Here is a 41,021-nt window from a genome sequence, read left to right on the forward strand (position 1 = left end):
GTTGGTCGGAAAAAGTATACCACGAAAAGAGAACTCATCCAACCAGAAATGCTTGACAAACATTAGCTGGTTTTTGTTAGACAGCGTAAGAGGGGATATCCGTAAAATAATTGATCTTTGAAGTTGAATCGTGGCTGGTGATATATACAAATAAAACCGCACTCTCTCCTACATAACTAGGGTAGTGCGGTTTTGTACATTAAACTTGTATATTGTTGAATTGGGAATACAGACAGCTTTATTGGGAAGCTTTTAAATCAATTAATTCGTAAGTTCGTCCAAGTCTTCAGCAAGTACAGCATAGATCTGATGATCCTGATATTTGCCGTTGATCTTGAGGTATTTGCGAGCAGTACCTTCAAACTGGAATCCGTTCTTCTCCAGAACGCGCTGTGAACCTTTGTTGGAGGGCAATACTGCAGCCTGAATCCGATTTAACTTCAGCGCACGGAAGCCATAAGCTACGGCCAGTTTAACCGCTGCTGTCATTCGTCCGCCACCCTGATAATCTGGATGGATAAAGTAACCCATATCCGCATAATTGGCAACGCCCAATACGACATTGTTGATACTTACTTGTCCAATTAGCAGGCTGTCTTTAATGGTATAGATTCCAAATTGATATCCTGTACCATCTTCTGCTGCCTTGACCCGATCCTCAATCCGCCGAGTCTGAGCATCCAGTGTATAGAATTCATCGTCTCGCACGGGTTCTACAGACTGGTAAGGGACGCGTGTGATCTGAATCAGGTCCAGATAGGACTGTGTATCCTGGGGTGTAAGCAACCGAAGGCTTATGCCATTGGCTGTATCATAGAGTGTTAGTGCCATTACAGCACACTTCCTTTCTAATTGGGATGTTCGTAGTCGGTGACTACTTTAACTTTTGGCGCAGACTTCTGAAAAATTGAGTTAGCATCGTGGAGCATTCAGGCTGAAGGATATCCGGAATCACCTCCGTACGATGGTTAAAACGAGGCTCCTGTAGCAGGTTCATCAGTGTACCTGCACAGCCAGCCTTGGGATCAGCCGTACCATAGATAACTCGTGGAACTCTGGATTGTACAATTGCACCTGCACACATTGGACAAGGTTCCAATGTGACGTACAGAGAACAATCCAACAAACGCCAAGCTCCGATGGTCTCGCTGGCCTGACGAATAGCCACCATCTCTGCATGGGCGGTGGAATCCAGTGTAGTTTCACGTAGATTGTATCCCCGACCAACAATTTGGTTATTTTGTACGATTACAGCTCCAATCGGCACTTCCCCAAGAGCCTCAGCTTTGTAGGCCTCGGCAATGGCCTCTCGCATCCAGTGCTCATGCTGAGCTTCCTCAGATAAATGCGCGAGATCGGTCTGAAGAAAATGGTCAGTCATTACTATATAACTCCTTCCAAAATCGTTTATTCAGCGAACAAATATTCGGGTTGTTAACATGTTGTGTATAGAATTGTGGATAACCGTGTAGTTGCTCACATAGTTATAAACAAACTATCCACAAGCCTGTGGGTATGTGGATAAATATAGTGATTAATTTCATTGTAGAGTTCGAAAATGCAAAAAACAACGAATTTCGAGCTTTTCAGTCATTCGGTAACTTTTGGACACGGGTCAATTATCCTTTTCAAAAAGACATACAAGCGTTATGATGGAGATAGGTTTTGCCATATATCGCCAGAGGGTACAAGCCGAGAGGTGAACAAAAAAACTTGTCTATTAAAACGAAATTATCCATGATTATGTCGTGCTCAGTGCTCGTTATTTTAGTGTTGAATATCGCACTGAGTTATTATACTACAGAAGAGAATCTGAGGCAGGACAGTGAAACCAAGATGGTGCTCACTGCAAAGCAGATTGCAATTGCTGTCGAACAGAATCAATACAGTTCGGATTATGTAAAACGGCAGATTGGAAACAATCTGTGGCTTGCTGCTGTCATGGCAGCGGAAGAATTGGACCCGAATATTAATAATATCACAAATGAAGAACTTGTACGCTTGAGCCAAAAGGTCGGCGTCTCACATATTTCGTTAATGGAGCAGACGGATGATGACATCGTTGTTAGCCGCTCCTCAGATCCGAGAGAAATCGGGCTGTCCACCAAATCCATGACATATTGGTATCAGGCCTTTAAGCAATTGTTTGAAAAACAACAGGTGACGATTCCCCAAGGGCAGAAGTTGGAGCATTTCTGGTCAGATGGATTCGAATACTCGACATCCAGTCCTTCGGATATTGATATCTGGGGTTACTACCATGATGGAAAGAGAAACTACATAATCAATCCCTTCTATAATAATACGGAAGTTGATGACTATGTGAAAATCTCTAGTCCGGATGAGATTTTAAATAAAATTCGTGAGGTCAATCCCTCCATTCTGGAGATTACAGGCATCAATCCGTTGACTTTTGGCAGCCCGAACATGGGTGATGACGGAAGAGATTCGAACTTTAGCAAGTTGAATAACAGACCGATTCGTTTTGGTACATACCAGTATGGTTCTACGGATGAGGATCATCGTGCTGTGGTGCGCGCCATTCGAACAGGGCAAAATGTATCTTTTGTCAGTGAAACGCACGAACAGAAGGTACTGAAGAGTTTTATTCCCATTTTCACACCCAATCAGTCTTCCTATGTGATCAGTATTGTCATGGACTATAAGCAAATATCCTCCATGGTATCTGAGCAGTTGGTGAGCCATGCCTCCATATCGTTGGTTTTGCTGGAGATTGTGATTTTTGGCAGCTATTTGCTCGCAGGGTATATTACACGTCCGATCCAATCCATACTGGGCAAAGTGAATGATGTAGCGGATGGGCACTTTGATTTCCGTCTGAAAGTACGGAGGAAGGATGAACTTGGCCAACTGGCCAATCGTATTAATGCCATGATTCGTAATCTGGGCCATTATACGAGCCGTCTGAAACAGATGTATGAAGAGAATCGGGCAGTGAAAGAACATCTGGAGTCCATTATCAATCAGACAGCGGATGCCATTCACATTACGGATCTTGAAGGAAAAGTGCTTCGGGTTAACCGCGCATTTGAACAATTATATGGCTTTCGAAGTCGTGAGGTGGAAGGTCGTAATCTGAAGATCATCCCGCCAGAGGCAGAAGAAGAAATGAAACGTCAGCATGCCCAACTCGTTGAGGGGATGTCCATTACGTCCAACGAAACCACCTGGATGAAGAAAGACGGGACCCGAGTAGAGGTCAGTGTCAGTACGGCTCCGGTACGAGACGAGGCTGGAGAGATTACCGCGCTCATTAGTGTCTCCAGGGACATTACAAGCCGTAATCGGATGGAAGAGCTGCTGAGACGTTCTGAGAAGCTAACAACCGTGGGCCAGCTTGCAGCAGGTGTGGCACATGAGATTCGTAATCCACTGACCACGCTGCGCGGATTCCTGCAGTTACAGCAAGAGAGCAACAAGCTGAATCATCGTCATCTGGATCTGATGTTATCGGAGCTGGATCGAATCAACCTTATTGTTGGTGAATTTCTGATTCTTGCGAAACCACAGGCGGTTCATTTTCAGAATCGGGACATTCGTTTTATTCTTGGCGATGTCATCTCGTTATTGGATAGTCAGGCGCATCTGCATGGTGTAGAATTTGTACTGCGTGCCTCATCCGATTCGGCTATGGTACACTGTGAAGAGAACCAATTGAAGCAGGTATTCATCAATTTGCTGAAAAATGGTATGGAGGCCATGCCAAATGGAGGAAACATCCATATCAAGCTCAAGCATGACGAGCAGTCGAAACGCGTCAGAATTGAGATCAGGGATGAAGGCATTGGTATCCCGGAAGAGATGATGCCCAAGCTTGGGGAGCCTTTCTTTACGAATAAAGAGTCTGGAACAGGGCTTGGCCTGATGGTCAGTCAGCGCATTATTCAATCACATAAGGGCATGATGGATATTAAAAGCGTCATGAACAAGGGAACAACGGTTATTATTGAACTGCCTGCATCCGAGCAACAACTGGAAGTTATTGAGGTAGATCAGGTAACAGATGACACGCTTACAGATGAAGAGAAATAGATGAGGTGAGATTACCTTTTGCGTATTAATAAATTTATTAGTGAAACAGGTTATTGCTCCCGGCGTGAAGCCGACAAGTTGGTGGATAGTGGTCAGGTAACCATTAATGGAGTTAAGGCTGAACTGGGCAGTCAGGCAGAAGAAGGCGACGATGTACGAATCAATGGCAAGCCAATCAAGGAAAAGAGAAAACACGTATATATCGCGCTGAATAAACCGATCGGGATCACAAGTACAACCGAGCAGCATATTCAGGGCAATATCGTTGATTTTGTCGGGCACGATGAACGTATCTTTCCTATTGGACGTCTGGATAAGGACTCGGAAGGTTTGATCCTGATGACCAATGATGGTGATATCGTTAACCGGATTCTTAGATCAGAAGGGCGCCATGAGAAAGAGTATATCGTTACTGTTGATCGATCTGTAACCCCGAGTTTCCTTAGAGGTATGAGCACTGGGGTGAAGATCCTGGGTGAAATGACCCTGCCTTGTACAGTGACCCGGATGACGGATCGAGTATTCCGTATCATCCTGACTGAAGGAAAGAACCGTCAGATTCGGCGGATGTGTAGTGCCTTTGGTTACGAGGTTCGTAAGTTAAAGCGTATTCGGATCATGAACATCCATCTTGGAGAAATGGCGACAGGTTCATGGAGAGAGCTTACCCCTGCTGAAAAAGCGGAGCTGGGCGGTCTGTTAGACTATTCACTGGAATAGTTGATTCGAGTTCCACTAATTAACTGATTGAAGCCCTGCTTTCCGAAAAGGAGCGCAGGGCTTTTTGGTGCAGATTTAATGAAGACTAGTCAATAATACCGAATAGTACGGAAATATGTAGATGAACCAGGCATAAGCCTTATATAAATCAAAAAGACCGTTCTCCTTGTACCTGGAGAACGGTCTTTGGTTAATGAATCGCTGCAGGCCTCTAGTTTCCTCCGCCAACGGCTTTTACATTTGTATTGTTACTTTGATACTTCCGAATGATAGATACCTCTACACGGCGATTCTGTGCCCGTCCCGTATTGGTGTCATTGCTGGCAATTGGGTGATACTCTCCATAACCACTTGGTGTGAATTTGGAAGGGTCCAATTGCGAGTTCAGCAACAGGATTTTCAGGAAGTTGAGCGCACGATCTGCGCTTAGATCCCAGTTATCCTTATATTGGTTGTTCGAAATGGGAATATTATCGGTATGACCGGATACAACCACTTCATATTCAGGGAACTCCTGCAGCATGCTTGAGATTGCTTTGGCCAGGGATCGTGATTCAGGCTTCACATCTGCTCGGCCTGAGGAGAACAGGGCGTTATCACTGATGGTGATCTTCAATTCAGACTGATTCAGCTTGGTGTTCAGCTGGTCTGAAAGTCCGTTCTTCGAGATATATTTGTCGAGTCGCTCTTTGAGTTTCTCCAGGTCTTCTTGTTCTTTCTTAGCCATCTGTGCATCTGTAATCTGAGCTGGTGTTTTCTTGGTGATTTCTGTAGGTTCCTGTTTGTTCTTACCCAAATCAGCACCTGGCGTATCCGGATTCATGGACGAATGGTCCAGAATTCCGGAACCTCCATTTAATGCACTGTTTAGTGCGGAAGCCATCTGCTCGAACTTAGCTGCATCGATTGAACTCATACCGAACAATACAATAAACAGAGCGAGCAACAAGGTCATCAAGTCGGAATAGGGAAGCAACCAGCTCTCGTCTATATGCTCTTCATGTGGTTCGTGCTTCTTAGCCTTTTTCACCTGGTGATCCCTCCTTCTCTTCCAGTTGTTTACGTTCGGAAGGTGTCAGGAATACGGATAACTTTTGGTTGATGGCGATGGTGGAGACACCGGATTGTATGGATAACAGTCCTTCAACCATCATCAGCTTGATCTCCATTTCTTGCTTGGACATCCGTTTCAGCTTGTTAGACATCGGGTGCCATAACACGTAACCACTAAATATACCAAGGAGTGTTGCGATAAATGCTGCCGCAATCGCATGGGAGAGTTTCTCCATGTCACTGAGATCGGCAAGTGCTGCGATGAGACCTACAACGGCCCCGAGAACCCCGAGCGTTGGTGCGTACATCCCCGCCTGAGCGAAGATCAAGGCACTGCCACGGTGGCGCTCCTCTGTAGCATGAATATCTTCCATGAGCACATCACTTACAAATTCCTGATCGTTGCCGTCTATAATCATACGCATACCGCCACGAAGGAACTGATCGTCAATCTCTTCTACTTTTGATTCCAGTGCAAGCAAACCTTCACGACGGGTAGTGGAAGCCCAATCCATAAATGTGCCGATCAGGGATACGCGATCAATAAGTACTTGATTTTTGAAAACAATCCCGAAAAGCTTAGGGATTTTCTTAACTTCAGACATCGGAAATGCGATAAAGATGGTTCCTGCCGTACCAACAAAGATAATAATGTAGGCTGCGGGATTGTTAACCAGGTTGATTAAGGGCGCACCCTTCAAGAACATACCAAATACAAGGGAGACCAGCCCCAAAATTAGTCCAATAATCGTTGAAATGTTCATCATACACCTCATCCATGAGATAAAATTGAATCCTTTCAAGCGGCTGTGTTCGGGCTTCCGGACGAATTTTTGGCCGCAATCCGTTCAATGTTAGGCATTCCTTACGGTTGCTAAAACAGTTAAAACGGTCATATATGTATTTATCGACCAGAAGGCCTTTTTTTTTAAGGGCTATTTTCAGGTATAATAAGATCAAATCCGCTCCTTAGGGGCCGAATAGGAGTGAAAAGCCAATGGGCGTAAAGCATGGACGGGATTATGAAGGAATTTTGACAGATCTGACAACGGCAATCGGACGCATACCGGATCGGTATGTTTTCTTTGAAATGGACGCGGAAGAGTGGGGGAGACTGGCTGCATCTGACCAACTTGAAGTGGATGAGGCATTGGCGGAGGATTTGTTCTATGCGCTGGGCGAGGAGTCCGTTATTCCGGTTGGAAGTGGCGTGGTCATCCATGATAAGGAACAGCACCGCATTCATATTTTGATCGGGGAAGAAGAGTTGACATTTGTACCTTTAATTTAGTGTGTTTACATGCATTTTCAGGGGTGTAAATGGAATTGGAATTTCCCTCAAAGCCTTATGGTTATTGGTTCTATGCCATGTAGTTGATTGGATTTTGAAGCTTGTCCGTGGTAAGATGTTAGTCGTGAAATGGGCCAACCGCATGGCGGTGAGCCTGGCCTTTGAGGTTGCTGTTGATAGCGCCGAAGGTGTCGGTGGTTATACGGACGCATGTCTGTAATGTACCACCCTATGGGGAGGAAGATAACGCATGGTTTTTTCGCAAGAGGAAGTCGAAGCTCATCTGGGAAGGCTGGAAGGCTGGGAACTGGAAGAGGGACGGTGGATTGTACGTAAATTCGTGTTCTCCAACTACATGAAAGGGATTGCATTTGTGGATGAGGTCGCTGCGATCTCGGAAGCATTCAATCATCATCCTTTTATTACGATTGATTATACAACGGTTACGCTGCGTCTCACATCATGGGATGCGGGTGGTATTACATCTGTAGATATCAAGGAAGCAGGGCAATATAACGAAGCTTATGACAAAATGAGGTCGCAATAACGAGGTTGGTTATTATCACGCGGCCAGAAGTGAGTGAACCATACATGTCAGACTATAATCAGAAACAACCTCTTATTGCTGTCGTAGGCAGTCTCAATATGGATCTTGTAGTGAAGACAGACACGATTCCGGAAGAGGGAGAGACGGTGAGCGGTGAGGAGCTGCATTATCTCGCTGGTGGCAAAGGGGCGAACCAGGCTGTTGCTGCTGCGCGTCTGGGTGGACAGACTACGATGATTGGTGCGGTGGGATCGGACGGTTTTGGCGAACGTCTGCTGCACAGTCTGACGGAAAGTGGTGCAGATGCCTCGCGGGTTCGCATATTGGAAGACACGGTTACAGGGACGGCTTCCATTTGGCTCTCTCGGGGAGACAACCGGATTATCGTTATTCCTGGTGCGAATGGGCAAGTGGTGCCTGAGATGCTGGAAGAGGCGGATACGGTAAAAAGCCTGACTGCAGCCGCAGCGGTGCTGCTACAGCTGGAGATCCCGCTGCCAGCGGTTACCCGCGCCGCCCAACTGGCGGCTGAAGGCAGCGCACTGGTGGTGCTCAACCCGGCTCCTGCGGTGCCGGGTCTGCCCCAGGAGCTCCTGCGGTGCGTCGACGTTGTCACGCCAAACCGCAGTGAGCTTGCCGTGCTTACCGGCCGGGATCATCTCCGGCCGGAAGACCTGGATGCGGCGGTCGCAGAGCTCGCCGCATCCCTCGGGGCCGCTGTCGTCACGACGCTCGGCCCCGAGGGGGCTGTCTACGCGGCGGCGCCTGGTGGCCGCGTACAAGCAGGGCGTGCCGGCGCGTGCCGTGCGCCCGGCTACGCCGTAAGCGCCGTGGATACGACCGGCGCTGGCGATTGCTTCAACGGCGCGCTGGCAGTAGCTCTCGCGCGCGGTGAGACTTTGGACGCGGCCGTAGGCTTTGCCATGGGTGCGGCCGCGTTATCCGTGACAAAGCTCGGCGCCCAGTCCGGGATGCCGTCCGCACGTAAAGTTGAGGCCTTTTTGGCTGAGCATGCCGCAGAGGCTTAATAATTGATATAACAAAGAGGCTCTTATTCTCCGAAAAGGGGATTAAGCGCCTCTTTGTTATGCGTGTGCAGAGATTATTTCTTCTCTGACAGCCACATGGCGATATTTGCAATCTCTTCGTCCTGCAGTTTTCCCTTGAAGGAAGGCATGCCACCTTTACCTTTGACAATCGTAGAATAGATCTTCTCCAGATCATCCTGGCTGCCGATGTTAGCCAGAGCAGGTCCTACGCCACCCTGAAGCTGATCCCCGTGACAGGAGATACAATTGGCTTTGACCAGTGCTTCAGCCTGTCCGGCATCCAATGTTACTTCCGGCATGGTTGGTTTGGCTTCTTCAGCCACTTCTTCTTTCCCTGGAAGCGTAAACATTAAAACAATAGCTAAAGCGCATGCTGCAAAAAATACTCCGCTCATGATCCATTTGTGCATCCCTTATGTCCCCTCCAGAATGAAAGATCATCTAACCTGAAACTATCCATATCATTATAACGGAACCTGTACTGACATCATAGCATTTTGTGGGAATTTTTTGAACTAATCACATAACAAGGGGCAAATTTAGTTGTTTTGCAATGGATTCTAAGCGCGAGGCCCTTCATAAACCATACAGTGAAAGGGCTTCAAGCCGCTTGGGGTCTGTCGTTCGTATGTATCCTGGGTGACAAATCCACTCTTCAGATAGACTTGAATGGCACGAGCATTCCAAGTGAGTACTTCCAGATCAATCTCATTCGTGGGATTTCGGCGAATAGCTTCCTGTACAATGGCAGTGACAAAAGCTGTCCCTTGACCCTGACCACACAGCTCTGGATGCATGCCAAGGCCAATCCGGGTTACCCCTTGAAGTGGGAAGTATTGAGCAAACCCACATATACGATCGTTCTGATCCAGGACGATTGCATATTGCTCCTGCCGCAGCTGTGCATCTCCGAATTCCACTTCCAGAGCTTTCATCTGCTCCCAGGGGAGCCAGCTGTAGATATTGTAAGGCGGATCATACTGCCAACTGCAGATAAGCTCCGCATGTTCTTCTCGCATGGGTACAACGTGAAACGTCACAGGGGTTTCCTTCATACACCTGCATGCTCCTTTCCTTGAAACAGAACTCTTTGTCCACTCTACAAAAGAGATGTTCATTTAGCAAGTCTTCCTTCCCAAGAAAAAAAATGAAACAAAAGTTCCGGTAATTTCGTTTATATTATAACGGGATGGGTAAAAACATCATAAGGGCACGGACGAACGAACGCAAAATGAACCTGTTGATGTCGCAGGATATGCCCCGAGTATAACTTGCAACATGAATAAGGATTGAAGCACAAAAAAACCGCCGGATACATTCCTGCGGAGAATGTACCGGGCGGTTCTGTTATGCTTCTTGCTTCGTTCCAGTATGGTTAATGGTTACAGCATCATGTTGCTCAGCTTGTCCCTAGTCAAGGGCCAGTGATTCATATGCGTCCGTGCTCATAATCCGTTTCGCGCCAACATAACGATTGGCCCAATAGTTTTCACTCAATGCACTGATCGTAACGCCTTTGGAAGAAGAGGAGTGTGCGAACTTTCCATCCCCTACAAAGATTCCTACATGGGATACGCCTTTACCTGTTGTATTAAAGAACACCAGATCGCCAGCTCTCATCTCCATGCGGGATACGGAATCGCCCATGTCGAATTGGGAACTGGATTGGCGTGCCAAATCAATACCCAACTTGTCGAATACATACCGGGTAAATCCGGAGCAGTCAAAGCCGTTAAGCGTTGTTCCCCCACTTTTGTATGTAGTTCCCATTGCTGAATCAATTACTGTGTCCATCTTTGAATCTGCGAATGCGCTACCTGCACCAAGCGATAAAGCGAATGTGATGCTAAGTACAGCTGCGGTTAATTTCTTCTTGAACAAGAGATATTCCCCTTCCAATGCCTGCGAGGTTAGCTTAAGGATTCGGTTGAAGGTCCCCTATGATCCCTCTGTAGCAAGATCAATTCACCCATAACTGGTTCCCCCGCTTCCCAGGTGCCAGGAATTTGGCTATGCTAGTTATGCACCTGCGAAATCAAGAAATGACGATTTAATTTTAAGTAGTTACAAATATGAATGTAAAGATTACAAAGTTGTTACTAAAAACTCACTGCGATTATTGTAACAGAGGAGTACGGCTTTGGCAACGTTTAGCAACAAATTTAGCAAAAAAACCCTCGACCTTTGACGGGGAAAGGTTGAGGTTTGCCTATTTATAAGTACATATTAGGCCATGAGTTTAACATGTGATGGTAACAATTTTTAAACTATCTGCTCTCACCTTTGGATATTTTGGACTGCCATAATCGGAAATGGCTGCATATTTTCCACAGACTCAATAGACATCTGGCAAGTGGATACGTCTGTTGTAGTATAAGTCCGGTAAGTCCCGTTAATAACCATGAGGCTGTAGTGAATGCCCCAAAGACGAGCAGGTGTACTCCGCCCAGCAGGAGTGCAATGCCGATTACGGCGATGAGATGACGCAGTGCAATCCAGAGTGCTTTGAGGGTACCGTGAGCACCGCCTTCTCCTTCTGGTGCCGAAACACCGAACTGCATATAGAGTATGACATGGTGGATGATCCAACCATATACAATCCAGGCAGCAACATAAGGTATGCCAGGCAAAAGTAATTGAAGGGAATGAAATCCGTCCATGAGAATCGAGTAGAGCCTCGGTATGAGCCAGTAGGCGGGCAGAAGTATCAATAATGTACGTATAGTGTGGAGCAGCAGCATCGGTTTCCACAGATTTTTGATTCCGCGGACAAACGGAATGCGCTCTTCTGTAGAATTAAAGTGCTGAAGTGAGTAGAGCAGTCCTGCCTGAATGAGGGGGCTGATCAACATGCGAACCAGCAGCATGCCCCCGAGAATCCATAGATAACGATGAACCTCCGGATGGGTAGATAGGTTAAGTTGACTTTCCATTTTGAACAAAAGTGTACTCAGCTCCCCGGCATCAGCATCTGGATAGCGCAGGAGTAGTGGGATGACCGCCGATTGTACCATTCGATAGAAGAAATATCCCCACATGAGTTGATAAAGAAATAAGAGTGCGGCAATGAACATATGCTGACGGACGAGAAACCAGCCTTCACGTATTTTCGCTTTCACCGTTTCCACCTCACCATGACAGACCTCCGAATATGGCTTCTATTAGTTTGGTTACACTCATGCTCCAGCGGGACTTCGTCTGCTCATCCAGTCCGGATTTCAGGAAATTGTTCATATGGCGGTTCTCCAGCACGATCGAGTACAGGGGATCGGTCATGGCCCAGGATACGGGGGATGTGTGAGTTAATTTATACGTGATGCGATCTTCTTTGCCATTCCATTGCTTGGTGAGGATATGCCCGTCTTCAAAAGCAATGCGAATAGGAACGGCGTTGTAATCACTCCCTTTTTTTGCTATCGTCACGGATGACTCGTACAATGTTTGACCGTCTTTCTGTACGGGCGTAACACGAATCTTCTCTACAGCAAAGTCAGCCATTCCGTTACTATAGACGTATTGATCAAAATAATCAGACCAGGAAGTGCGGGTCACTTGTTCCACAACGTTTTGAAAATCAGATGAAGTGGGATGTTTGAAACGGTACTTCTTCACATAGGTAGAGAGAATACGTTCCATCTTTTTGGCACCGACTTGATGTTCGATACCAAGCAATACAAGTTTGCCACGTGTATAGACATTGGCTGCATACTCATTCTGTGAATCGAACTTCCAGGATTCTTGTGTTAAGGATGACGGAGAAGTAATCAGTCCCGATTGTACCGGCAGATTCGGAATCAATCCGTATTCCTGCTCCATCAATTTGTCTTCTGCATAAGAGGTGAACCCCTCATCCAGCCAGGCTTCCTCGAATTCGTTGCTGGCAACCATGCCGTAGAAGTACTGGTGTCCGATCTCGTGGACTACGGTACGTTCCAGGTCATAACCTGGCGTAGTATCATCGGCTCCAAAGGCTGTAACTAGCGTAGGATATTCCATGCCTCCGGCACCGTTCCCCGTTTTGGGTGGAACAACGATGGATAAGGTTGCGTAAGGATATGGGCCAAACCATTTGCTATAATTGGCTAGTGCGGCCTTCGCGGCGTAGAAGTAACGTTCTTTCAGATCCTGATGAGCAGGGTCCAGATATAACTTGATTCGTACACCAGGCACATTGGGTGCAGAGAAGGGTTCCTCGGCGTAGACAAAATCCGGTGAAGCTGCCCATGCGAAGTCATGCACATCATCGGCGTAAAATTGATAGACCTTTTCTCCATTCTTCACCACGGCTTGCTGTGTCGGAAATCCGGTAGCAGCTACTTTGTATGTTTCAGGCACCCGAATACGCACACTATATATACCGAAGTCAGCGTAAAACTCTGAATTGCCATGGTACTGGTGCAGATTCCAGCCTTCCGTTGTTCGTCCACGTCTGCCCACAGGTTCATAGGCACTTAATTTTGGAAACCATTGACCTGCCATGACAAAATGATCAGCAGTTCCCATCCGGGCAAAAATCTTCGGCAGATTCACTTCAAATCGGGTGTGGAGCGTGATGCTTTCCCCGCCTTTGACGGGTTTGGGCAAGCGTACTTTAATGAGGGTGGTGTCCTTGATATTTCCGTCATCTGGTTGCACATACTGCATCCGATGCAGCAGAGAGAGCCCGTCCTCCGTTTTCATTTCGGTAATGTTCATGGAGCCATAACCATTGGTAGGCATGACATCACCCCGAAGCTTTCCACCGGATTCCTTCATAAAGGTGGTGTCAGCAGAAGAGAAGGCGTTGGGATACATATGAAAGTAAAGCTCGCTGACGGTTTTTTTACCTGGATGTGTCCAGGTAATCGTCTGAGTCCCTTCCAGTACATTCCCTTCGACCAGTTTTACATCCATGTGATATTCCACAACACGGTTGCTGTACACTTCGGCAGTAGGGGTCTGTACACTTTCTGGAGGTGCTGGCGTTGGGGCTATTGCCTTAGGCTTGCCCGATTCGGGGGCGAGTACTGGCAATTCGGAATGAGTTGAGCGATTATAACCCAGAGTGATCCATATCCCTCCGGCAAGTACACACAGGGCCAGGGATGCAGTGAGCCAGCTCTTGGCGCGTCGTGGAATCATCGTTAAATACCTCCCGTTGACAAGCATCTACAGCATGTATATGTTTGCAATGGGACAATTATTAGTTAAAATATTTGTATCAACCCTTGGAGGTTATAAACATGGACCAAAACGAGCAAAACGGCAAAAAACAGATTGCCTTGAATATCGTTAGTGCAAAAAGCAAGCATAAAGGCTTCGGTGCAGGCTCCATTGAGCTGAATAACCTTTCCCCGGTCATTATTGATAATGGCGAAGCCAAAATCGATATTGGTGCGATGCATGCGAAGAGCAAAGTGGAACGCAATATCAAGTTCTCTACCAATCGTGAGGATGTGCCCAACGGACGCCAGGTATGGCTGGTATGGGTAGCTGTCGATCGCACGGAGGAAGGCCAACTGTATGGTGGAGCAACGGCATGTGAGATGTGGATTGATACGGAAGCAAGACGTGGATGGAAACTGCTGGCGGAACATGTGAATCGCATGGATTATGCCTTGAAGCGTCGCTTCATGTTGGATGAGCTTGGACCTGAAGCTCGAGCTGCACTTAAGACACTGCTGATCTCACACAACGAAGACTGGTGGAATGCTTCTCCAGATGTATTGAAGGAAGCACTCGCCTAAGGCAGATCTTTCAACACAGTCTAAAAAAAAAAGCAAAAGGCCCCTTGACCGGAAAGTTAGGTTGGGGGTCTTTTGCTTGTGCCTTAATCGTATTCATCGATCTGAATAATTATGAGTTTTCATCCGAAGTGAATTACCAATTGTTCAATATAACCAGGGGTTATAGGTGACGTAACTAAGTCATTGCGCATTTACGTCATTCTACCCACCAACGTTTGAAATCTCCCCACCAAGAATGTTTCTCTTCCTGTATGCCTTGTTGATTCTGTACCTGACGGGTCTTCTCATCTTCTCCAGAATCCGAATCATCCGTTGTGCCATGGCATACCTCTGTCGGTTCAGTACCATCAATAAAAACTTCCAATCGTTTCTCTTCACAACCGTTGCCTGCCAGCTTGCCGGATTCCGGATCAATATATACACTTACGACATGATCAGGCACGGTGAAGATTTTGGGTGGTACGCTCGCAAGGGCCTGCTCTGTGAACTGGGCAAAGATCGGCGCTGCCCGGCGGCCATCCGAAGTCGAGATGGATTTGCCTTGATCGTAACCAACCCATACAGCGGTGGAAAGCTCCGGTGTGAATCCAACGAGCCAGGCATCCGTGTTGGTTGTTCCTGTTTTTCCCGCTACCGGACGTTTGATCGCCTTAGACACGCGGTTACCCGTTCCTCCATTTTCGAAGACACTTTCCATTAAACGAGTCAGTACATAAGCTGCCGCAGGTTCCACAACGGTCTCAGCCTTCGTCTGAGGCGATTCATAGAGCACACGTCCTGCGGCATCTGTTACTTGCAGAATGGCGACAGGTGGCGTCCGTTGTCCACCAGCAGCAATGACGGAAAAGGCGGACGCCATCTCCAACGGGCTGACAGGTGACGTTCCCAGTGCAAGAGAAGGTACGGCGCTCAGGTTGCTTGTAATGCCGAGGTTTTTTGCCATACTCACAACCTGCTCAGGACCGATCTGCATAATGGTGTTCACCGCATAGATATTGTCTGAAGCGGCGATCGCCTGTCTTAGATCAATCTCACCCAGATACTTGTCTCCAAAGTTGCCGGGTTTATAGGTTTTGCGGTCATTGTCATAGTGAAACAGGGTAGGTTCACTGTTAAATATGGATGCACTGGTAAGCTGCTTGGACTCTAGGGCTGCCAGATACATAATCGGTTTAAACGCCGAACCTGGCTGGCGCGTTGTCGCCAGTACATGGTTAATCTGATTGGTGCGGTAATTCTTGCCGCCTACCATGGCTTTGATGTAACCCGTACGAGGGTCGATGGACACAAGGGCCGTCTCCAGCTCACTTTTGGCATCCATACCCTTCGCTATGGCGTCTTCCGCTGCTTTTTGTACACGCAGATCCAGGGTGGTGTAGATGTTCAATCCCCCATGGTCCAGCATCGCTTCACTGATTCCCAACTCTTTGATGGCCAGATTCCGGATATAGTCACGGAAATACGGGGCGCTTTCCACCGTTTTACGCTCACTTTCCGGTTTGAACGAAAGCATTTTCTCATAGGCCTTATCCGCTTCGGCCTGGGTGATCTTGCCGATATCAGCCATGGCATTCAGCACAATCTTCTGTCGGTCTTTGGCATTCTTCATATGGTTATAGGGTGAATAGTAGGTAGGTCCTTTCGGGATTCCTGCCAGCATGGCACTCTCTGCGAGATCCAGCTGTTTGGCTGATTTGCCAAAATACATTCGTGAAGCCGCTTCAATTCCGTACGCACCATGCCCATAATAGATTTCGTTCAGATACATCTGCAAAATTTCATCCTTGCTGTATTTCATCTCCAATTGCGCCGTGTACATGGCTTCCTTGGCTTTGCGAGTCCATGTTTTCTCATGAGATAGATACAGGTTACGCGCCAGCTGTTGAGTCAATGTACTTGCACCTTGCGACATCTGCATATGTTCGAGGTTAACGAGCACAGCCCGTCCCATCCCTTGCACGTCGAACCCGTAGTGATTATAGAATTTGCGGTCCTCTACAGCCAGAGTGGCATTGACCAGATCTGGAGCGATATCCTCCAGTTGAACGGGTACAGAGTCTTTGCCACCTGCGGAGAAGGTAGCGATGACTTCACCCTGACTGTCCAGTAATCTGGAATTCCGGTCAGAGTCTGCTAGGGGCAGGCTGGTTGCGTATAGATAGACCAATCCTGCAGCGGTAGCAAGTATGGCGAGCACAGCGAGCAGAGACAGGTTTTTAATGAATTTTCGTACAGGGAACCCGCGTTTGCGGGTCTTTTGATTTGGCTTGGTCATGGAACGGGCTCCTCCCTTTTCTTCCAGTATGGGACTTGATTGGCAGGGATATTCAATCGGGTGCATAAGCAAACAAAATGTAGCATTTTCACCTTAAAAACCGTTTTGCAGTATAAACGTCAATCGCGTATAATGCAAAAGGGTAATGAAAAGGTAAGATTCGGCACAAGATACTAAAGCGCGTAAGGACGAACAGACGAATGGTCATTGATTCATTGATTAGTCAGACGCTCTGCACGCTCTGGTCAATTTAATCTATATAATGAAGTGAACCGCGGACCTTTCCCGCAGGCCAGCAATGATAACGCGATATGGCGCCGAACGCTGGACGTGCTTGGGCGAACCGATTATAGTGCACAGCACTTGGTCGGGTATGGCTGATCATTAACTTTACGGAAAGAAGGTAGAGATTATGGAATTGTGGTTTACGGAGAAACAGACCCCGGTATTCGGGATCACCGCGAAGATTAAGCAGACCTATGTTACAGAGAAAACGGATTTTCAAGATTTGGCCATGGTAGAGACCGAAGAATTCGGTAACATGTTGCTTCTTGATGGCATGGTGATGACGACTGTAAAAGACGAATTCGTATATCACGAAATGGCGGCACACCCTGCGCTGAACACTCACCCGAATCCGAAAAAAGTTCTGGTTGTCGGTGGCGGCGATGGCGGAGTCATTCGTGAAGTCGTTAAACATGATGCTGTAGAAAAAGCAGTTCTCGTCGAAATCGACGGTAAGGTTATTGAATACTCTAAAAAATATTTGCCTGAAATCGCCGGCAAGTTGGACGAGCCTAATGTTGAAGTGCTCGTGAACGACGGCTACATGCATATTATTGAACATAAAAATGAATACGATGTGATCATCGTAGACTCCACGGAGCCTGTAGGGCCGGCTGCGCCATTGTTTGAGCGTGGGTTCTACCAAGGCATCTACGAAGCATTGAAAGAAGACGGAATCTTCGTTGCCCAAACGGACAATCCTTGGTTCAAGGCGGATCTGATCCAGAAGGTGAACAAAGACGTCAAAGAAATCTTCCCGATCGTACATGTGTACGGCTGTAATATTCCAACCTATCCAAGTGGTTTGTGGACATTCACTATGGGTAGCAAGAAACATGACCCGCTCGAAGTGGATGAGACTCAAATCCCGGAGATGGATACCAAGTATTACTCTCCGCGTCTGCACAAAGCAGCATTTGTACTTCCTAAATTCGTGGAAGATTTAACGAAATAAAAGGGGAAATCATTAATGAAACTGGATCAAGCTTATTCAGGAAACGTATTTATTTGCAGCTCTGAGGATTATGAGAACTCCAAAGCGGTTATCTATGGTATGCCGATGGATTACACCGTCAGCTTCCGTCCGGGTTCCCGTTTCGGCCCATCTCATATCCGTCAAGCATCGGTTGGACTTGAAGAGTACAGCCCATATCTCGACAAAAGCATTGTAGACATGACATACTTTGACGCTGGAGACCTGCTCTTGCCTTTCGGTAACGCGGGACGCAGCCTTGAAGTAATTCATGAATACATCGGCAGTCTGCTCGCTGACGACAAATTCCCAGTTGGTCTCGGTGGCGAGCATCTGGTTACTTGGCCAGTCATCCAACAGATGTACAAGAAATACCCGGATCTTATTCTGATTCATATTGATGCACACGCAGACCTTCGTGAAAACTATGAAGGCGAGCCATTGTCCCACTCCACACCAGTGCGTAAAGCAGCTGAGTTGATGGGTGGCAAAAACATCTATCAGTTCGGTATCCGTTCCGGTTCCCGTGAGGAGTTCCAGTATGGTCGCGAGAACATCAACTTCTATCCATTTGAAGTGGCAGCTCCGATGAAGGAAGCTCTTCCGAAGATGGGCAACCGTCCGGTGTATGTGACCATCGACATCGATGTACTTGATCCGTCAGCAGCACCAGGAACAGGTACAGCAGAAGCGGGCGGCATTACGTCCAAGGAACTGCTGGAAGCCATTCATATGATCGCAGGATCTGATGTAAATGTAGTTGGTTGTGACTTGGTTGAAGTTGCACCAATCTATGATCCAACACAACAGACACAGATTGTAGCTGCGAAGCTGATTCGTGAAATGCTGCTTGGATTTGTGAAATAATTACTGAATAATCGATAAGTATAACGCTCTCTGTCTGCGCGGGTTCAACTTTGCGCAGGGGAGGGCGTTTTGTATTGTTAACTTTTGTACAGAGCTGTGCTATACTGACTACATAAGTATTCAGTAGTATATTAATTGATATATTACATTCGTGAAGTATATGGTGATCGGGTTCGGTCATATACTAAAAAGAGCCTTTACCGCTGCCAACGGTAAAGACTCTTAGGACCCGAAAGGCTGTGGATTGCCACGGCGCGCATGAACTAAATAATGCTATTCAAGCAAAACCCACCGTCAGGCTTCCGACCTTATGAGGTGGGTTTTCGCTTGCTACGAAACTTTTTGCGCAACCAACGGTAAAGCTTTCGCCCACTCAGTACAATACTGAGGATCGCAGCAATCCATCGGATTACATCAAGTAACGCCACAAGTTTGACCAACGACGTCACCCCCTTTCGGGAAGCTGCGCCGTGGTCTGGAAAACATCCACCGATATTCAAAAGTCCATAACATTAATTATAGCACGTATGTTCCCTTGCCTCTACCATTTATTTCATGTGTTAGTATGGACTCTCCTCTTACGCAGATATCGTGCCTTGGTATGACTCTATCTTAATATATGTGTATAATATGGAAATAGAGGAAGGGAAAGGTGGATGTGAATGCGTGTGATTCGGACTCAATTGAGTATGTATCCCAAGTGGCTGACTGCAGTTTTTATAGTGTTTGTCATCAATTTTGTATTAGCAGTGACGATATTTCTCAACTTTACGTTGATGGTGGCTGATCTGGCTATGCTTTTTGCTGCATATAGTATTCGGGAATATAAATACAACAAAATATATTTTAGTTTATGCCTTTTATTAAGTATCAGTTTTGTTATCCTTGCTGTGGTGACGTATCCCATTTAACTTAGAGTACACAATGTTTGGTGATGAACCACCCTTGCCTACATGATCCAATCATGGGTAAAGGTGGTTTTTTTCTTGCAAAATTGTCATCAGGGTTAATCAGATTGTTACGTTAGAACCATCAAATTTGGGTAAAACCATAGAAGGAGGTGTTACGATGACAACCAAGAGTACAATGACATGGAAACGGATTGGTGCACTCGCATTATCGTTAATGCTGGCTTGGGGGATGGGTCCGGTACATACGCTATCAGGTGCTAACGCTGCATCCTCACAGGCATGTGGAAAGGGAGATCATGGACTATCTGCTACATTAAAAAAGGGCAGCAGTGTGGAAGAGCAACACCTGCAATTTACTGACATTGATTTTCTTAATGATACGACTGGACGAGCTGGGGGTGAAGGCTTCCTGATCGGTACTTCGAATGCAGGATGTACGTGGCAGTCCATATATACCGGGCAGTGGCAATTCACTCAGCTTGATTTTCCGAATAATGTGAACGGATATGCGCTGGCGCGAGTGAAGGATTCACCTGCAACCTATCTGATCCGTACCCATGATGGGGGATCGCACTGGACGCGGCTCGATACGCCGGGCATTCAATTCAAGCGAATTGATTTTCGCAATAAAGATGTAGGTTATGGTTACACCTATAATGGTGCATATCAGACGAAGGATGGCGGGGTAACCTGGAGTAAATTGAATACACCTGCCAACACGCGTGCAGCTGCCTTTGCGACAGAGAAACAAGGGTATGCCGTCGTGGTTGTACCTGGATCGGGATATCATCTGAAGCAAACGAGTGATGGCGGCAAGAACTGGACAACCTCTCTTCGAGTTGTCTCAGACACATGGAGCGGAGCGGATCTGTATGCACATGGCCAACAAGTATGGGCCCTTCTGTATGGTGATGCAGGCATGTCCCAACAATCTTACTCCCTCTATGCGAGCGATAATCAAGGCAAGAACTGGACCCAAGTATTTGCACAATCCACAGCAGGGGGAGGTCCTGCACCGGGTACAAACAGTACGGGCAAAGGAAACGGACCAGCCAACCCGGGTGGTCATCCCGGCAACATGGCGTTGATTGGTAATCAGACGGCGTATCTGTCTGCAGGTTCACCCGCAGCTGGCAAAGTGGGTATTGGACGTTCTTATGATACAGGTTCCACGTGGAAAAATATTGACCTGAGAGATCCGGGATACAGTTCCCGTATCTCGTTCCCATCGGCCAAGACGGGTTGGCTCGTAGTCACAAGTGATAACTCTCCTGCGATCTATCAGACTATAGATGGTGGAACGACGTGGACACAAAAAATGTTGTTGCCTTCAGAGCAGGATTAAGTAGCCTGTTATTCTGAAATAATAAACGGGCAAATCCAAATTAGAAATGTATAAAAATCAATTTGGTAAGTCTCTGTATGAATTTCTATAATAAACAAGCCTCTTCCTAATCAATTACACAGGAAGAGGCTTGTTTGTGTAGAAATAAAAACGGTTGAAACCTACTCTAAAACGAGTTATTGTAAGCGATAACAATACATTATATGGAGGTTGAAATCATGGTTGATGTTATTTTAAAGGCGGATTCTGATAAAGGATTAATAAATCGCAATATATATGGTCACTTTTCCGAACACTTGGGACGTTGTATTTATGAGGGGCTGTGGGTAGGAGAAGATTCACCTATTCCGAATACGGATGGGATTCGAAATGATGTATTGACGGCCTTGCAGAAGCTTAATATTCCAGTACTTCGCTGGCCAGGCGGTTGTTTTGCCGATGAATATCACTGGAAAGATGGTGTAGGTCCGAAGAGTGAGCGTGCTCGTATGATCAATACACACTGGGGCGGTGTGGAAGAGAACAATCACTTTGGTACACATGAATTCTTGAGATTATGTGAGTTGCTCGGCACGGAGCCATACATCAGTGGCAATCTGGGTAGCGGTACAGTGCAGGAGATGCAGGAATGGGTGGAGTACATCACATTTGACGGCGAATCCCCGATGGCGAACTGGCGTAAGAGTAATGGTAGGGAAGAACCGTGGAAAATGAAGTATTTTGGCGTGGGAAATGAGAACTGGGGATGCGGCGGCAATATGCGTCCTGAATATTATGCGGATGAATATCGTCGGTATGCTACATATGTACGTAACTATTCCGGGAACGAGATTTATAAAATCGCTTGTGGGCCCAACGAAGGCAACTATGAATGGATGGAAGTCCTGATGCGGGAGGCTGCTCGCTTTATGGATGGAATCAGTCTTCATTATTACACTATCCCTACAGGAGAGTGGAATGATAAAGGCGCAGCTACAGGATTTGGTGAGGCTGAATGGTTCACTACCTTGAAAAAGACGCTCCATATGGATGAATTACTGGTGAAGCACTCCGAGATTATGGACAAATATGATCCAGAGGGCAGAGTCGGCATTATTGTGGATGAATGGGGCACGTGGTATAACGTTGAGCAGGGAACCAATCCAGGGTTCCTGTATCAACAGAATACGATGCGGGATGCTGTGCTTGCAGGTGTTAACCTGAATATTTTCAACCAACATAACAAACGGGTACACATGGCAAATCTTGCGCAGATCGTCAATGTGCTTCAATCGCTTGTGCTCACGGAAGGGGACAAAATGCTCCTGACCCCTACGTACCATGTATTTGATATGTATCAGGTCCATATGGATGCACAGCGACTGGATTTGAATTATGAAAGCCCAGGATACACATTCGGAGAAGAGACCATTCCGCAGCTCAGCTTATCAGCTTCCCGCAACAAGGATGGGGTCATTCATGTGACAGCTTGTAATCTGAGTCACACGGATGAGTTGGAAGTTGTGTGTCAGCTGGACGCAGCTCAAGCGGCTAAAGTAAACGGGCAGATTCTGCACCATACTGATTTTGGTGCATTTAATACCTTTGAACAGCCGAATCATGTTCAGCCTGTGGCGTGGGATGGAATCACACTGGAGAATAACACACTGCGTTTTGTCCTTCCACCAGCATCGGTTGGGGTGCTCGCTGTCGAGGGTTAATGCATGAAAAGGCAGGAACCTTGCAAAGGCTGTAATGATCAGTACGATGTGAAGATTAGCGATGCCAAAATGGCCAGACTTGTGGAGATTGCCTCACGTTCGCGTCCGACGGTACAGGATGAGGAATATGAACGTCGGCTATCCATCTGCTCTGCTTGTCCGGGATTGCAATATGGCACAACTTGTCGGCATTGTGGTTGTCTCGTACAGGTGCGAGCGAAGCTGAGTGAGTCGACATGTCCTTTTCCTTATGAATCCCAATGGGCCTGATCGGAGGAACGAATCTTATTATAATGAAGCAAAAGGGAGTTGCACTTTACCGGTGCGGCTCTTCTTTTTTTGGCTTGATGAGGAAAAAACTCTGAATTTGGATTTGAATTGAGCGAGGGAACTGGATATAGTTATACAGTAGAGTGTAGGATAGCGAGCTATCCGGGAATATGAGCGCGTATAGCGACACAACAATACGGGAAGGGCTGTTCTCACCAGCCGTGCCTGATTTTGCGTCGCCTCGAATATAATGGAGGTTAACATTCATGTCGAACATGCGACCGGTACACATCCGGCTGCACAGCCGTTATGAAGGTGAAGATGTGCTGCAGGAAATGCAGGGTGAAGCCGTGTTAAAAGGGTCTGTTCTTTATGTTCGTTATGAAGAACCGCAGGTTGGACCTGAGGGAGGTACAACCCGTACAACATTGAAGCTGGGCGGACAATCCATCAAGATTATACGTCATGGTGAGGTGGAATCGGAGCAGACTTTTGAGTTGAATCGGAAGCTTCCTGGTTTCTACCGATCACCATACATGTCGTTTGCCCTGTCCACGCATACACAGAAGCTGGAACTTTCCATTCAGGGATTGAGCGCACGCGCAGCGTGGAGCTACGACTTTTACCGCTTTGATGAAGAATCTGGACATTTCGCGATTAGTTTGCATATACAGGAGGAACCAATTTCATGACACGTAATCCACTAGATACGATTAACGAACGGGTAAGTACGGCCATCGGCAACGCCATTGTGACGGCCGGAATTGTTACGCAGGACGAATTGCCAGCCATCACATTGGAAGTGCCACGTGAGAAGACACACGGGGACTTGGCGACCAATGCTGCCATGCAGCTGACCAAGATTGCCAAGCGCAATCCGCGTCAGATTGCTGAAGAGATCATTGCCAATCTGAATCTGGCTGAAGCCGGAATCGAGAAGGCTGAGATTGCGGGCCCAGGATTCATTAACTTCAAATTGGACAAGAGTTACCTTTATCCAGTACTTGCGCTTGTGCAGGAGCAGGGTAAAGATTACGGAAGAATTAACATCGGAGAAGGACGCAAAGTCGAGATGGAGTTTGTCAGTGCCAACCCGACAGGCAGCCTGCATCTGGGTCATGCCCGTGGAGCAGCTGTAGGTGATGCACTATGTAACATCCTTGACTACGCAGGATATGATGTAACCCGTGAATACTACATTAATGATGCAGGTAATCAGGTGTTTAATCTGGCTCGTTCCATTGAAGCTCGTTATCTGCAAGAGCTGGGTCAGGATGCTGAGATGCCTGAAGACGGTTATCACGGTGAAGATATTAAAGGATTCGCCAAGCAGCTTGTTGCTGAAAAGGGTGACGAGTTGCTGTCCATGCATCCGGGTGACCGTGCGGCTTATTTCCGTGACTTTGGTCTGGAGAAGGAACTGGACAAGATCAAACGTGACTTGAATCGCTTCCGTGTTAACTTTGACATCTGGTTCAGCGAAACTTCCCTGTACGACAACGGAGAAGTGCTGCGAGTGCTTGATGAATTGCGTGACCGCAATGAGATCTATGAGCAAGATGGAGCAACTTGGTTAAAAACGATGCAGTACGGTGACGACAAAGAACGTGTATTGATCAAGAACGATGGCACGTATACTTACCTGACGCCAGATATTGCTTATCACCGCGACAAATATGCTCGTGGATACGATACGATGATCAACATCTGGGGTGCCGATCACCATGGATATATTCCACGGATGAAAGCCGCGATGCAAGCACTGGGTAATGACCCTGAGAAACTGGTGGTCTTGATTGCACAGATGGTGAGCTTGTTCCAGAACGGTGAAAAAGTGAAGATGTCCAAGCGTACAGGTAAAGCTGTAACGATGGAAGATCTGATGGATGAAGTCGGCATTGATGCCATCCGTTACTTCTTCACAATGCGCAGCATGGACTCCCATCTGGACTTTGACATGGACCTTGCGATTTCGACATCCAATGAGAATCCGGTATTCTACGTACAATACGCGCATGCACGTGTATGTAGCGTATACCGTCAGGCTGAAGAACAAGGTATTGAACTGTTGCCACTGGCACAGATTGACCTGTCCAAGCTGACAACAGAGCACGAGTATGACCTTCTCCGCAAAATGGGAGAGTTGCCTGAGGAAATCTCGGCAGCAGCAACAGGATATGCGCCTCATCGTATCATCCGTTATGTATACGAGCTGGCATCCCTGTTCCATAGCTACTACCGTGCAGAACGTGTCATTACGGAAGACACGCAGCAAACTCAAGCACGTCTGGCACTGATCGGTGCTGTACGTACCGTTATCGCAACAGCGCTTCGTCTGGTAGGCGTAACCGCTCCTGACAAAATGTAAGTTCCAGGCTAGCGGCACATCCGCCGCTCTGCCTAACAAAAAAAGTCTCCAAGTCCACGTTGCAACTTCAACGTGGTACATGGAGACTTTTTTTATTGTGTACCCGGAGTTGAAGAAAACGAAATGCCTGACCCATCCAAGGCACACTAGCCTGCTCTGACATCACAGTGGGTGTAACCTAGAGTTTCAGCCGCTACGTAATACTCCCTCGTGCGTACTGCCTGGGCCGGGCTACTGCGTTTCGCCACGAAGCCTCAATCAAGTTCGGCTGACGGCTGACAGAGCTGGCTCACTCCCCGCCCTCCTGCATTAGCTTCAGGGCATCAATCTCACCACCACGCACCTTGCTCTTTGCTGTGGTAGTCTTGCGGGCGCGCAACGGGATCGTAGCACGTTTGACGAGTGTCTTGATTTCACTAGGGGATAACCCCGGATGTTTGGAGAGCAGCAAGGCGATAGCGCCACTCACATGGGACGTCGCCATGGATGTGCCGCTCATCTCGTGATGCTTGCCTTGTACCCAGGAAGAGACGATTTTATCACCGGGTGCATAGACATCCACATATGCGCCACGATTGCTGAAGGACGCAATACGTCTGTTTTTGTCGGTTGCCCCAACAGATATGGTCTGGGGATACCGTGCAGGGTAATCAATACTGCGGCGTTTGCCGTCATTTCCTGACGAAGCAACAATAACGATTCCAGCATGGTATGCACGATTGACAACGTCAAGAAGCGCCTTGCTGCGTGTTTTCATGCCAAAGCTCATATTGATGATATCGACCTTGTTGCGCACACACCAGTCGATGCCAAGTACAATATCGGATACATAAGCCGATCCGTTGTGGTCAAATGCTTTCACCGGATAGATCAGGGAGCGTGGAGCTACACCAATCATGCCTGCGGTACTGTTGGCAGCAGCGATAGTCCCTGCTATGTGGGTGCCGTGTCCGTTATCATCATGAGGAAGCAGGCTGCGGTTTAACAGATTGATTCCGCGTGCCAGGGAATAACGAAGATCAGGATGGTGATAATCAGCACCTGTATCAATCACACCGATTTTAATCCGGTGTCCGGTAGACACAGACCATACTTTGGGCGCCCGAATCTGCTTCACTCCCCAGGGTATGCCTTGAGCATTGCTTGGTTTGCTGTGGAGTGCGTTGGCATGAAGGGAGATGGGAACGTCTTCTTCAATCGTAATTTCATCCCCATAGCGGTATAGGTCCTCCGGGCGTTGGACTGGAGCGATAATGGAACGAGCTAGTCGCGAGGAACGGACAGCCCCAAGGTCGGTGAATTCATTCCGCATTCGGGACAATTCTACGAGACAGGCCTCGTACTGCTGCGGTTTGGCAAATCGGATCAAATATCGCCCTCCCTGTTCTGGTTCAGGGCGTCGCATTCCGTCAATCAATTGATGCAATAAACCAGTATAGTCCATAATGGGCAGCCCCCTTCGGGATGAACATGCTGAGGTATTCTATGAATGCGCTCATCCCGCCGCATGGGGAACTTGCCCTTTTTTTACAAAAACACATTCTCTTCGTGTCAAAACGGGCGCAGGGACATATGATGGATGGAGAGCTAGAGGGCTCTTGCGGGGAACCTGGTGAGGAGTAATCCTCCAAGGGTATACAGTCAGAAGGCGGAGGGGACTCCGTCTTTTTTATTATGGAGTTGTCTCTTTGGCAAAGAGGATATTCCTGTGGGTTTGATGTCACTTCACGTTTAATATGTGGACATATTGTTGCTGCTCTCCGCATTTGCGTCACATCCGTACATAAAAACTTGCTTTTTAACGCTAAATAGGTTTTACTTAGGTTTGTTAATGGATATGTTATACGTAACAGTCCAGTTCGTAGGGGTTAAAAAGTGAATTTTGTGTGAGAGGAAGTGTCTGCAGTGAGTACCTCGCTCAATTTGAAAATTGATAAAGAAAAGGTAAAAGAGATCCCTTTGGTGGACCTTGCCTTTATGGTGCTGAAAGCGGCTAATACGCCGTATTACTATCGTGACTTAATGAATGAGGTAGCGAAGCAGCGCGGAATGACTGATGAAGAAATCAACGAGTTTATCGCCCAGCTATATACCGAGATTAATATCGATGGCCGTTTTGCTTGCGTCGGTACAAGTCTGTGGGGCTTAAAGCGCTGGTATCCGGTAGCTGGAACAGAAGATTCCATGACGGGTGCGAAGCGTCCGCGTATCATCAACGATGAAGACGATGATCTGGAAGATGAAGACTTCGGTGAAGAAGAAGACAGCTATAGCAGCGATGAAGGCTTCGACAGCACGGATAAAGAGGAAGAAGAAGACGAAGAAGAGGAAGAAGAAGACGACATCTTTGACGAAGAAGACAGCGAAGAAGAAGTGCTGGTTGAAGATGACGATCTGGAAGATGAAGACCTCGAAGAAGACGAAGAAGAGTCCGAAAACGAGGATGAATTTGACGACGATTCTGATAATCGGTAGTCATTTTTGACGTCTATAATTTACCCGTTTCCCCGGAATAGTCAGCCTTGACAGCAGACGGGGTAACGGGTAAACTATTGCATGGGCTTATGAATGAGCGACAATATATTTATGTTTTTTATAGAAGGTGCCCCGTCCTGCGGGAGTACTTTTTTTTGTATTTTTAGAGGCATAATTTTGCAAAAATGATTTTTTTCCGTATGCTCCCGGCCAACATTTCGTGGCCCGTTTTTGTATATCAAAAACACCAAATGGAATGAAGGCCATCGGAATATTTGCACCATTTTTTGCTGTAGAACAACGTGTATTTAAACCGTCTTCGCAGAAAGAGCAGTTCGCAGATGCAGGGAATTTCTGCCATTGCTCTTTTTAACGATGATTACCTGGGAAACAGGTTACGATAACACCATATATCGCCTGAATTTCTGTACTTATATTAGGAGGGTAATAACAGTGACAAAGTATATTTTCGTGACGGGCGGAGTTGTGTCCTCCCTGGGCAAAGGGATTACGGCTGCTTCTCTGGGCAGATTGCTGAAAAACAGAGGGCTTAAGGTAACGATCCAGAAATTTGATCCATATATTAACATCGACCCGGGAACAATGAGTCCTTATCAGCACGGCGAGGTTTTTGTAACGGATGATGGCGCGGAAACGGATCTGGACCTTGGCCACTATGAACGTTTTATTGATATCAATCTCTCCAAAAACAGCAACGTCACGACTGGTAAAGTATACTCTTCCGTCATCAGCAAAGAGCGGCGCGGGGAATATCTGGGCGGAACGGTACAAGTTATTCCACACATTACGAACGAGATCAAAGAGCGTGTATTCCGCGCTGGACGTGAAGCGGGTTCGGATGTGGTTATTACGGAAATTGGTGGAACAGTGGGCGACATTGAGAGTTTGCCTTTCCTGGAAGCTATCCGTCAGATCAAGAGTGATGTAGGTCGCGACAATGTGATGTACATCCACGTAACACTTATTCCTTATATCAAAGCAGCTGGTGAAGTGAAAACAAAACCAACGCAACATAGTGTTAAGGAATTACGCAGCATCGGTATTCAACCGAATGTGATTGTATGCCGTACGGAGTATGAATTGTCTAAAGACATGAAAGCCAAGATCGCTCTCTTCTGCGACATTGATGAGAATGCCGTGGTTGAATGTCGTGATGCAGACACGTTGTATCAAGTACCTTTGAACCTGCGTGAAGAAGGCTTGGATGAGATCGTGGTAAATCACCTGAAACTGACTACTCCTGCACCGGATATGAGCGAGTGGGAAGGGCTGGTTGACCGGATCAACAAGTTGGAGCATACAGTTGAGATCGCTATTGTTGGTAAATATGTAGCGTTGCATGATGCATACCTGAGTGTTGTTGAGTCGTTGTCTCATGCAGGATTTGCATCCAATGCTGATGTGAAAATCCGCTGGGTTCCTTCTGAAGATATTACGGATGAGAATGTAGGCGACCTGTTACATGGTATTGGGGGTATCCTTGTTCCTGGTGGATTCGGAGATCGTGGTATTGAAGGTAAAGTATCGGCAATCCGTTATGCTCGTGAGAAACAAATTCCGTTCTTCGGTATTTGCCTGGGTATGCAGGTTTCCGTTATTGAGTATGCACGTTCCATTGTTGGTTTGAATGGTGCGAACAGTTCCGAGATTAATCCGGCTACGGAATTCCCTGTGATCGACCTGTTGCCTGAGCAAAAAGATATTGAGAATCTGGGTGGCACGATGCGTCTGGGTCTGTATCCTTGTAAGCTTCAGGAAGGTTCTTTGGCGATGGCTTGTTATGATGACGAGCTGGTGTATGAGAGACACCGTCACCGGTATGAGTTCAACAATGAATACCGTGAAACGATCGAAAAAGCAGGACTGGTTATCTCGGGTACATCCCCGGATGGACGTCTGGTTGAGATCGTGGAACTTCCAGGACACCCATGGTTCCTGGCGGTACAATTCCATCCGGAATTCACTTCCCGTCCGAACCGTCCGCAACCTTTGTTCCGTGATTTTGTAAAAGCTTCTCTGGTGAATGCGCAGAAGTAATAAATTTTTTTGTGTTAACGTAATAGATATTAGGGATGTTCCTGGCAACCATAGCGGCTGCCTGAACATCCCTTTTTTTGCGTAAAGAGCAGGTGGGAATGCTTTTTTGTCATTTTGTGAAGGTAGCAGGATTTTAATGGAAGAGGTAGAATACTTATCATGACGACTATGGGATAGTTATCCAGATTCGAAGGTGTGCATGCTTTCCTAATTCTAGGAGGTTACAGAGTGGAAGATAAAAAAGTTTTGATTGTTGATGACCAGAATGGTATTCGAATCCTGTTAATGGAAGTGTTCAGCAGTGAGGGGTATAACACGTTTCAAGCACCCAACGGCAAGGTTGCTCTGGAGATTGTGAATAATGACAAGCCTGACCTGGTATTGCTCGATATGAAGATTCCTGGGATGGACGGTCTGGAAATCCTGAAGCATATTAAAGAAATTGATCCGGGTATCAAGGTGATCATGATGACCGCTTATGGTGAACTGGACATGATTAAGGAAGCCACGGATCTCGGAGCGCTCATGCACTTTACGAAACCGTTTGATATCGACGAGATGCGAGTGGCTGTGAATATGCAACTTCGCAACGGTACCGCCAATAAATGCAGCTGAATCCTGTTGATACAGGATTTTTTTGCGTGTGGAGAACATAGAAGGTACTTGGTGGGAAAATGAGGTATTTCACTCCTTCATCCGGGGAATATTGGAAATGGGGAAGTTATAAAGCGGTGTCTATGAAAACTGTGCTGCAAAGCACAGCATTTTTGCAAATGCTTGTTTAGTATTTGACATGGGATGTGGTATAATAAGCCCGTATGTGATTTCGGCTAAAAACCATAGACACAACCCAAACCCCTAGGAGGATTGAAACCATGCCATTAGTATCTATGACAGACATGTTGAACAAAGCACTTGAAGGAAAATATGCAGTTGGTCAATACAACATCAATAACCTTGAGTGGACTCAAGCGATTCTTGGTGCTGCTGAAGAAGAGAAATCCCCAGTAATCTTGGGTGTATCCGAAGGCGCAGCACGTCACATTGGTGGCTTCTACACTGTAGTTAAAATGGTAGAAGGACTTATCCACGACATGAAAATCACTGTTCCAGTTGCAATTCACCTGGACCACGGTTCAAGCTTCGACAAGTGTAAAGAAGCGATCGACGCTGGATTCACATCCGTAATGATCGACGGTTCCCACCACTCTATCGATGAGAACATCGAAATGACTAAAAAAGTTGTTGAATATGCACACGCTAAAGGCGTTTCTGTAGAAGCTGAAGTAGGTACTGTAGGCGGACAAGAAGACGACGTTATTGGCGGTATCATGTACGCTGACCTGAACGAGTGTATCCGTATCGTTAAAGAAACAGGTATCGATACATTGGCACCAGCTCTTGGTTCCGTACACGGTCCTTACCATGGCGAGCCTAACCTGGGCTTCAAAGAAATGGAAGAAGTTCGTGACGCGGTACAAGTTCCACTCGTATTGCACGGTGGTACAGGTATTCCTAAACACGACATCGACAAAGCCATTTCCCTGGGTACGTCCAAAATCAACGTAAACACAGAGAACCAAATTGCTTTTGCAAGAGTGGTTCGTGAAGTGCTTGCAGCTAAACCAGACGCTTACGATCCACGTACATTCATCGTACCAGGCCGTGAAGCAATTAAAGAAACCGTTAAAGGTAAAATCCGCGAGTTTGGTTCTAACAACAAAGCGTAATTTATCTTTACCAGTTCCATACTGTGAAATGGAAAAACACCGCCTAGCCGGTGTCTTTCCATTTTCACACCTTATTTCTACATCGGAAGCCAACAGCACGTATTGCCGTTCATCGGCTGCAAAACACGTAGGGGGACATTAAGCTTTATGGAAAAATTGATGATTAGTGGCGGACGTCCGTTACAGGGAACTGTAACTATAAGCGGCGCCAAGAACAGCGCCATTGCGCTTATTCCTGCAGCATTGCTTGCCGAGTCAGAAGTCGTGTTGGACAACCTGCCGCTTTTGAGTGACGTGGCGGTTTATGCAGAAATTTTGGAGGAACTCGGAGCACACGTGACTTGGGAAGGCAGTCAGATGAAGATTGACCCTTCTGACATCAAATCCATTCCTATGCCGAATGGTCCCGTGAAGAAGCTTCGTGCTTCGTATTATATGATGGGTGCATTGCTAGGGCGTTTCAAAGAAGCGACCATAGGTTTACCAGGGGGCTGTAATTTTGAGCCTCGTCCAATTGATCAACATATCAAAGGGTTTGAAGCGCTTGGCGCAACCGTAACAAACGAACATGGCTCCATCCATTTGCATGCCAAAGAGCTGCGGGGAGCAAAAATCTATCTTGATGTAAGCAGTGTCGGCGCAACCATTAATATCATGCTGGCGGCTACTCGTGCCAAAGGCTCTACAATTATCGAAAACGCGGCTAAAGAGCCTGAGATTATAGATGTAGCAACACTTCTGAATTCCATGGGTGCCAGCATCAAGGGTGCAGGTACCGAAACGATCCGTATTGAAGGGGTCTCGGAGCTTAAAGGCTGCCGTCATTCCATCATTCCGGACCGTATCCAAGCAGGTACGTATATGATCGCTGCAGCGGCGACGCGCGGAGATGTTCTGATTGACAATGTGATTCCCAAACATCTGGAAGCTTTAACGGCAAAGCTGCTAGAAATGGGTGTTGGCATTGAGGAATTGGATGAAAGTATACGTGTCATTGGTAAACCAAGCTATAACCATGTGGACGTGAAGGCACTTGTATATCCTGGTTTCCCAACGGATCTACAGTCACCAATGACCAGTGTTTTGACACAGGCAACCGGTGTGAGCGTCCTGAGCGACTTTGTATACAGTAATCGATTCAAGCATGTGCCTGAGTTAGTGCGGATGGGTGCAAAGATTCGAGTAGAAGGACGGTCAGCGATTATTGAAGGCAGTGCATTAAACGCGGCCAAAGTAAAAGCATCCGATCTTCGCGCTGGAGCAGCGCTGGTGATTGCAGGTCTCACCGTCAGTGAAGGTGTGACTGAAGTAACGGGGGTCGAATATATCGACCGCGGTTATGATCATCTGGTGACTAATCTGCGCCTGCTCGGTGCAGATGTATGGCGGGAAACTGATTAATAGGAAGCATTATGCATGATTCAGTCCTACACATGTTTATTTTAACTGAACTGCATATCTTTTTGATGATTAGGTAAACCTGTTTTAATAGAGTTCTCAGTCTCTCCGGCATAAGACGAAATGTTTCTGTTTCCTTTACCGGAGGGTCTTTTTTTGAAATAAACTTCATATGGCTGTAAGAACATCATTTCTCATCCCCAACCCCCGGTTTTGTTTGAACTGCGCTCCATAGCCGGTCTATCCGGATTGATCGCCTCAATGCATCGTTCACTCAATAGCGGATCTTGCCGAATGTTGGCCATCCCACCCGGAAACTTACACTCAAAGACAAGTATTTGCATTATAACGGTTACATTCCGTACAATGGACAGAAGGGATTGTGGCAGACGCCACTCTCTATAGCCGGAACATCTAGCGAAACTATCCATTTCACACGGACTTATTAATTGAATAGGTGGTTATTATATGGATCTACAAATTTCCGATTTGGAAGAAATGAAACTAACGGACCTCTACAAACTGGCCAAAAAATATCAGATACCTTACTATGGTACGTTAAAAAAGAAAGAATTAATCTTTGCTATACTACGTGCACAAGCTGAACAGAGTGGCCTGATGTTCATGCAAGGCGTACTCGAGATTTTACCTGAAGGTTACGGATTCTTAAGACCTATCAACTACTTGCCAAGTACGGAAGACATCTACATCTCAGCTTCTCAGATTCGCAAGTTTGACCTAAGAACAGGTGACCTCGTATCTGGTAAGTGTAGAACGCCTAAGGAAAACGAGAGATACTTCGGTTTGTTGCAAGTCAACGCTGTAAATGGTGAGAATCCATCGGCGGCTGCAGAGCGACTTCACTTCCCGGCACTAACCCCACTGTATCCGCAGAAAAAACTGGTTCTCGAAACATCCCCCAACCATTTGTCCACACGCATTATGGATGTGCTCGCCCCGGTAGGATTGGGACAGCGCGGATTGATCGTAGCACCTCCCAAAGCGGGTAAAACGCTTCTCCTCAAAGAAATTGCCAACAGCATCTCAACTAACAATCCTGAAATTGAACTGTTTGTCCTGTTGATTGATGAACGTCCAGAGGAAGTAACGGATATGTCGCGTTCGGTAAAAGGGGAAGTTGTGGCTTCGACATTTGATGAACTGCCTGAGAATCATATCAAGGTGGCGGAATTGGTGCTTGAGCGTGCGCTTCGTCTGGTTGAGGCCAAAAAGGATGTCGTTATCCTGCTGGATAGCATTACACGTCTTGCCCGTGCATATAACCTGGTTATTCCCCCATCCGGTCGTACGCTTAGTGGTGGTATTGACCCAGCTGCATTCCATCGTCCGAAACGTTTCTTTGGTTCTGCTCGGAATGTGGAAGAAGGCGGAAGCCTGACTATCTTGGCAACGGCATTAATTGATACTGGTTCACGTATGGATGACGTCATTTATGAAGAGTTTAAGGGTACAGGTAACATGGAGCTCCATCTGGACCGTCGTCTGGCAGAACGCCGCATATTCCCGGCGATCGACATTCGTCGTTCGGGTACACGTCGTGAAGAAGTGTTGCTTAGCAAGGAAGAGTTGGATACAATCTGGGCAATTCGTAAAAACATGAATGATTCCCATGACTTTGTTGAAGGATTCCTGAAAAAACTTCGTAACAGCAAGACAAATGCAGAGTTTTTGGCGGCATTTGATTCGGCTGGTAACAGCCCGACAAGCAATTCGGGTACAACAACAACTCGTCGCTCACCTAGACAGACAGCAACGTCAGGTACATCGACGTAAGTGTCGTTCGACTAATCACTTTCTTTTTGCAGCATTGCTGTGAATGTTACAATACACTCGTCGTTAGGTTTAACCCATTAGATGTGAGGAGAACATCATGTATTTAGTATACGCAGATGAAAAAGGTAATGTATTTGATCATCCTTCCCTGTACGGGCTTGCCCGCAGTGGAGATATGATCGTGGAGATTATGGAGGATGAGTTGATTCCTCTGCCAGAAGGTGCAACGTTGGTTGGACTCCCGAGTACCCGGCCCATTGGTATGGACCCGGACACCGGTGAGATGCTGCCGATGCCATCAGACACACAGGCTGTAGGTGCATTGCTTCCACAGGGATTCACTCGTTTGTGTCTCCCTGGTTATGTGAAGACGGATAAAGAGTATAAATTGCCGTTATTCGGCTATTCCGCAGTAGTCTGGAAAGATGGCGGTTTCTATGTCACCGCTTCGAAGTCGGATAGTCCTGAAAAATGGAATCCACTCAACTGTGATCGTGACGATGTGCGTTCCGGGGTCAAACGATTGACGGAGCAATACCCCGAGAACCGTCTTTACACCCATCTATCCAACTGTGCGCTTGGATATGAATGTCTAACTTCATCAAACACGTTCCTGAATCGTTGGGAAGGTGGAGTGCCGGTATCCTATTCTTGCAATGCGGGCTGTTTCGGGTGTATCTCCGAGCAACCGGATGATAGCGGCTTTGTTTCCCCGCAGACACGTATGAACTTCCGACCACGTGTGGATGAGATTGTGGAGGTTATGCTGGAACACCTGAAGACGCCGGAGTCCATCATTAGTTTTGGACAAGGTTGTGAAGGGGAGCCTTCCACGCAGGCCAAGCTGATTATTGAAGCGATTCGCGAAGTGCGTTCCGTAACGGACATGGGGTATATCAACATTAATACCAATGCCGGTCTGAATGATCACATTAGAGGTATTGTAGATGCTGGATTGGATCTGATGCGCGTAAGTACAATTAGTGCACTGGATGACCATTATAACGCTTACTATAAACCACGTGGTTATACCTTAGCCAATGTTGAGAAGTCGATGAAATACGCAGCGCAGCAGGGTGTATACACGTCCATTAACTATCTGATCTTCCCAGGCGTAACAGATCGTGAAGAAGAGATTGAGGCGATGATTGAGTTTGCAAGAAGAACCGATCTACGCTTGATTCAGATGCGTAATCTCAATATTGATCCAGAGAGCTATCTGGAATTAATTCCTCCTGCTCAAGGTGATATCTTGGGCATGAAGCAGATGATTGAGATCTTTGAAGACGAGTTGCCTGGTGTTGTGATTGGATCGTATACTCATGTTCCACCCGCTGGAATGGCACGTCCAAAACGGTTGATTACCTCTTAACAATAATGGATTGCAACAGGCGCAAGGTCGTGTTATAATCTCAGGGTTGTGCCATTTACTCTGGGTCCGCTTGAGGCTCAGGGCGGAAAGAGGTGAAAGGTAATGAAAGAAGCAATTCATCCTAATTACACGATTGGTCAAGTATCTTGCGCTTGCGGGAATACTTTTGAGACAGGTTCGGTTAAAGACGGACTTCGTGTAGAGATTTGCTCCGCGTGCCACCCGTTCTTCACAGGTAAACAGAAGTTTATCGATGCTGGCGGCCGTGTTGATCGTTTCAAAAAGAAATACGGAATCTAATTGGACAATTCTTGGAGTTGTCTGCTAATTGCATCCAACACACCCCTGCTGATCTGGCAGGGGTTTTTATATGTTATATGTTAAGCATAATCGCATTCACGTTCCTCTGGTTGCAATTTGGATAACCTTACGTTATACTATTTCTTACCGTGCTAGATGGGGAGGTAGCGGTGCCCTGTAACTCGCAATCCGCTATAGCGAGGTTGAATTCCTGCTAGAGGTTTTGCCGATGTGAGGTTTGGTCCCTAAACGTGGTGTTGACGGTTGGGTCCTCCGCAATGAGTACTCATGAACCTGGTCAGGTCCGGAAGGAAGCAGCCATAAGTGAGATCACTCTTGTGCCGGAGGGTTGCCTAGCCCGAGCTATTGTTCAGGGGTGCCACTTGGATCGCAAATATCGATAGCAGGTGCACGGCTTACCTTTTAAATGTAGAGACCTTTGCAGTTGTATGTATGCAGAGGTCTTTTTGATATGTCTTAATAAACCACGCATGAATGAGTCAGATAAAGTTTGGATTCACCCTGGAATATAGTATAATAGGGGAACGACAAAGGACTCGAATGCGAAGTGGAAGGAAGGTAACGCATCATGGAGCATATCGCGTTATACCGGGCTTGGCGTCCCCAGTCGTTTCAAGATATGGTGGGGCAACAGCATATTATTCAGACCTTGCAGAACGCGATTCGTGAACAGCGGACTTCCCATGCCTACTTATTTAGCGGGCCCAGAGGAACGGGAAAGACAAGTGCCGCCAAGATTTTGGCCAAAGCTGTGAACTGCGAACGTGGGCCTGCGCCTGAACCTTGTAACGAGTGTGAAGCTTGCCGCAGAATTACGACTGGCGCTGTGATGGATGTGCAAGAGATTGATGCTGCATCCAATCGGGGCGTTGAGGAAATACGTGATCTTCGGGAAAAGGTTAAATATGCGCCAACCGAAGTCCGGCAGAAAGTCTATATTATTGATGAAGTGCACATGCTGACAACGGAGGCATTCAATGCTTTGCTCAAAACATTGGAAGAGCCACCACCACATGTGATGTTTATTTTGGCAACAACGGAACCGCACCGCCTTCCGGCTACCATTATATCGCGCTGTCAGCGATTTGATTTTCGTCGGGTGTCCCTGGAAGAGCAGACAGCGAGACTTACACTGATCTGTGAACAGGAAGGCATGGAAGCTGACCAGGATGCGCTCCAATACATTGCCCGTTTATCGGACGGTGGAATGAGGGATGCACTTAGTGTGCTGGATCAGATCTCTTCATTTACGGATGGACGAGTAACGTACCAGCAGGTTATGGACATGACGGGTGGAATTGCTTCAGAGCAATTTGCCAAACTGGCTGCTTCGCTGCTCAAAGGTGATGTTGGTCATATTTTGCAGATGATTGAAGGTTTCATGCATGAAGGAAAGAGTGCAGACAAGTGCATGGAGAATTTACTGTATTATTTCCGTGATTTGCTTATGATTAAGATGGTACCTGATGCAGATAAACTGACGGACCGGGTACTTAATCCGGAGTCTTTCCGTGATATGGCGGAGTCATTCACCAAGGAACAACTGTTCCACATGATTGACACCCTTAATCGGTACCAGAGTGAAATGAAATATGCAGTACAACCACAGACATTATTTGAAGTTGCATTGCTTAAACTGTGTAGTATTCCAGCTCAAGGTGAGGCTTCTGTTCAGGTGGGAGCTTCAGCTCATGCAGCACCTGCTGATGGGGGAGAGATCAACCGCTTGAAGCAGCAGCTTGCTGAGTTGGAGAAGAAGTTGGATCGTGCACTGAAAAGTGGTTTGTCTGGTGGAGAAGGTTCATCGAGTGCTCCATCTCGCCCGGCAACAAGAGCGCCGGTATCGAGAGGCAATTCACCTGCGAAGCTTCCTGCACAGTTGGATCAGTATGTTGCGCGCAAGGGAGCCCCTGAGTTCGCAGAGATCAGCAAAAAATGGAGTCAGATCCTGCAACGAGTGAAGGAAGAGCGGGTTACCGTTCACGCCTGGTTTGTGGATGGTGAGCCGGTATCATTGCTTGAAGACAATGTGTTGGTTGCTTTTAAAAACAATATTCACCGTGAAACGACGGAGAAGCAGGCTAACCGCGAAGTCATTGAGCGGGTGTTGTCGGAACATCTTGGGCGTTCGGCACGATTGGTGACGATGATGCTCAAAGATTGGACCGGAGCAATGGAGGGAGCTTCTGAAGCGCCAAAGGAGGACTTTAAGCTTGAACCTGAGCATGAAGACGGCGGTTCAGGCAACAAACAGCCTTGGATTGATGAAGCCATCCAGCTCTTTGGTGAGGATCTTGTAGTGATCAAAGAATAATGCGCATAGCGCGATAACCATAACAAAGGAGATGAACAATTATGAACAACATGAACCAAATGATGAAACAAGTGAAGAAAATGCAGGAGCAAATGCTGAAAGCACAAGAGGAACTGGCGGACAAAACAGTCCAAGGTACTTCTGGTGGCGGTGTAGTGACGGCTGAAGTTAACGGACACAAGAAATTGCTTGCTATCACGATCAAACCTGAAGCGGTAGATCCGGAAGATGTTGAAATGTTGCAGGATCTCGTTATGACAGCTGTTAATGATGCTATGGCCAAAGCCGATGAGATTGCCAACAAGGATATGGGCAAGTTCACAGGCGGCATGAATATTCCGGGATTATTTTAATTAAAAAATTGATCCTGTCAAAGGAGACACAATCGATTGTATTATCCCGAACCAATAGCCAAGCTGATTGATGCCTTCACCCGGTTGCCGGGTGTGGGTCCCAAGACGGCAGCGCGTTTAGCTTTTCATGTGCTTAACATGAAGGAAGATGACGTTATCGATTTTGCCAAAGCGCTCGTTAGTGTGAAGCGTAATCTTCATTACTGTTCTGTATGTTGTAATATTACTGATACGGACCCATGTCGCATCTGTCAGGATAAGTCCAGGGATGTATCTGTTATCTGTGTAGTTCAGGATTCGAAAGATCTGGTGGCCATGGAGCGCACCAAGGAATTCGATGGGTACTATCATGTGTTACAGGGCGCGATTTCACCTATGGAGGGAATTGGCCCAGACGATATTCGTTTGAAGGAACTCCTGGTTCGATTAAGTGATGAACGTATAAAAGAGATCATCTTGGCAACGAACCCCAACATTGAGGGTGAGGCTACAGCGATGTATATCTCCCGGTTGGTGCGTCCGTTTGAGATCAGTGTGACTCGTATTGCGCATGGATTGCCTGTAGGTGGCGATCTTGAGTATGCGGATGAAGTGACCCTTTCCAAAGCGTTGGAAGGTCGCAGGGAGATGCGTTAGTGTGATCGATTTGTATTACGTAGCGGACTTCCTTGGAAACTTCGGATGCTAAATAAGTTTCGATATGCAAAGAGAGCCTTAGGGCTCTCTTTTTTTTATGGAAAAAATGAATGCCCGAGTTCTAAGTTTGTCCTTTCCCTGATAAGTATGAGAATATGCTGTGCTGATCAGGAGGGGGAGAGATTATGTTTTTGTGGCGAAACACACGGAACTCGGTAGAGAAACACAACAGAATGTTGAAGGAACTTGAGGCGGATCAGATCTATGCAGATATTCAGATGGCTAAGCAGGAATGGGAACGGGCTATGAGACAGTTTGAAGATGCACAGGGACAGGATGAGATTGATTATGCTATTTATGTATTGGAGGCAGCTGAGCGGAAGTACCAGATCCACTTGAGAAGAGCAAAGCGAGCCAGAGCTAATGATGATGTTACATCACAGCGAGGGGTTAGTATGTAGAGTCACGTTTACATTAAACACGGAGGTGAAACATATGAAGAGTATTATACTGGGAAGTGTATTGGTTATATCGTTACTGGGGCTTATCGTTATTTTATTCAGAAAGCGGATAGGGTTATCGTTTTTCACGTCATTTGGAATTCATCTGGTGCTGGCTGCAGTAGGGATATATATCGTGAATTATTCCGGCTGGATTACAGGAACCTACATCCCGCTGAACCCTGCAACGATAGGGACTGTAACTGTTTTGGGATTGCCAGGTGTGGGGCTATTATTAGGGCTGAAAATTTCTTTGTTCGGATAGTTGACTCGCAGGATATTTATATGGTACATTATATCTCGTTGCTTTGCTTGCTTGGTTAGATGCTTTAGATGAAATCAAGGAGTTCATTACGAACTTCGAAAAATAATTTCAAAAAAACACTTGACCAAAACAAACGAAGTATGATATATTATAAAAGTCGCCGCTGAGAGAAAATGGTGACGAAAAAACGAGTTTGATCTTTGAAAACTGAACAACGAGTGAGTAAACATTCTGCTTGCAGAATGAACGCAAAAGTTTGAGACAAGCCTTGGCTTGAATCGACTGGAGCACAATTGAGATTTTTAATCTCGTCAGATTCAAAATGAGCTTATCGCTCTTTTCAATACTTTATTGGAGAGTTTGATCCTGGCT

General features: G+C 46.8%; 39 protein-coding genes, 1 other RNA gene and 1 riboswitch. Of the genes, 28 read left to right on the forward strand and 12 right to left on the reverse strand.

Annotated elements, in window-relative coordinates; translation table 11 throughout:
- Positions 1-261: 261 nt before the first annotated feature.
- Positions 262-831 carry a GNAT family N-acetyltransferase gene (locus tag C161_RS00005; protein WP_036667681.1) on the reverse strand — a complete coding sequence of 190 codons (570 nt, stop codon included), beginning with the start codon at positions 829-831 and terminating at the stop codon, positions 262-264.
- Between the two features lie 43 nt (positions 832-874).
- Positions 875-1,381 (reverse strand): tRNA adenosine(34) deaminase TadA, encoded by a 507-nt coding sequence (gene tadA / locus C161_RS00010; protein WP_051449508.1) that lies wholly within the window; start codon positions 1,379-1,381, stop codon positions 875-877.
- A gap of 332 nt (positions 1,382-1,713) precedes the next feature.
- Here tadA and C161_RS00015 point away from each other — a divergent pair, with 332 nt between their 5' ends.
- Both C161_RS00015 and rluF read left to right on the forward strand, forming a co-directional pair.
- Positions 1,714-4,053: an ATP-binding protein gene (locus C161_RS00015; RefSeq protein WP_051449510.1), complete on the forward strand. Its 2,340-nt coding sequence runs from the start codon at positions 1,714-1,716 to the stop codon at positions 4,051-4,053.
- 18 nt (positions 4,054-4,071) lie between these two features.
- Positions 4,072-4,773: a 23S rRNA pseudouridine(2604) synthase RluF gene (rluF, locus tag C161_RS00020; RefSeq protein ID WP_036607293.1), complete on the forward strand. Its 702-nt coding sequence runs from the start codon at positions 4,072-4,074 to the stop codon at positions 4,771-4,773.
- A gap of 211 nt (positions 4,774-4,984) precedes the next feature.
- Here the strand turns inward: rluF and motB are convergent, their stop codons facing one another.
- Both motB and motA read right to left on the reverse strand, forming a co-directional pair.
- The gene (gene motB / locus C161_RS00025; RefSeq protein ID WP_036607292.1) at positions 4,985-5,803 is read right to left on the reverse strand and encodes a flagellar motor protein MotB; all 819 of its coding nucleotides are present in this window, start codon (positions 5,801-5,803) and stop codon (positions 4,985-4,987) included.
- Positions 5,790-6,590: a flagellar motor stator protein MotA gene (gene motA / locus C161_RS00030; RefSeq protein ID WP_036607291.1), complete on the reverse strand. Its 801-nt coding sequence runs from the start codon at positions 6,588-6,590 to the stop codon at positions 5,790-5,792. The genes motB and motA overlap by 14 nt, the downstream gene beginning before the upstream one ends.
- Positions 6,591-6,823: 233 nt before the next feature.
- On the opposite strand from motA, the gene C161_RS00035 reads away from it, so the two are divergent.
- The 4 genes from C161_RS00035 (at position 6,824) to rbsK (ending at position 8,692) form a co-directional block, all read left to right on the forward strand.
- Positions 6,824-7,117, forward strand: a complete 294-nt coding sequence (locus C161_RS00035) for a hypothetical protein (protein ID WP_036607290.1) — start codon at positions 6,824-6,826, stop codon at positions 7,115-7,117.
- Between the two features lie 64 nt (positions 7,118-7,181).
- Positions 7,182-7,337, forward strand: a complete 156-nt coding sequence (locus C161_RS32855; protein ID WP_155985029.1) for a hypothetical protein — start codon at positions 7,182-7,184, stop codon at positions 7,335-7,337.
- A 30-nt stretch (positions 7,338-7,367) separates the two neighbouring features.
- A complete protein-coding gene (locus C161_RS00045) occupies positions 7,368-7,664 on the forward strand; it encodes a 4a-hydroxytetrahydrobiopterin dehydratase (protein ID WP_017691315.1) in 297 nt (98 codons plus the stop codon).
- Positions 7,665-7,708: 44 nt separating this feature from the next.
- Positions 7,709-8,692 (forward strand): ribokinase, encoded by a 984-nt coding sequence (rbsK, locus tag C161_RS00050; RefSeq protein WP_036667683.1) that lies wholly within the window; start codon positions 7,709-7,711, stop codon positions 8,690-8,692.
- A 74-nt stretch (positions 8,693-8,766) separates the two neighbouring features.
- Here the strand turns inward: rbsK and C161_RS00055 are convergent, their stop codons facing one another.
- The 5 genes from C161_RS00055 to C161_RS00075 form a co-directional block, all read right to left on the reverse strand.
- Positions 8,767-9,123 carry a c-type cytochrome gene (locus C161_RS00055; RefSeq protein ID WP_036607288.1) on the reverse strand — a complete coding sequence of 119 codons (357 nt, stop codon included), beginning with the start codon at positions 9,121-9,123 and terminating at the stop codon, positions 8,767-8,769.
- 150 nt (positions 9,124-9,273) lie between these two features.
- Positions 9,274-9,768, reverse strand: coding sequence for a GNAT family N-acetyltransferase (locus C161_RS00060; RefSeq protein ID WP_036667684.1), 495 nt, complete (start codon positions 9,766-9,768; stop codon positions 9,274-9,276).
- A 355-nt stretch (positions 9,769-10,123) separates the two neighbouring features.
- Positions 10,124-10,594 (reverse strand): C40 family peptidase, encoded by a 471-nt coding sequence (locus C161_RS00065; RefSeq protein ID WP_036607285.1) that lies wholly within the window; start codon positions 10,592-10,594, stop codon positions 10,124-10,126.
- Between the two features lie 3 nt (positions 10,595-10,597).
- A riboswitch (cyclic di-AMP (ydaO/yuaA leader) is annotated at positions 10,598-10,735 on the reverse strand.
- Positions 10,736-10,980: 245 nt separating this feature from the next.
- Positions 10,981-11,832, reverse strand: coding sequence for a hypothetical protein (locus tag C161_RS00070; RefSeq protein ID WP_036667698.1), 852 nt, complete (start codon positions 11,830-11,832; stop codon positions 10,981-10,983).
- Between the two features lie 10 nt (positions 11,833-11,842).
- Positions 11,843-13,834 (reverse strand): M1 family metallopeptidase, encoded by a 1,992-nt coding sequence (locus tag C161_RS00075; protein ID WP_036667685.1) that lies wholly within the window; start codon positions 13,832-13,834, stop codon positions 11,843-11,845.
- Positions 13,835-13,935: 101 nt separating this feature from the next.
- Here C161_RS00075 and C161_RS00080 point away from each other — a divergent pair, with 101 nt between their 5' ends.
- Positions 13,936-14,439, forward strand: coding sequence for a YwhD family protein (locus C161_RS00080; protein ID WP_017691308.1), 504 nt, complete (start codon positions 13,936-13,938; stop codon positions 14,437-14,439).
- Between the two features lie 196 nt (positions 14,440-14,635).
- Here the strand turns inward: C161_RS00080 and C161_RS00085 are convergent, their stop codons facing one another.
- Positions 14,636-16,714 carry a transglycosylase domain-containing protein gene (locus C161_RS00085; protein WP_036667686.1) on the reverse strand — a complete coding sequence of 693 codons (2,079 nt, stop codon included), beginning with the start codon at positions 16,712-16,714 and terminating at the stop codon, positions 14,636-14,638.
- A gap of 412 nt (positions 16,715-17,126) precedes the next feature.
- On the opposite strand from C161_RS00085, the gene speE reads away from it, so the two are divergent.
- Together speE and speB are read left to right on the forward strand one after the other, a co-directional pair.
- The gene (gene speE / locus C161_RS00090; RefSeq protein ID WP_036667687.1) at positions 17,127-17,954 is read left to right on the forward strand and encodes a polyamine aminopropyltransferase; all 828 of its coding nucleotides are present in this window, start codon (positions 17,127-17,129) and stop codon (positions 17,952-17,954) included.
- 15 nt (positions 17,955-17,969) lie between these two features.
- Positions 17,970-18,839: an agmatinase gene (speB, locus tag C161_RS00095; protein ID WP_036607280.1), complete on the forward strand. Its 870-nt coding sequence runs from the start codon at positions 17,970-17,972 to the stop codon at positions 18,837-18,839.
- 308 nt (positions 18,840-19,147) lie between these two features.
- Here speB and C161_RS33280 read toward each other — a convergent pair whose 3' ends face one another.
- Positions 19,148-19,279 (reverse strand): hypothetical protein, encoded by a 132-nt coding sequence (locus tag C161_RS33280; protein ID WP_017691304.1) that lies wholly within the window; start codon positions 19,277-19,279, stop codon positions 19,148-19,150.
- A gap of 628 nt (positions 19,280-19,907) precedes the next feature.
- Between C161_RS33280 and C161_RS00105 the strand changes: the two genes are divergently transcribed.
- The 5 genes from C161_RS00105 to argS all read left to right on the forward strand — a co-directional run bounded on the left by C161_RS00105 (position 19,908) and on the right by argS (position 25,433).
- Entirely contained in the window at positions 19,908-21,095 is a 1,188-nt protein-coding gene (locus tag C161_RS00105) for a WD40/YVTN/BNR-like repeat-containing protein (RefSeq protein ID WP_036667690.1), read from the forward strand.
- A 218-nt stretch (positions 21,096-21,313) separates the two neighbouring features.
- On the forward strand, positions 21,314-22,795 hold the full coding sequence (locus C161_RS00110; RefSeq protein ID WP_036667691.1) for an alpha-N-arabinofuranosidase: 1,482 nt from the start codon (positions 21,314-21,316) through the stop codon (positions 22,793-22,795).
- Between the two features lie 3 nt (positions 22,796-22,798).
- The gene (locus C161_RS00115; protein WP_036667692.1) at positions 22,799-23,065 is read left to right on the forward strand and encodes a DUF6171 family protein; all 267 of its coding nucleotides are present in this window, start codon (positions 22,799-22,801) and stop codon (positions 23,063-23,065) included.
- Positions 23,066-23,331: 266 nt separating this feature from the next.
- A complete protein-coding gene (locus tag C161_RS00120; protein WP_017691299.1) occupies positions 23,332-23,757 on the forward strand; it encodes a DUF1934 domain-containing protein in 426 nt (141 codons plus the stop codon).
- Positions 23,754-25,433 (forward strand): arginine--tRNA ligase, encoded by a 1,680-nt coding sequence (argS, locus tag C161_RS00125; RefSeq protein ID WP_036667693.1) that lies wholly within the window; start codon positions 23,754-23,756, stop codon positions 25,431-25,433. The genes C161_RS00120 and argS overlap by 4 nt, the downstream gene beginning before the upstream one ends.
- Before the next feature lie 289 nt (positions 25,434-25,722).
- Here the strand turns inward: argS and C161_RS00130 are convergent, their stop codons facing one another.
- The gene (locus C161_RS00130) at positions 25,723-26,877 is read right to left on the reverse strand and encodes a S8 family peptidase (protein ID WP_036667694.1); all 1,155 of its coding nucleotides are present in this window, start codon (positions 26,875-26,877) and stop codon (positions 25,723-25,725) included.
- A gap of 461 nt (positions 26,878-27,338) precedes the next feature.
- Here C161_RS00130 and rpoE point away from each other — a divergent pair, with 461 nt between their 5' ends.
- From rpoE to C161_RS00195, 14 genes are all read left to right on the forward strand, one after another.
- Positions 27,339-27,908 (forward strand): DNA-directed RNA polymerase subunit delta, encoded by a 570-nt coding sequence (gene rpoE / locus C161_RS00135; RefSeq protein WP_036607268.1) that lies wholly within the window; start codon positions 27,339-27,341, stop codon positions 27,906-27,908.
- A 453-nt stretch (positions 27,909-28,361) separates the two neighbouring features.
- Positions 28,362-29,966 (forward strand): CTP synthase, encoded by a 1,605-nt coding sequence (locus C161_RS00140; protein ID WP_036607266.1) that lies wholly within the window; start codon positions 28,362-28,364, stop codon positions 29,964-29,966.
- Between the two features lie 228 nt (positions 29,967-30,194).
- A complete protein-coding gene (locus C161_RS00145) occupies positions 30,195-30,581 on the forward strand; it encodes a response regulator (RefSeq protein WP_017691292.1) in 387 nt (128 codons plus the stop codon).
- Between the two features lie 260 nt (positions 30,582-30,841).
- Complete coding sequence (fba, locus tag C161_RS00150; RefSeq protein WP_036607263.1) at positions 30,842-31,696, forward strand: class II fructose-1,6-bisphosphate aldolase; 855 nt, start codon at positions 30,842-30,844, stop codon at positions 31,694-31,696.
- A gap of 147 nt (positions 31,697-31,843) precedes the next feature.
- Entirely contained in the window at positions 31,844-33,097 is a 1,254-nt protein-coding gene (locus C161_RS00155; protein ID WP_036607261.1) for a UDP-N-acetylglucosamine 1-carboxyvinyltransferase, read from the forward strand.
- A gap of 465 nt (positions 33,098-33,562) precedes the next feature.
- Entirely contained in the window at positions 33,563-34,888 is a 1,326-nt protein-coding gene (gene rho, locus C161_RS00160) for a transcription termination factor Rho (protein WP_036607258.1), read from the forward strand.
- A 97-nt stretch (positions 34,889-34,985) separates the two neighbouring features.
- Positions 34,986-36,260 (forward strand): radical SAM protein, encoded by a 1,275-nt coding sequence (locus C161_RS00165; RefSeq protein WP_036607256.1) that lies wholly within the window; start codon positions 34,986-34,988, stop codon positions 36,258-36,260.
- A 102-nt stretch (positions 36,261-36,362) separates the two neighbouring features.
- Positions 36,363-36,560 carry a 50S ribosomal protein L31 gene (gene rpmE / locus C161_RS00170; protein WP_036607255.1) on the forward strand — a complete coding sequence of 66 codons (198 nt, stop codon included), beginning with the start codon at positions 36,363-36,365 and terminating at the stop codon, positions 36,558-36,560.
- Positions 36,561-36,707: 147 nt separating this feature from the next.
- Positions 36,708-36,975: signal recognition particle sRNA large type (gene ffs, locus C161_RS31840), an RNA gene on the forward strand.
- Positions 36,976-37,149: 174 nt separating this feature from the next.
- On the forward strand, positions 37,150-38,895 hold the full coding sequence (gene dnaX / locus C161_RS00175) for a DNA polymerase III subunit gamma/tau (RefSeq protein ID WP_036607251.1): 1,746 nt from the start codon (positions 37,150-37,152) through the stop codon (positions 38,893-38,895).
- Between the two features lie 41 nt (positions 38,896-38,936).
- Complete coding sequence (locus C161_RS00180; protein ID WP_036607248.1) at positions 38,937-39,248, forward strand: YbaB/EbfC family nucleoid-associated protein; 312 nt, start codon at positions 38,937-38,939, stop codon at positions 39,246-39,248.
- A gap of 36 nt (positions 39,249-39,284) precedes the next feature.
- Positions 39,285-39,884, forward strand: a complete 600-nt coding sequence (gene recR / locus C161_RS00185; RefSeq protein WP_036607246.1) for a recombination mediator RecR — start codon at positions 39,285-39,287, stop codon at positions 39,882-39,884.
- Between the two features lie 233 nt (positions 39,885-40,117).
- Positions 40,118-40,345, forward strand: coding sequence for a DUF2508 family protein (locus C161_RS00190; protein ID WP_051447031.1), 228 nt, complete (start codon positions 40,118-40,120; stop codon positions 40,343-40,345).
- Between the two features lie 34 nt (positions 40,346-40,379).
- A complete protein-coding gene (locus C161_RS00195) occupies positions 40,380-40,649 on the forward strand; it encodes a pro-sigmaK processing inhibitor BofA family protein (protein ID WP_036607241.1) in 270 nt (89 codons plus the stop codon).
- Positions 40,650-41,021 lie beyond the last annotated feature (372 nt).

Source organism: Paenibacillus sp. FSL R5-192, assembly GCF_000517845.1.
In the GTDB taxonomy this organism is placed as follows: Bacteria; Bacillota; Bacilli; order Paenibacillales; family Paenibacillaceae; genus Paenibacillus; species Paenibacillus amylolyticus.

Excerpts from the sequence above, each read along its gene's own strand:
- C161_RS00045 (WP_017691315.1), top strand. The coding sequence starts at position 7,368 with ATGGTTTTTTCGCAAGAGGAAGTCGAAGCTCATCTGGGAAGGCTGGAA.
- rpmE (WP_036607255.1), top strand. The coding sequence starts at position 36,363 with ATGAAAGAAGCAATTCATCCTAATTACACGATTGGTCAAGTATCTTGC.
- C161_RS00055 (WP_036607288.1), bottom strand. The coding sequence starts at position 9,123 with ATGCACAAATGGATCATGAGCGGAGTATTTTTTGCAGCATGCGCTTTA.
- rbsK (WP_036667683.1), top strand. The coding sequence starts at position 7,709 with ATGTCAGACTATAATCAGAAACAACCTCTTATTGCTGTCGTAGGCAGT.
- C161_RS00075 (WP_036667685.1), bottom strand. The coding sequence starts at position 13,834 with ATGATTCCACGACGCGCCAAGAGCTGGCTCACTGCATCCCTGGCCCTG.
- C161_RS00035 (WP_036607290.1), top strand. The coding sequence starts at position 6,824 with ATGGGCGTAAAGCATGGACGGGATTATGAAGGAATTTTGACAGATCTG.
- C161_RS00195 (WP_036607241.1), top strand. The coding sequence starts at position 40,380 with ATGAAGAGTATTATACTGGGAAGTGTATTGGTTATATCGTTACTGGGG.
- C161_RS00165 (WP_036607256.1), top strand. The coding sequence starts at position 34,986 with ATGTATTTAGTATACGCAGATGAAAAAGGTAATGTATTTGATCATCCT.
- speB (WP_036607280.1), top strand. The coding sequence starts at position 17,970 with ATGAAACTGGATCAAGCTTATTCAGGAAACGTATTTATTTGCAGCTCT.
- C161_RS00085 (WP_036667686.1), bottom strand. The coding sequence starts at position 16,714 with ATGACCAAGCCAAATCAAAAGACCCGCAAACGCGGGTTCCCTGTACGA.
- C161_RS00115 (WP_036667692.1), top strand. The coding sequence starts at position 22,799 with ATGAAAAGGCAGGAACCTTGCAAAGGCTGTAATGATCAGTACGATGTG.
- dnaX (WP_036607251.1), top strand. The coding sequence starts at position 37,150 with ATGGAGCATATCGCGTTATACCGGGCTTGGCGTCCCCAGTCGTTTCAA.
- rho (WP_036607258.1), top strand. The coding sequence starts at position 33,563 with ATGGATCTACAAATTTCCGATTTGGAAGAAATGAAACTAACGGACCTC.
- C161_RS00105 (WP_036667690.1), top strand. The coding sequence starts at position 19,908 with ATGACAACCAAGAGTACAATGACATGGAAACGGATTGGTGCACTCGCA.
- fba (WP_036607263.1), top strand. The coding sequence starts at position 30,842 with ATGCCATTAGTATCTATGACAGACATGTTGAACAAAGCACTTGAAGGA.
- C161_RS00155 (WP_036607261.1), top strand. The coding sequence starts at position 31,844 with ATGGAAAAATTGATGATTAGTGGCGGACGTCCGTTACAGGGAACTGTA.
- C161_RS00080 (WP_017691308.1), top strand. The coding sequence starts at position 13,936 with ATGGACCAAAACGAGCAAAACGGCAAAAAACAGATTGCCTTGAATATC.
- motA (WP_036607291.1), bottom strand. The coding sequence starts at position 6,590 with ATGAACATTTCAACGATTATTGGACTAATTTTGGGGCTGGTCTCCCTT.
- C161_RS00120 (WP_017691299.1), top strand. The coding sequence starts at position 23,332 with ATGTCGAACATGCGACCGGTACACATCCGGCTGCACAGCCGTTATGAA.
- C161_RS00005 (WP_036667681.1), bottom strand. The coding sequence starts at position 831 with ATGGCACTAACACTCTATGATACAGCCAATGGCATAAGCCTTCGGTTG.
- speE (WP_036667687.1), top strand. The coding sequence starts at position 17,127 with ATGGAATTGTGGTTTACGGAGAAACAGACCCCGGTATTCGGGATCACC.
- tadA (WP_051449508.1), bottom strand. The coding sequence starts at position 1,381 with ATGACTGACCATTTTCTTCAGACCGATCTCGCGCATTTATCTGAGGAA.
- C161_RS00060 (WP_036667684.1), bottom strand. The coding sequence starts at position 9,768 with ATGAAGGAAACCCCTGTGACGTTTCACGTTGTACCCATGCGAGAAGAA.
- C161_RS00110 (WP_036667691.1), top strand. The coding sequence starts at position 21,314 with ATGGTTGATGTTATTTTAAAGGCGGATTCTGATAAAGGATTAATAAAT.
- C161_RS00190 (WP_051447031.1), top strand. The coding sequence starts at position 40,118 with ATGTTGAAGGAACTTGAGGCGGATCAGATCTATGCAGATATTCAGATG.
- C161_RS00180 (WP_036607248.1), top strand. The coding sequence starts at position 38,937 with ATGAACAACATGAACCAAATGATGAAACAAGTGAAGAAAATGCAGGAG.
- argS (WP_036667693.1), top strand. The coding sequence starts at position 23,754 with ATGACACGTAATCCACTAGATACGATTAACGAACGGGTAAGTACGGCC.
- C161_RS00130 (WP_036667694.1), bottom strand. The coding sequence starts at position 26,877 with ATGGACTATACTGGTTTATTGCATCAATTGATTGACGGAATGCGACGC.